The 55,979-nt window shown below is 67.7% G+C and carries 51 protein-coding genes and 1 pseudogene (1 of these 52 running past the window's edge); 26 read left to right on the forward strand and 26 right to left on the reverse strand.

The genetic code is table 11. The annotated features are described in order from the left end of the window. From AB4Z48_RS23560 to AB4Z48_RS23575, 4 genes and pseudogenes are all read right to left on the reverse strand, one after another. Nucleotides 1–1,312, reverse strand: a pseudogene (locus AB4Z48_RS23560) (NAD(P)(+) transhydrogenase (Re/Si-specific) subunit beta); the annotation flags it as partial. Then, complete coding sequence (locus tag AB4Z48_RS23565; RefSeq protein WP_441618397.1) at nt 1,288–1,620, reverse strand: NAD(P) transhydrogenase subunit alpha; 333 nt, start codon at nt 1,618–1,620, stop codon at nt 1,288–1,290. The pseudogene AB4Z48_RS23560 and the gene AB4Z48_RS23565, both read right to left, overlap by 25 nt. A gap of 201 nt (nt 1,621–1,821) precedes the next feature. Beyond that, nucleotides 1,822–2,184, reverse strand: a complete 363-nt coding sequence (gene panD / locus AB4Z48_RS23570) for an aspartate 1-decarboxylase (protein ID WP_441618399.1) — start codon at nt 2,182–2,184, stop codon at nt 1,822–1,824. Nucleotides 2,185–2,358: 174 nt separating this feature from the next. Continuing rightward, nucleotides 2,359–3,480, reverse strand: coding sequence for a Re/Si-specific NAD(P)(+) transhydrogenase subunit alpha (locus AB4Z48_RS23575; protein ID WP_441618401.1), 1,122 nt, complete (start codon nt 3,478–3,480; stop codon nt 2,359–2,361). 506 nt (nt 3,481–3,986) lie between these two features. Here AB4Z48_RS23575 and AB4Z48_RS23580 point away from each other — a divergent pair. The 5 genes from AB4Z48_RS23580 to mnmA all read left to right on the forward strand — a co-directional run bounded on the left by AB4Z48_RS23580 (nt 3,987) and on the right by mnmA (nt 7,943). Beyond that, the gene (locus tag AB4Z48_RS23580; RefSeq protein ID WP_441618403.1) at nt 3,987–4,781 is read left to right on the forward strand and encodes a TorF family putative porin; all 795 of its coding nucleotides are present in this window, start codon (nt 3,987–3,989) and stop codon (nt 4,779–4,781) included. A gap of 142 nt (nt 4,782–4,923) precedes the next feature. Further along, nucleotides 4,924–5,337: a hypothetical protein gene (locus AB4Z48_RS23585; RefSeq protein ID WP_441618405.1), complete on the forward strand. Its 414-nt coding sequence runs from the start codon at nt 4,924–4,926 to the stop codon at nt 5,335–5,337. Beyond that, nucleotides 5,324–6,256 carry a 4-hydroxy-tetrahydrodipicolinate synthase gene (dapA, locus tag AB4Z48_RS23590; protein WP_441618407.1) on the forward strand — a complete coding sequence of 311 codons (933 nt, stop codon included), beginning with the start codon at nt 5,324–5,326 and terminating at the stop codon, nt 6,254–6,256. The genes AB4Z48_RS23585 and dapA overlap by 14 nt, the downstream gene beginning before the upstream one ends. An 89-nt stretch (nt 6,257–6,345) precedes the next feature. Beyond that, a complete protein-coding gene (locus tag AB4Z48_RS23595) occupies nt 6,346–6,867 on the forward strand; it encodes an NUDIX hydrolase (protein WP_441618409.1) in 522 nt (173 codons plus the stop codon). Beyond that, nucleotides 6,864–7,943 carry a tRNA 2-thiouridine(34) synthase MnmA gene (mnmA, locus tag AB4Z48_RS23600; RefSeq protein ID WP_441618411.1) on the forward strand — a complete coding sequence of 360 codons (1,080 nt, stop codon included), beginning with the start codon at nt 6,864–6,866 and terminating at the stop codon, nt 7,941–7,943. Before AB4Z48_RS23595 ends, mnmA begins: the two co-directional genes overlap by 4 nt. A 42-nt stretch (nt 7,944–7,985) precedes the next feature. Here the strand turns inward: mnmA and AB4Z48_RS23605 are convergent, their stop codons facing one another. Continuing rightward, the gene (locus tag AB4Z48_RS23605; RefSeq protein ID WP_441618413.1) at nt 7,986–8,600 is read right to left on the reverse strand and encodes a glutathione S-transferase family protein; all 615 of its coding nucleotides are present in this window, start codon (nt 8,598–8,600) and stop codon (nt 7,986–7,988) included. Nucleotides 8,601–8,999: 399 nt separating this feature from the next. On the opposite strand from AB4Z48_RS23605, the gene purB reads away from it, so the two are divergent. From purB to AB4Z48_RS23645, 8 genes are all read left to right on the forward strand, one after another. Continuing rightward, nucleotides 9,000–10,385, forward strand: coding sequence for an adenylosuccinate lyase (gene purB / locus AB4Z48_RS23610; protein WP_441618415.1), 1,386 nt, complete (start codon nt 9,000–9,002; stop codon nt 10,383–10,385). Between the two features lie 318 nt (nt 10,386–10,703). Beyond that, nucleotides 10,704–11,291: a cytochrome b gene (locus AB4Z48_RS23615; RefSeq protein WP_441618417.1), complete on the forward strand. Its 588-nt coding sequence runs from the start codon at nt 10,704–10,706 to the stop codon at nt 11,289–11,291. Between the two features lie 89 nt (nt 11,292–11,380). Next, nucleotides 11,381–11,953: a YceI family protein gene (locus tag AB4Z48_RS23620; RefSeq protein ID WP_441618419.1), complete on the forward strand. Its 573-nt coding sequence runs from the start codon at nt 11,381–11,383 to the stop codon at nt 11,951–11,953. A 67-nt stretch (nt 11,954–12,020) separates the two neighbouring features. After that, nucleotides 12,021–12,611, forward strand: coding sequence for a YceI family protein (locus AB4Z48_RS23625; protein ID WP_441618421.1), 591 nt, complete (start codon nt 12,021–12,023; stop codon nt 12,609–12,611). Between the two features lie 401 nt (nt 12,612–13,012). After that, nucleotides 13,013–14,404, forward strand: coding sequence for a class I SAM-dependent methyltransferase (locus tag AB4Z48_RS23630; RefSeq protein WP_441618423.1), 1,392 nt, complete (start codon nt 13,013–13,015; stop codon nt 14,402–14,404). A 35-nt stretch (nt 14,405–14,439) separates the two neighbouring features. Continuing rightward, complete coding sequence (locus AB4Z48_RS23635; RefSeq protein ID WP_441618426.1) at nt 14,440–15,771, forward strand: sensor histidine kinase; 1,332 nt, start codon at nt 14,440–14,442, stop codon at nt 15,769–15,771. A 7-nt stretch (nt 15,772–15,778) separates the two neighbouring features. After that, nucleotides 15,779–16,912 carry a hybrid sensor histidine kinase/response regulator gene (locus AB4Z48_RS23640; protein ID WP_441618428.1) on the forward strand — a complete coding sequence of 378 codons (1,134 nt, stop codon included), beginning with the start codon at nt 15,779–15,781 and terminating at the stop codon, nt 16,910–16,912. Then, nucleotides 16,909–17,928 (forward strand): response regulator, encoded by a 1,020-nt coding sequence (locus tag AB4Z48_RS23645; protein WP_441618430.1) that lies wholly within the window; start codon nt 16,909–16,911, stop codon nt 17,926–17,928. The genes AB4Z48_RS23640 and AB4Z48_RS23645 overlap by 4 nt, the downstream gene beginning before the upstream one ends. A gap of 93 nt (nt 17,929–18,021) precedes the next feature. Here the strand turns inward: AB4Z48_RS23645 and secF are convergent, their stop codons facing one another. The 5 genes from secF to queA form a co-directional block, all read right to left on the reverse strand. Further along, complete coding sequence (secF, locus tag AB4Z48_RS23650) at nt 18,022–18,993, reverse strand: protein translocase subunit SecF (RefSeq protein ID WP_441618432.1); 972 nt, start codon at nt 18,991–18,993, stop codon at nt 18,022–18,024. 95 nt (nt 18,994–19,088) lie between these two features. Then, on the reverse strand, nt 19,089–20,960 hold the full coding sequence (secD, locus tag AB4Z48_RS23655; protein WP_441618434.1) for a protein translocase subunit SecD: 1,872 nt from the start codon (nt 20,958–20,960) through the stop codon (nt 19,089–19,091). Nucleotides 20,961–21,211: 251 nt separating this feature from the next. Further along, entirely contained in the window at nt 21,212–21,541 is a 330-nt protein-coding gene (gene yajC, locus AB4Z48_RS23660; RefSeq protein WP_006157582.1) for a preprotein translocase subunit YajC, read from the reverse strand. A 193-nt stretch (nt 21,542–21,734) separates the two neighbouring features. Beyond that, nucleotides 21,735–22,865, reverse strand: a complete 1,131-nt coding sequence (tgt, locus tag AB4Z48_RS23665; RefSeq protein WP_441618437.1) for a tRNA guanosine(34) transglycosylase Tgt — start codon at nt 22,863–22,865, stop codon at nt 21,735–21,737. 41 nt (nt 22,866–22,906) lie between these two features. Beyond that, a complete protein-coding gene (gene queA, locus AB4Z48_RS23670; RefSeq protein ID WP_441618718.1) occupies nt 22,907–23,953 on the reverse strand; it encodes a tRNA preQ1(34) S-adenosylmethionine ribosyltransferase-isomerase QueA in 1,047 nt (348 codons plus the stop codon). 228 nt (nt 23,954–24,181) lie between these two features. Here queA and recG point away from each other — a divergent pair, with 228 nt between their 5' ends. From recG to ubiA, 6 genes are all read left to right on the forward strand, one after another. Next, nucleotides 24,182–26,386, forward strand: coding sequence for an ATP-dependent DNA helicase RecG (gene recG, locus AB4Z48_RS23675; RefSeq protein ID WP_441618439.1), 2,205 nt, complete (start codon nt 24,182–24,184; stop codon nt 26,384–26,386). A 137-nt stretch (nt 26,387–26,523) separates the two neighbouring features. After that, on the forward strand, nt 26,524–27,477 hold the full coding sequence (locus AB4Z48_RS23680) for a LysR substrate-binding domain-containing protein (protein ID WP_441618441.1): 954 nt from the start codon (nt 26,524–26,526) through the stop codon (nt 27,475–27,477). A gap of 421 nt (nt 27,478–27,898) precedes the next feature. Next, nucleotides 27,899–29,344: a catalase gene (locus tag AB4Z48_RS23685; RefSeq protein WP_441618720.1), complete on the forward strand. Its 1,446-nt coding sequence runs from the start codon at nt 27,899–27,901 to the stop codon at nt 29,342–29,344. 68 nt (nt 29,345–29,412) lie between these two features. After that, nucleotides 29,413–29,619: a hypothetical protein gene (locus AB4Z48_RS23690; protein ID WP_441618443.1), complete on the forward strand. Its 207-nt coding sequence runs from the start codon at nt 29,413–29,415 to the stop codon at nt 29,617–29,619. Nucleotides 29,620–29,696: 77 nt separating this feature from the next. Next, nucleotides 29,697–30,182: a Dps family protein gene (locus AB4Z48_RS23695; RefSeq protein ID WP_441618445.1), complete on the forward strand. Its 486-nt coding sequence runs from the start codon at nt 29,697–29,699 to the stop codon at nt 30,180–30,182. Nucleotides 30,183–30,342: 160 nt separating this feature from the next. After that, entirely contained in the window at nt 30,343–31,200 is an 858-nt protein-coding gene (gene ubiA, locus AB4Z48_RS23700; protein WP_441618447.1) for a 4-hydroxybenzoate octaprenyltransferase, read from the forward strand. Between the two features lie 183 nt (nt 31,201–31,383). On the opposite strand, the gene proC is transcribed toward ubiA, so the two are convergent. Together proC and AB4Z48_RS23710 are read right to left on the reverse strand one after the other, a co-directional pair. Further along, nucleotides 31,384–32,208, reverse strand: coding sequence for a pyrroline-5-carboxylate reductase (gene proC, locus AB4Z48_RS23705; RefSeq protein ID WP_441618449.1), 825 nt, complete (start codon nt 32,206–32,208; stop codon nt 31,384–31,386). Between the two features lie 46 nt (nt 32,209–32,254). Beyond that, nucleotides 32,255–32,992, reverse strand: a complete 738-nt coding sequence (locus AB4Z48_RS23710) for a YggS family pyridoxal phosphate-dependent enzyme (RefSeq protein WP_441618451.1) — start codon at nt 32,990–32,992, stop codon at nt 32,255–32,257. A gap of 63 nt (nt 32,993–33,055) precedes the next feature. Here AB4Z48_RS23710 and AB4Z48_RS23715 point away from each other — a divergent pair, with 63 nt between their 5' ends. The 3 genes from AB4Z48_RS23715 to AB4Z48_RS23725 are packed head-to-tail and all read left to right on the forward strand — an operon-like array spanning nt 33,056 to nt 35,816. Beyond that, entirely contained in the window at nt 33,056–34,099 is a 1,044-nt protein-coding gene (locus AB4Z48_RS23715) for a type IV pilus twitching motility protein PilT (RefSeq protein WP_441618453.1), read from the forward strand. Nucleotides 34,100–34,143: 44 nt separating this feature from the next. Next, on the forward strand, nt 34,144–35,283 hold the full coding sequence (locus tag AB4Z48_RS23720; protein ID WP_441618455.1) for a PilT/PilU family type 4a pilus ATPase: 1,140 nt from the start codon (nt 34,144–34,146) through the stop codon (nt 35,281–35,283). 41 nt (nt 35,284–35,324) lie between these two features. Further along, nucleotides 35,325–35,816: a glutathione peroxidase gene (locus AB4Z48_RS23725; RefSeq protein WP_441618457.1), complete on the forward strand. Its 492-nt coding sequence runs from the start codon at nt 35,325–35,327 to the stop codon at nt 35,814–35,816. 99 nt (nt 35,817–35,915) lie between these two features. On the opposite strand, the gene AB4Z48_RS23730 is transcribed toward AB4Z48_RS23725, so the two are convergent. The 9 genes from AB4Z48_RS23730 to AB4Z48_RS23770 form a co-directional block, all read right to left on the reverse strand. Further along, nucleotides 35,916–36,602 (reverse strand): helix-turn-helix transcriptional regulator, encoded by a 687-nt coding sequence (locus tag AB4Z48_RS23730; RefSeq protein WP_441618459.1) that lies wholly within the window; start codon nt 36,600–36,602, stop codon nt 35,916–35,918. A 76-nt stretch (nt 36,603–36,678) separates the two neighbouring features. After that, a complete protein-coding gene (locus AB4Z48_RS23735; RefSeq protein ID WP_441618461.1) occupies nt 36,679–37,044 on the reverse strand; it encodes a VOC family protein in 366 nt (121 codons plus the stop codon). Nucleotides 37,045–37,128: 84 nt separating this feature from the next. After that, entirely contained in the window at nt 37,129–37,854 is a 726-nt protein-coding gene (locus tag AB4Z48_RS23740) for an LrgB family protein (RefSeq protein ID WP_441618463.1), read from the reverse strand. Next, a complete protein-coding gene (locus tag AB4Z48_RS23745; RefSeq protein WP_441618465.1) occupies nt 37,851–38,234 on the reverse strand; it encodes a CidA/LrgA family protein in 384 nt (127 codons plus the stop codon). The genes AB4Z48_RS23740 and AB4Z48_RS23745 overlap by 4 nt, the downstream gene beginning before the upstream one ends. 171 nt (nt 38,235–38,405) lie before the next feature. Then, a complete protein-coding gene (gene glcF / locus AB4Z48_RS23750) occupies nt 38,406–39,653 on the reverse strand; it encodes a glycolate oxidase subunit GlcF (protein WP_441618467.1) in 1,248 nt (415 codons plus the stop codon). A gap of 54 nt (nt 39,654–39,707) precedes the next feature. Beyond that, nucleotides 39,708–40,808 carry a glycolate oxidase subunit GlcE gene (gene glcE / locus AB4Z48_RS23755; RefSeq protein ID WP_441618469.1) on the reverse strand — a complete coding sequence of 367 codons (1,101 nt, stop codon included), beginning with the start codon at nt 40,806–40,808 and terminating at the stop codon, nt 39,708–39,710. A 159-nt stretch (nt 40,809–40,967) separates the two neighbouring features. Further along, nucleotides 40,968–42,461: an FAD-linked oxidase C-terminal domain-containing protein gene (locus tag AB4Z48_RS23760; protein WP_441618471.1), complete on the reverse strand. Its 1,494-nt coding sequence runs from the start codon at nt 42,459–42,461 to the stop codon at nt 40,968–40,970. Nucleotides 42,462–42,720: 259 nt separating this feature from the next. Then, entirely contained in the window at nt 42,721–43,611 is an 891-nt protein-coding gene (locus AB4Z48_RS23765; protein WP_441618473.1) for a LysR substrate-binding domain-containing protein, read from the reverse strand. Nucleotides 43,612–43,620: 9 nt separating this feature from the next. Further along, nucleotides 43,621–45,039, reverse strand: a complete 1,419-nt coding sequence (locus AB4Z48_RS23770) for an FAD-binding oxidoreductase (RefSeq protein ID WP_441618475.1) — start codon at nt 45,037–45,039, stop codon at nt 43,621–43,623. A gap of 253 nt (nt 45,040–45,292) precedes the next feature. Here AB4Z48_RS23770 and AB4Z48_RS23775 point away from each other — a divergent pair, with 253 nt between their 5' ends. From AB4Z48_RS23775 to AB4Z48_RS23790, 4 genes are all read left to right on the forward strand, one after another. Further along, nucleotides 45,293–45,838 (forward strand): cob(I)yrinic acid a,c-diamide adenosyltransferase, encoded by a 546-nt coding sequence (locus AB4Z48_RS23775; protein WP_441618477.1) that lies wholly within the window; start codon nt 45,293–45,295, stop codon nt 45,836–45,838. Between the two features lie 241 nt (nt 45,839–46,079). Next, entirely contained in the window at nt 46,080–48,038 is a 1,959-nt protein-coding gene (gene dnaK / locus AB4Z48_RS23780; protein ID WP_441618479.1) for a molecular chaperone DnaK, read from the forward strand. Nucleotides 48,039–48,231: 193 nt separating this feature from the next. Then, nucleotides 48,232–49,377 (forward strand): molecular chaperone DnaJ, encoded by a 1,146-nt coding sequence (gene dnaJ / locus AB4Z48_RS23785; RefSeq protein ID WP_441618481.1) that lies wholly within the window; start codon nt 48,232–48,234, stop codon nt 49,375–49,377. 143 nt (nt 49,378–49,520) lie between these two features. Continuing rightward, nucleotides 49,521–51,443: a chorismate-binding protein gene (locus AB4Z48_RS23790; RefSeq protein WP_441618483.1), complete on the forward strand. Its 1,923-nt coding sequence runs from the start codon at nt 49,521–49,523 to the stop codon at nt 51,441–51,443. A gap of 61 nt (nt 51,444–51,504) precedes the next feature. Here AB4Z48_RS23790 and panB read toward each other — a convergent pair whose 3' ends face one another. From panB to AB4Z48_RS23815, 5 genes are all read right to left on the reverse strand, one after another. Next, nucleotides 51,505–52,326 carry a 3-methyl-2-oxobutanoate hydroxymethyltransferase gene (panB, locus tag AB4Z48_RS23795; protein ID WP_441618485.1) on the reverse strand — a complete coding sequence of 274 codons (822 nt, stop codon included), beginning with the start codon at nt 52,324–52,326 and terminating at the stop codon, nt 51,505–51,507. A gap of 140 nt (nt 52,327–52,466) precedes the next feature. Continuing rightward, on the reverse strand, nt 52,467–53,108 hold the full coding sequence (locus tag AB4Z48_RS23800) for a deoxynucleoside kinase (RefSeq protein WP_441618487.1): 642 nt from the start codon (nt 53,106–53,108) through the stop codon (nt 52,467–52,469). Between the two features lie 95 nt (nt 53,109–53,203). Beyond that, a complete protein-coding gene (gene folK, locus AB4Z48_RS23805; RefSeq protein ID WP_441618489.1) occupies nt 53,204–53,722 on the reverse strand; it encodes a 2-amino-4-hydroxy-6-hydroxymethyldihydropteridine diphosphokinase in 519 nt (172 codons plus the stop codon). Beyond that, nucleotides 53,722–55,338 carry a polynucleotide adenylyltransferase PcnB gene (gene pcnB / locus AB4Z48_RS23810; protein WP_441618491.1) on the reverse strand — a complete coding sequence of 539 codons (1,617 nt, stop codon included), beginning with the start codon at nt 55,336–55,338 and terminating at the stop codon, nt 53,722–53,724. Before pcnB ends, folK begins: the two co-directional genes overlap by 1 nt. A 1-nt stretch (nt 55,339) precedes the next feature. Further along, nucleotides 55,340–55,979: the 3' portion of an HAD family hydrolase gene (locus AB4Z48_RS23815; RefSeq protein ID WP_441618493.1), read on the reverse strand. 35 nt of this gene lie beyond the right edge of the window; only the last 640 of its 675 coding nucleotides appear in the window; the start codon falls outside the window, past its right edge — the gene reads right to left on this strand; the stop codon is at nt 55,340–55,342.

A 55,979-nucleotide genomic window follows, 5' to 3' on the forward strand; every position in this document is an offset into this window, starting at 1 on the left:
CTTGCCCATGTCCTCGACCACCTTCTTGGCGTCGCCGAACCTTGCCCATGTCCTCGACCACCTTCTTGGCGTCGCCGAACACCATCATGGTCTTGTCCATGTAGAACAACTCGTTGTCGAGACCGGCATAGCCGGCCGCCATCGAGCGCTTGTTCACGATGATGGTCTTGGCCTTGTAGGCTTCCAGGATCGGCATGCCGGCGATCGGCGAGTTGGGATCGGTCTTGGCSGCCGGATTGACCACGTCGTTGGCGCCCAGCACGAGCACCACGTCGGCCTGGCCGAACTCGCTGTTGATGTCTTCCATCTCGAAGACCTGGTCGTAGGGCACTTCGGCCTCGGCCAGCAGCACGTTCATGTGGCCCGGCATGCGGCCCGCCACCGGGTGGATGGCGTACTTCACCGTCACRCCCTTCTCGACCAGCTTCTCGGTCAGTTCCTTGAGCGCGTGCTGCGCGCGCGCCACCGCCAGGCCGTAGCCCGGCACGATGATCACGGTCTCGGCGTTGCCCATCAGGAAGGCCGCGTCATCGGCCGAGCCGGACTTGACCGGGCGCTGCTGCTGCTCGCCGGCGGCCGCCCCCGCGGCCGTGCCGCCGAAGCCGCCCAGCAGCACGTTGAAGAACGAGCGGTTCATGGCGCGGCACATGATGTACGAGAGGATCGCACCGCTCGATCCCACCAGCGAGCCGGCGATGATCAGCATCGGGTTGTTGAGCGAGAAGCCGATGCCGGCCGCCGCCCAGCCCGAGTACGAGTTCAGCATCGACACCACCACCGGCATGTCGGCGCCGCCGATCGGGATGATGATCAGCACGCCCAGCACGAAGGCGATCGCCAGCATCACCACGAAGGGCAGCCAGCTCTGCGACAGGAAGAAGATCACSCCGAAGCCGATCATCGCCACCGCCAGCAGCAGGTTGAGCATGTGCTGKCCGGGGAAGGACACCGGCGCGCCCTGGAACAGGCGGAACTTGTAGCGCCCGGCCAGCTTGCCGAAGGCGATCACCGAGCCCGAGAAGGTGATGGCACCGACGAAGCAGCCGATGAACAGCTCGATGCGGTTGCCCAGCGGGATGTCGTGCGAGCCCGCCGGCGTGATGCCGAAGGCGGCCGGTTCGGCCACCGCGGCCACCGCGATGAACACCGCCGCCAGGCCGATCAGCGAGTGCATCGCCGCGACCAGCTCGGGCATCTTGGTCATCTCGACTTTCTTCGCCACGTAGGCGCCGATGCCGCCGCCCACCACCAGCGCGCCGAAGATCAGCAGGGTGACGAGATTCATGCTCATTTGCCGTGCTCCTTGGCCGAGCCGTCAGCCTTTGCCTTGGGTTCCTTCTTCTTGAACATCTCCAGCATGCGCTGGGTCACCAGGAAGCCGCCGAACACATTGACGGCGGCCAGCGCCACCGCCAGCGTGCCCATGGTGCGTCCTACCATGCCCTCGGTCAGGCCGGCCGCCAGCATGGCGCCGACGATGATGATGGCCGAGATCGCATTGGTCACGGCCATCAGCGGGGTGTGCAGGGCCGGCGTTACCGTCCAGACCACGTGGTACCCCACGTAGATCGCCAGCACGAAGATGATCAGGTTGATCACCGTGTGGTTCACCATTTCCATCGCCTACTCCTCCGTTGCTTGAATGCCTTCGCTGCGCGGTTGTCCCGTGTTCTTCTGCCTGGCCCGGCGCACCTGGCCGTGCTGCCCGATGCCGGTCTGCTTCTCGCGTGCGCGCCGCCGCAGGCGGCGGCGCGCGAAGTCCGTACGTATGGACGGCTGGACGGCTGGACCGGCTGGCTCGCCGGATCCGCCGCATGCCGCCTACACCTTCTTGATTTCCTTGATGCCGTTGTTGTCGTTCACCAGGATGACCTTCGGCTTGTAGGTGGCGATCTCTTCGTCGCTCATCGGCGCGTAGGTGCAGATGATGAGATGGTCGCCCAGGTGCGCGCGCCGCGCGGCCGCGCCGTTGAGCGAGATCTCGCCGGTGCCGCGCGCGCCCTTGATGATGTAGGTCGAAAAACGCTCGCCGTTGTTGACGTTGTACAACTCGATCTTCTCGAACTCCTTCATGTCGGCCGCGTCGAGCAGGTCCTCGTCGATGCCGCATGAGCCCTCGTAGTGGAGGTCCGCCTGTGTCACGGTGACACGATGGAGCTTGGCGCGGAGCATGATGCGTTGCATTGGTGATGCGTCCTTGGTTGTGGCTGTGTGAGCCCGTGGGCAAGCCCCGCGGGCCGCTGCAAAGCTCCCGGTGCCCGGACGTGCCGGCCGCGCCGGCGAACGCCCGCGCGCCATGCCGGGACCGCGTGGCGCCAATCTAAAGCGAGCGGGCCGCGGCGGGCCCGCCTGCGCGCTTCAGTTGGCGCCGCGGACGACTTGTCCGTCCTTGCACATCAGGCAGGCCGCCACGATGTCGTCTTCCAGGTTCAGTATGAACTGGCCGTCCTTGTCGATGACGAGCTTGAGGAAGTCGAGCACGTTGCGCGCGTAGAGTGCCGAGGCGTCGGCCGCCACCATGCTGGCAAGGTTGGTATGGCCGATCAGCGTGACGCCGTGGCGCTCCACCACTTCGTCGGCCACGGTGAGCGGGCAGTTGCCGCCCTGCGCCGCGGCCAGGTCGACCACCACCGAGCCCGGCTTCATGGCCTGGACGGTTTCTTCCTTGAGCAGCACCGGTGCCTGGCGGCCCGGGATCAGCGCGGTGGTGATGACGATGTCGGCGGCCTTGGCGCGCTCGTGCACCAGTTCGGCCTGGCGGCGCATCCAGTCCGGCGGCATCGGGCGCGCATAGCCTCCCACGCCCTGGGCGATCTCGCGCTCTTCATCGGTGACGAACGGCACGTCGACGAACTTGGCCCCCAGCGACTCGATCTGTTCCTTGACCGCGGGGCGCACGTCGGAGGCTTCGATCACCGCGCCCAGGCGCTTGGCCGTGGCGATGGCCTGCAGGCCGGCCACGCCGGCGCCGAGGATCAGCACGCGCGCCGCCTTCACGGTGCCGGCGGCGGTCATCAGCATCGGCATGAAGCGCTGGTAATGGTGAGCGGCGACCAGCACGGCCTTGTAGCCGGCGATATTGGCCTGCGAGGACAGCACGTCCATGCTCTGCGCGCGCGTGGTGCGCGGCGCGGCTTCGAGCGCGAAGGCGGTCAGCGTGGCGCGCGCCATGCGTGCGTTGTTGTCGGCATCGAAGGGGTTGAGCATGCCGACCAGCGCGGAGCCGGGCTTCATCAGCGCGAGCTCGGCGTCGTCCGGTGCGCGCACCTTCAGGACGAGCTGCGCGCCCAGCGCCTGGGCCGCGGTGCCGATGGTGGCGCCGACCGCCTCGTAGGCTGAGTCGGGCTGGCTGGCGCGCACGCCAGCTCCCGATTGCACGATAACCTGATGGCCCTGCGCGACGTATTTCTTGACCGTCTCGGGGGTTGCGGCGACACGAGTCTCACCTGCCCGCGTCTCCTGCGGGATGCCGATGTGCATCGTCAATTTCTCCTTTTGCTGGCGTCTTCGAGGCGCTGTCAAAATGATTCTGGCGATGGGGCGCGCGTGCCTTGCGTACGTACGACATGTACGGGATGTACGACATGTACATCCAGTCGGAGCGCCCGACCAGAACCGCTTCGTTTCATTCTGACAATGCCGCTGCTCTGCATTTACGGGCGGACGTCCTGAGCCCTTTGTGTTTTCCCGCGCGCACAGCCGAAGCTGGGCGCAGCGCACAATTTTTTCGCAGCTTACAGGAATCTGACGATCCGTGGTGACCGGCCGTTCGGCTTTTGCGCAACAAGTCCGCATGGCGCATGGCGGCTATCCGGGTGGTGCATGACTGGCCCCCGTCTTTATGTGATCGCTTGGCGTGCCCCCGTTTTCTTGACACCGATTTGAGATGCGCTCCCGTACTGTTCGGGTCGCTGCGCGGCCCGTGCCGCGCCACCGCGCCGATGGCGCTATTCCGATCGACCTCCCTGTTTCCTGCCAAGCAATCCATGACTGTCTTCCGCCTTGCTGCTCCGCGCGCCTGCGCCGTCTTCCTGTCCGGCGCCGCCCTTTTCTGCGGCGTGTCCGGTGCCCATGCCCAGAGCACACCCGACGCCGAAGCCTCGCCGCACACGTTCACGGCCAACGTGACCGTCGCCAGCGAATACCGCTACCGCGGCCTGATGCAGACCAACCGTCGCCCGGCCATCCAGGGCGGCTTCGACTACGCGCATTCGAGCGGCTTCTACCTCGGCAACTGGAACTCGAGCATCAGCTGGCTCAGCGACAGCAACCCGCAGGTCTCGGCACCGATCGAGATGGATTTCTACGGCGGCTTCAAGAACACCGTGACGCTGGCAGGGCTGGAGTGGAACTACGACCTGGGCGTGCTGCAGTACTACTATCCGGGCGACTACCCGAACGGCTTCACGCGCCCCTACACCACGGAGCTATATATCGGCGCTGGTTACGGCCCCGTGTTCCTGAAGTACTCGCAGGCGCTGACCAACCTGTTCGGCTTCGCCAACAGCAAGTACAGCTCCTATATCGACCTCAGCGCCAACGTGCCGCTCAATGTGTGGGACCTGACGCTGAACGCGCACGTGGGCTACCAGGACGTGCGCAATGTCACCGATGCCTCGTACACCGACTGGAGGCTCGGGCTGACCAAGGACCTGGGCAAGGGCTTCGCGCTGGCGCTCGCCTATATCGACACCAACGCCCACCACTCGGTCTACACCAACACGTCCGGGCGCTATATCGGGCGGGCCGCCGCGTTCGCTTCGCTCACCAAGACATTCTGAGCGCGGCCTTTTGATGACTTCTTGATGACGCCGGCGGCAATCATTGCATCAACTTGAGGCCCGCCTGCCTAGCATGGTTCCATCTACAACAGACGACCCGTTTCACACGGGTCCAGCCCATATGCGACAGTCGAGCCTTGCCGTGGCCTTCGTTTCCGTGCCGCGCCGTCCTTCCCGCACGCAGTCCGCCCGCGCCGCATCGGCGCGCACCGAAGCCACGCGCACCGGGCGCGGCGCCGCGCGTCCCGCGCAACCCGTATCCGGCATCGACAACGCCGCGGCGAACGCCGCCGACACCGCATGCGCATGGATCCGCCTGCGCCTGGCAGTGGCCTCGGGCCAGGTCTTCGCGCTGCGCCAGTCGCTGCACGCGGCGATCGGCAAGCTGGCGCGCATCTATGTGGTCGAGGTGGACCACCGCCACGGCGAGACCACCGTGCATGTGGAGGTCGAGCGCGGTGGCCGCGATGCCGCCATGCACGCCATCATGATGGCGCTGCCTGCCGCCGAGTTCGGCGTGACCACTGTGCTGGGGCAAGACCATGCCGCGCACTGAGCAGGAAGCGGGCCGCCTGCGCAAGCCGGGCGGCACCGGGCTGTGGCTGCCGATGGTGACGCCGCTGCAAGGCGGCGAGCTGGACCTGCCCTGCGCGCAGCGCCTGGCCGCGCACTATGTGGCCAGCGGGGTGGACGGTCTCGTCATCCTCGGCACCACGGGGGAGGGCGCACTGCTCTCGCCAGCGGAGCGGCTGATGTTCACCGCCGCGGTGCTCGAAGCAGTCAATGGCGCGCTGCCGGTGATGGCCGGCGTGGGCGGCGTGGATACCCGCGGCGTGTGCGAGCAGGTGCGCCAGCTCGACGCCTTCGACCTGGCCGGCTACCTGGTGCCGCCGCCGTACTACCTGCGCCCGGGCGACGATGGCATTGCCTGGCATTTCGAGCGCGTGGCCGACGCTACCTGGCGGCCGCTGATGCTCTACAACGTACCGCGCCGCACCGGCTGCAGCCTGTCGCCCGCGCTGGTGCGGCGCCTGGCCGCGCATCCGCGCATCGTGGCGGTCAAGGAGTGCGATGCGGCGGGGCTGCGCGCGCTTGCCGGCTGCGAAGCGCTCTCGGTGTTCTGCGGCGAGGACGAGGCCATCCTCGGCCATCTGCTGGGTGGCGGCGACGGCGTGGTGCCGGCCAGCGCGCATATCCGCACCGACCTGTTCGTGCGCCTGGTGCAACTGGCCGCGGACGGCCGGCACGAGGCGGCGCGCGCCCTGTTCGCGCGCCTGGCGCCGCTGATCGCGCTGTTGTTTTCCGAGCCCAATCCCGCGCCGGTCAAGGCCGCGCTCGCCTTGTGCGGACTGGCCGGCGCGGAGGTCAGGCGGCCGCTGATGCCGGCCAGCGCGGCGCTGCGCGAACGGCTCGAGCATGCGATCGACCTGCTGCCTTCCGCGCGAGAAGTGGAGTGCACTTTGCAGCCTGCGTGACGGGCCGGGCGCCGCGGCGAGGCGGACGGCCTGGATGCGCGAAAGTGCGGCAACCGGTAGAATGCCGGATTGCCTAAATTTTGTGCATCATGTCACACGACTGGAAAGCCAGCGTCACCGTCGCCGCGGTCATCGAACGCGGCGGCCGTTTCCTGCTGGTGGAAGAAGAAACCCCCGACGGCCTGCGGCTGAACCAGCCTGCCGGCCACCTCGATCCCGGCGAGAGCCTGGTGCATGCGGTCATCCGCGAGACGCTGGAGGAAACCGCGCACACCTTCGAGCCGCGCGCGCTGCTGGGCTGCTATATGGCGCATTCCGGGTCGGCGGGCAGCACGGCGCGGCCGGGCGGCGACATCACTTATGTGCGCTTTGCCTTCACCGGCGAGCTGGGCGCGCTCGATGCCGGGCGCCAGCTCGACGTCGGCATCGTGCGCACGGTGTGGATGAGCGCGGATGAGATCCGCGCCTGCCCCGAGCGCCATCGCACGCCCTTGGTGCTGGCCTGCATGGAAGACTACCTGGCCGGCAAGCGCTTCGCGCTCGACGCGCTTTTCACCCACCCCTCGGTGACCGCGGCGACGCACGCACCGGCCGGCGGAGCCGCGTCATGAGCGGCAAGCGCGTGGTGGTGGGCATGTCGGGTGGCGTCGACTCCTCGGTGACCGCGTGGCTGCTCAAGCAGCAGGGCTACGAGGTGATCGGCCTGTTCATGAAGAACTGGGAGGACGACGACGACAGCGAATATTGCTCGACCCGGCAGGACTGGCTCGATGTCGTCTCGGTGGCCGACCTGATCGGCGTGGACGTGGAAGCCGTCAACTTCGCCGCCGAGTACAAGGACCGCGTGTTCGCCGATTTCCTGCGCGAATACTCGGCCGGCCGCACGCCCAATCCCGACGTGCTGTGCAACGCTGAGATCAAGTTCAAGGCCTTCCTCGACCACGCCATGTCGCTGGGCGCGGACACCATCGCCACGGGCCACTATGCGCGCGTGCGCCAGGCCGCGAACGGCCGCTTCGAACTGCTCAAGGCCTTCGATCACACCAAGGACCAGAGCTATTTCCTGCACCGCCTGAACCAGGCGCAGCTCTCGCGCACGTTGTTCCCGCTGGGCGAGATGCCCAAGACGCGCGTGCGCGAGATTGCCGCCGAGATCGGCCTGCCCAACGCGAAGAAGAAGGATTCGACCGGCATCTGCTTTATCGGCGAGCGGCCTTTCCGCGATTTCCTCAACCGCTACCTGCCCACCAGCCCCGGCCCGATGAAGACGCCGGACGGCAAGGAAGTCGGCCAGCACATCGGCCTGGCCTTCTATACGCTGGGCCAGCGCAAGGGCATCGGCCTGGGCGGCAGCCGCGAAGGCAGCGGCGACGCCTGGTACGTGGCGCGCAAGGATATGGCGAGCAATACGCTGTATGTGGTGCAGGGCCACGATCATCCGTGGCTGCTGACGCCGGCGCTCGATGCCGCGGACCTGTCGTGGGTGGCCGGCGAGGGCCCGCAGGTGGGCACCGCGCTATCGGCCAAGACACGCTACCGGCAGAGCGATGCGCCGTGCTCGGTGTCGGCGCTGGAGGGAGACGCGCTGCGGCTGGGGTTTGCCGAGGCGCAGTGGGCGGTGACGCCGGGCCAGTCGGCAGTGCTGTACCAGGGCGATGTCTGCCTCGGTGGCGGCATCATCCGGTAGCTGGGCGCGCCGGTCGCCCGGCGCGCTGATGCGCCCGCGTGCCTACGCGCGCGGCGGCTCGGTATCGATGAACGACTGGCGCTTGCCCAGCTTGTCCTGATACACGGCCAGGCGCGGATGACGCTCGCGCCAGGCGATGTCCGGGAAGCGGAAGTCCAGGTACGAGAGCGCGCAGCCAACCGCCACGTCGGCCAGCGAGTAGTGGTTGTCGCAGCACCACGGGCGGTCGGCCAGGCCGTCGGCGATGGCCGCCACCGCCGAGTCGATCTTGCCGAGCTGGCGCTTGACCCAGCGCTCGCTGCGCTGCTCGGGTTCGCGCTGGGTATGCTCCAGGCGCGCCAGCAGGGCGGCGTCGAGCAGGCCGTCGGCCAGCGCTTCCCAGCAGCGTACTTCCACGCGTTCGCGGGCGCCTTGCGGGATCATCCGGCTGACCGGCGTCAGCGTATCGACGTATTCGACGATCACGCGCGAATCGAAGATCGCGCCGCCGTCTTCCATCACCAGGCAAGGCACCTTGCCGAGCGGGTTGAACTGGCCGATGGTGGTGTCGGGCGACCACACGTCCACCTCGACCATCTGGTAATCGATCTTCTTCTCTGCCATCACCACGCGCACCTTGCGCGCGTAGGGACTGGTTTGCGATGCGTACAGCTTCATGGACTCCCCTCGAGCTTGTTATGAAGTGCATCGGCGCCCTCTGGCACGACGGACCGCGCTGGAGGCGTCCGGCCGGCATGCCCGATGCACTTCATAACAGGCTAGCGGATCGGCGAGCGCGAGTATACCCGTGCCCGGTGCCATACATATGATGGCCGCGCACCATCTCCGTGCGGGTGTCGTGGTGCCGATACGCGCCACCGCGCCACCGCCATGCCGGCGGCCACAGAACGGCGGCCGCGATGGTAAAATGCCCGCTTTCCGCCGCGCCGCCGGTCGGCCGGCGCGCCTGATTGGTCTCTTTTGCGGCTTGTCGCGGGTCTTCGCGGCGCGTGCCGGCCATTTTTGCGCCGGTTTGCGCCAGACCACCGTCTTTTCCCTTCCTTCCGGTCTTCCAGCATGTCTTCCTCCTCGCTCTCCCCGCTCACCGCCCTGTCCCCCATCGACGGCCGCTATGCCTCCAAGGCCGATGCGCTGCGCGAGTGGCTTTCGGAAGCGGCCTTCATGCGCAACCGCGTCAAGGTGGAAGTGCACTGGCTGATCGCGCTGTCGCAGGCCGGCCTGCCCGACATGCCGAAGTTCTCGCCGGCATCCGAGGCCGCGCTGCTGGCCCTGGTGGACAACTTCTCCGAAGCGCACGCCGCGCGCATCAAGGAGATCGAGGCCGTCACCAACCACGACGTCAAGGCGGTCGAGTACTGGCTCAAGGAGCAGGTCAAGGGCAATGCCGAGCTGGAAGCCGCGAGCGAGTTCATCCATTTCGCCTGCACCTCGGAAGACATCAACAACACCTCGCACGGCATGATGCTCAAGGGCGCGCGCGATGGCGTGGTGGTGCCGGCGCTGCAGCGCGTGCACGCGCGCCTGGTCGAACTGGCACATGCCAACGCCCGCCAGCCGATGCTGTCGCGCACCCATGGCCAGCCGGCCAGCCCGACCACGCTGGGCAAGGAAATGGCCAATGTGGCCGCTCGCCTGGGCCGTGCCATCGAGCGCATCCAGCGCGTGGAGCTGCTGGGCAAGATGAACGGCGCGGTGGGCAACTACAACGCGCACCTGTCGGCCTATCCGTCGTTCGACTGGGAGGCGTTCTCGAAACAGGTGATCGAAGCGCGCCTGGGCCTGACCTTCAACCCGTACACCATCCAGATCGAGCCGCACGACTACATGGCCGAGCTGTTCGACGCCGTCGCCCGCGCCAACACCATCCTGATCGACCTGAACCGCGACGTCTGGGGCTATATCTCGCTGGGCTACTTCAAGCAGAGGACCAAGGCCGGCGAGATCGGCTCGTCGACCATGCCGCACAAGGTCAACCCGATCGATTTCGAGAACTCGGAAGGCAACCTGGGCCTGGGCAACGCGGTGCTGCGCCACCTGTCGGAAAAACTGCCGCTGTCGCGCTGGCAGCGCGACCTGACCGACTCCACCGTGCTGCGCAACATGGGCGTGGCCCTTGGCTACAGCCTGCTGGCCTACGAGGCCTGCCTGCGCGGCCTGGGCAAGCTGGAAACCAACCCGGAGCGCCTGAACGAAGACCTCGACAATTGCTGGGAAGTGCTGGCCGAGCCGGTGCAGACCGTGATGCGCCGCTTCGGCGTGCCCAATCCGTATGAGCAGCTCAAGGAGCTCACGCGCGGCAAGGGCATTTCGCGCGAGGCGCTGCAGACCTTCATCGGCGGCCTGGCGATTCCCGAGGACGCCAGGAAGCTGCTGCTGGAGATGACGCCGGCCAGCTACATCGGGCGCGCCGTGAGCCTTGCCGAAGGCATTTCGGCCGCCTGATCTCGCGCGCTGTCCGGCCCGCCGGCCGGCACCGGGACAACAAAAGAAGCCACCCTGCGGGGTGGTTTTTTCGTCTGGCGACCGCCGCGGCGAAATGTCACTTCAAATGGTTTGAATGATTCCATGAATTTCGGACCGCTCGGCCTCATGCGTACGGCACAATAATGCGAGAATCCAGAGGCTGATGGTCATCTGCATGCCGTCGCCTTTTTGCATGCGCCGATAAAACGCTCGACACAAACGCTCCACACAAACGCGCCATACGAACGCGCCATACGAACGCGCCATACGAACGCCCGTGACGGGCAGGGGTTTTACATGCATTCTCAAATCAAGACCGGCGCCCGCGCCGGGGCCTCACCACAGTTGTCCGCATCCGCCTACGGGGCAACCGCGATCGGTCTGCACTGGATCATCGCCTTGCTGATCTTCGCCGCCTTCGGGCTTGGCCTGTACATGACCAGCATTCCGGGGCTGTCGATGCTCAAGCTCAAGCTGTTCTCGTGGCACAAGTGGCTGGGCGTGACGGTGTTCGCCATCGCCGTGCTGCGCGTGCTGTGGCGCGCCACCCACCGGGCGCCGGCGCCCGCCGCGGGTACCCCCGCCTGGCAGGCCGCCGCGGCGCACGGCGCGCATATGCTGCTGTACGTGCTGATCGTGGTGGTGCCCATCACCGGCTACCTGTACAGCTGCGCGGCCGGCGTGCCGGTGGTCTACCTGGGTGTCCTGCCGCTGCCGTCGCTGATCGAGCCGAACGACGCACTCAAGGAAATCCTCAAGCAGGCCCATATCTGGCTGAACTACCTGATGGCAGCCATCGTCGTGATCCACGCGGCCGCGGCGATCAAGCACCAGTTCATCGAACGCGACGGCACGCTGGCGCGCATGCTGCCGTTCCTGAAGTAAAGCGGCGCGCAACGTAGCAACGCAGCAACCCGAAACACCATCTGAAAAACTGACCGAGGGCATTGCCCTCCTAGCGACAGGAGTCTTTGATGAAACGCATTCCCCGCCCGAGCGCGCTCCTGATGGCCGCCACCCTGGCTGTCGCCGGCATCGGCGCCAATCTCGCCTGGGCCCAGGTCGATGCCGCCAAGAGCACGGTGACCGCGACCGCCCGCCAGATCGGCGTGCCGATGGAAGGCAAGTTCAAGAAATTCGATGCGACGGTGACCTTCGATCCCGCGCAGCTGGCTGCCTCCTCGGCCAAGATCGAGATCGACGTGTCGAGCTTCGAGATCGGCGACGCCGAAACCACCAAGGAGGTCAAGGGCGCAGACTGGTTCAACGCGGCCAAATTCCCCAAGGCGGTGTTCCAGTCGACCAGCATCAAGACCGGCGCCGCCGGCAAGTACGAGGTGGCGGGCAAGCTCACCATCAAGGGCAAGACCCTGGACGTGGTGGTGCCGGCGAGCTATCGCCAGGACGGCGGCGGCCAGGTGTTCGACGGTGTGCTGCCGATCAAGCGTACCGTGTTCAATATCGGCGACGGCGAATGGAAGGATACTTCCGTTGTCGCCGACGATGTCCAGATCAAGTTCCATATCGTGACGGCGGCCAGGAAGTAAGCGCTTCGCGCTTGCCTTCGCTGCTATCGCTTTGCTGTTCATCCCCAACTTTTTGCCGGGAGCTCTCATGAAACTGCGTACCATCCTCGCCGCCGCCGCGGCCATTTCCGCCAGCGCCGCCTTCGGCGTGGCTTCGGCCAACACGGTGACCTACAACCTGGATCCCACCCACACCTACCCGAGCTTCGAAGCCGACCACCTGGGCGGCCTGTCCGTCTGGCGCGGCAAGTTCGAAAAGTCCAGCGGCACCGTGACGCTGGATCGCGCGGCCAAGACCGGCTCGCTCGACGTCAAGATCGATCCGGCTTCGGTCGACTTCGGCAACGCCAAGCTGAACCAGCACGTGAAGGGCCCGGACATGTTCAACGTCGAGGCCTTCCCGGAAGCCACCTACAAGGGCAAGTTCTCCAAGTTCAACGGCGACGTCCCGACCGAAGTCGACGGCGTGCTGACGCTGCACGGCGTGTCCAAGCCGGTCAAGCTGGAAATCCGTGAATTCAAGTGCATCCAGCACCCGATGCTCAAGCGCGAAGCCTGCGGCGCCGACGCCGTCGGCACCATCAACCGCGCCGACTTCGGCATCGACTATGGCGTGAAGATGGGCTTCAAGCCCGACGTCAAGCTGGCCATCCAGGTCGAAGGCGTGAAGGCGGAATAAGCGCGCGCTCACGCCCGGGACATGGTCCCGGCGCGCAGCACGAGAGAGGCCGGGGAGCGATCCCCGGCCTTTTTCGTTTGCCGGCCGGTGCGTGCCAGGTTATGTTGTCCGCACCTGATGCCCACAGTACAATGATTCGACAGGAATCAGTTACAGTCTCATCCAGTCAACAATCTCAGCCACTTCCTCGCTCACAGTTACCAGGGTGTAGTCGCGTGCGTGCCTGCCAGTCGAGGACGCCAATGCCCGCAACCGATTACCGACATGTATCCCAGCAGTACCCCTTGATGCCGGCCTAGCGTAGCGATCGTAGCGATCCCCTTGCCCTACGAGCTGTACCCGGCCAGTCGACAAGGACTGGACGGCCGGCAGCGTTTCTCGGATTTCTCTGGCGCAATACCGTGTACTCCCAAACGCAAATCGATCCGGTGGTCAGTTTCCGCAACTCGCAGGGCGAGCAGGTGCGGGGCACAATTATCAATCTCCAGAGAAAAGCTCTGGTGATGGAAATCTACAATCCATACTCGATCGTCCAGGTCAGCGAGGTGCTGAGCGAGCTGAGTGTGCGCATGGGAAGCAAGAACGCCTACCTGGGCAAGGCGGTGGTGATGAGCCTGGTGAATACCGGCCTCACCGCGGTGGTGTCGCTGACGCTCATCGACGAGTGGCGCGAGCTGAGCGACCTGCCCAACGAGCCCAAGTCGGTGGGGCGGGAAGCCGAACTGTTCATCAACGACTGGGACGCGCGCTTCAACATCCGGCGCGACTACCAGATCGTGGTCAACGAAATGCGCGCCTTCCTCTCCGAAGTCTCGCGCTGGGTCGAGCAGGTGGACCTGACCGAGAACCTGCCGAAGGTCGACGGGCGGCTGCGCGAGGACGTGTTCTACGAGCTGGCCACGCCGATCATGCTCAAGACCAAGACCTACCTGGACCGGCTCGAGGGCGAGGCCGAACAGGTCGACGCGGAGATCGCGCCGGTGCACCGCACTTACGCGCAGTCTGCGCTGCACCCGCTGCTGCTGCGCGCGCCGTTCGTCTACCGCACCTTCACCAAGCCGCTCGGCTATGCCGGCGACTACGAGATGGTGAACCAGATCCTGAGCGATCCGCAGCAGGGCCCGACCACCTACTTCCAGATCGTCAATACGGCCTTCCTCAAGGCCGCCGTGGCGACCGCCCACCGCAACCGCATCGACCTGCTGGTCGATTTCCTCTCGCGCCAGGCCGATGCCGCGCGCGCGGCCGGGCGGCCGTTCCGCGTGCTCAACGTGGGCTGCGGCCCGGCCTTCGAGATCCAGCGCTTCGCGCGCGAGTATGCGCAGCCCGAGATGCTGTCGTTCCAGCTGGTCGATTTCAGCGAAGAGACCCTGGCCTACACCAAGGCCTCGATCGAGCGCTCGGCCGGCGAGGCAGGGCACAAGGTGTCGGTGGAGATGGTGCACCAGTCGGTGCACGAACTGCTCAAGCGCAAGATTTCGCCGGACGACGCCAGCCTGCGCGAGTTCGATGCGGTGTACTGCGCGGGCCTGTTCGACTACCTGTCGGACAAGGTCTGCGCCCGCTTGCTCAGCTACTTCGCCGCGCGCACGCGCCCCGGCGGGCAGTTGCTGGTGACCAACGTCCACTCGGCCAATCCAGAGAAATTCGGCATGGAACACCTGCTTGAGTGGTACCTGATCTACCGCGACGAGGCGAGGATGAGTATGCTGCTGCCCGAGCAATCCCGTGCACACAAGCTCTACGTCGACCAGACCGGCGTCAACGTGTTCGCGGAAGCGAACATTCTCTGAAACACCGTTCTGAAAACCGAGCAGCCTGCCCAGACATGAGCACGAATCAACTTTATGCGGGTTACCAGACAGAGCTGGCGGACTTCCGCCTCGCCTTCAGCCGTGGCGGGGCCTATACCGCCATCGTGCTGGTGCTGCTCGGCGTGGGACTGGACTACGGCCAGTACCCGCAATTGCAGGCACCGTTCGCGGTGGCGCGGGTGCTGGTGTCGCTGCTGATCGCCGGCATCGTGATGATGCTGTACAGCTCGGCGGGCCGCCGCTTCGCGCCGTGGCTGACCTTGTCCTGGCTGCTGCTGCCGCAGATCATGATCTCGTGGATGATCTGGCACACCGACGGCGTGGAGTCGCCATACTACGTGGGCCTGAACCTGGCCATCTTCGCGTCCGGCATCGCGCTGCCGTTCGGCCTGTGGCAGAACCTGGTGTTCGGGCTGCTCTCCTACCTGTTCTACCTGCTGGCCTGCCTGTTCCATCCCGGCGGGGTCGAGCCGGCCGGCACCTTCATCGTCAATTCGCTGTTCCTGCTGTTCGCCGCCGCGGCCAGTGCGGTCTACACCTTCTTCAACGAGCGCGCGCGCTTCATGCTGTTCCGCCTCAAGGCCGAGGTTGCGGAAAAAAACGGCGAGCTCGAGGTGATCAACCGCAAGCTGGTCGACATCAAGGGCCAGATGCTGCAGCAGGAAAAGATGGCCGCCATCGGTACGCTGGCCGCAGGCCTGCTGCACGAGGTCAACAACCCGGTGAACTTCTGCCTGATGGCGATCGAGGTCGCGATGGAGGAGCCGGTGGCCAAGAACGAGCCGATGCTGCAGGAGTGCCTGGTCGACGCCAAGCAGGGCATGCAGCGTATCCAGCATATCGTGTCGGACCTGAAGACCTTCGCTTATCGCAAGCCGGGCGCCGAGGCCGAGGGCACGCCGTTCCTGTTCGAAAAGGCGCTCGATTCCTCGATCCGGCTCACCGCGCATGAACTGCGCGGCGTGGCCGTCACGCGCGAGCTGCCGGCCGACACGCTGGTGCTGGGCGACGAGGCCGCCGTGATCGGCGTGCTGATCAACCTGTTTTCAAACGCTGCGCTAGCGATGCGCAAGGCCGGCACGCAAAGCCCGGCGATCCACACCACGGTGAAGTGGGTCGAGCGCCGCCTGCACGTGACCGTGAAGGACAACGGACCGGGCATCGCCGCCGAACACCTGGCGCGCGTGTTCGAGCCGTTCTTCACCACGCGCGAAGTGGGTCAGGGCCTTGGCCTTGGCCTGTCCATCAGCTATGCGGTGGTCGAACGCCACGGCGGGGTCCTGTTCGCCGAGAGCGAACTGGGCAAGTGGGCCTCGTTCAGCTTCGACCTGCCGCGCGCCGACTGAGAATGCCATGAGCGACGCCAGGCAACCCCGGCTTACCGTGCTCTACGTCGATGACGAAGAGATGGCATGCAAGTATTTTGCCCGCGCGGTCGGTGCGGAGTACGAGGTGCTGGTCGCCAGCGGCGCGGACGAGGCGATCGGCATCCTGCGCCGCGAGGGCGCGCGCGTGGCGGTGCTGGTGACGGACTTCCGCATGCCCGGGCGCGACGGCGGCGACCTGCTGCGCCAGATCGCGCTCGAATATCCGCAGATCGTGCGCATGCTGGTGACGGCCTATGCCGACAAGGACATGCTGCTGCAGACGGTCAATACCGGCGAGGTCTTCCGAATCCTGGAGAAGCCGCTCGGGCTCAGCCAGGTGCGCGACGCGCTGCGCATGGCGGCGGAGCGCTATCGCGAACGCTCGATGCGCCACCAGCGCCTGATGGCCATCGACGAGACGCTGGCCTTCCTGGCGCACGAACTCAACACGCCGCTGGCGGCGATCGCAAATTTTGCGCGCGGTATCGAAAGCCGGATCGTGGCGGAATACAATCCGCAGCGCCAGACCGAGATCGGCCAGGCGGCCAGCGCGATGCACGACAACGCACAGTATTGCCTGGCGGTGATCTCGTCGTTCCTGCAGTCGGTGCGCAGCAGCGGCAGCCGGCCGAGCACGCAGGCCACCGCCAGCCGTGAAGTGACCGCCGGCGGGCTGATCGCCGCGTTGCTCGATACCTACCCGTTTGCGGGAGCGCAGCGGGAGTGGGTGCAGGTTGAACTGCAAGAAGATTTTGCCGTGCGCACGTTGCCCAACTGCGTGGCGCTGGTGCTGTCGTCGCTGCTGTCCAATGCGCTGCGTGCGCTCGACGGCATCGACGGGCCTTCGCTGCGTTTCGTGGTGACGGCCGAGCCCGAGGCCGCGATCCGTATTTGCGACAACGGCCCGGGCATCCCGCCGGAGGTGATGGGGCGCCTTCTGGTGGACCCGGTTACTACCCACGCGAGCACCGGTGGCAATGGCCTGGGCATGATTTTCTGCAACCGTGTGATGCAGTCTTTCGGTGGCGGTATCCGGATCGAATCGATGGCCGGGGCCGGTACCACCGTAACGCTGGATTTCCCCAATACAAAGAGTCGAATGCATAGGAGTGATCGATGAACGAACCGAATGCCACGCAGGCACCATCACCGGCGATTCTGTTCGTCGATGACGAAGCCACGGCGGTCAAGTATTTCCAGCGTGCCATCGGCGCCCTGGCGCCAGTCGTGACCGGCGGCTCGGTTGAAGAAGGCAAGGCGCTGCTGGATGCGCACGCCGACAGCCTGGCGGTGCTGGTTTCCGACCAGCGCATGCCGGGCGAATACGGCAACGAGCTGCTGCGCTACGCGCGCGAGCGCTACCCGCATATCGTGCGTATCCTGACCACTGCCTATTCGGAGATCGAGCATACCGTCGCGGCCGTCAACGAAGGCCAGATCCATCGCTACATCAAGAAGCCGTGGGACATCACCGCACTGCGCATGGAGCTCAAGCAGGCGCTCGAGATGGCGGGCCTGCGCAAGGAGCGCGACCAGCTCGTGCGCGAGAAGCTGAGCGTGCTGCAGAAGCAGACCGTCGCCACGCGCGTGGGGCTGGTGCGCGCACTGGTGGCCAGCCTGATCGGCACGGATCGCTTCCAGCCGGTCGAGACCTACCTGGCATCGGCCGCATTGGCCGGCGTGCAGAACCCCGAGCCGGACTGGCTGCTGATGGACTACGCTGATCTGGTGGCGGCGGAAAGCCGGCGCAGCGGTGGCTTCGGCTTCGCGGTGGCGGCGCAGCTCGCCGCGCTGCGCACGCGCTTTGCCGGGCGCGGCGCAGGCGACGCAGTCACGGTGCTGGCCGACGTGCTGGCTGAAGTACCGTCCACGGGCGAAGGCGCCGCGGCGGTGCGCCGCGATGGCGATGCGCTGGTCTGGACCCGGCCTGCTGCGCTGGCCGAATACCTCGGCGAGCCGGTCAAGAAGGAAGTCTCGGCGCAGCACGCCGTCTGGCTTGCCGGGCTGCTATGGCTGGAAGAGGCGGGCGGCGCGCTCAAGGCCGCGCGCGAGGGCGATGTCATCGTCTGCCGCGTTGCCGCGCGCACGACGGAATTCTCGACGGACCGCCTTGCGGTGTGGATCGAGCAGTTCTGATCCGGGCAGTGCCGCGCCGCGCAGGCGGCAGGGCAAGAAAATGGGCACCCGGAGGTGCCCATTTTTCATGGTCGCGAGCCAGGCCCGGGGCCGTCAGGCCTGCGCGCCGTAGTTCGGGTCGTCGCGGTCGATTTCGCCCGGCTTCTTCTCGCCCTTGACCAGGTCCTCGCGCTTGACGCCGAACCACATGGCCAGCGCCGCGGCGACGAACACCGAGGAGTAGATGCCGAACAGGATACCGACGGTCAGCGCCAGCGCGAAGTAGTGCAGGGTGGGACCGCCGAAGAAGAACATCGACAACACCATCATTTCGGTCGAGCCGTGGGTGATGATGGTCCGCGAGATGGTACTGGTGATCGCGTTGTCGATGATCTCGTGCGTGCTCATCTTGCGGTACTTGCGGAAGTTCTCGCGGATCCGGTCGAAGATCACCACCGACTCGTTGACCGAGTAGCCCAGCACCGCCAGGATCGCCGCCAGCACCGAYAGCGAGAACTCCCACTGGAAGAAGGCGAAGAAGCCGAGGATGATCACCACGTCGTGCAGGTTGGCGATGATGCCCGCCACCGCGAACTTCCATTCGAAGCGGAACGACAGGTAGATCACGATGCCGGCCACCACGCACAGCAGCGCCAGCAGGCCGTCGGTGGCCAGTTCCTTGCCCACCTGCGGGCCGACGAATTCCACGCGCTGCAGCTTGACTTCAGGCGTGGCGGCCTGCAGCGCGCCCATGACCTGCTCGCTCTGCTGGGCCGAGGTGACGGGCTTGCCGTCCGGGCCCTTCTGCAGCGGCAGGCGGATCATCACGTCGCGCGAGGTGCCGAAGTTCTGCACCTGCACGTCGGTATAGCCGAGCTTGCCGACCTGGCCACGGATCTTCTCGAGATCGGCGGTCTGCTGGTAGTTGACCTCCATCACCGTGCCGCCGGTGAACTCGATCGACAGGTGCAGGCCCTTGTGCCAGAGGAAGAACACGGCCGCGGCAAACGTCAGGAAGGAAATCACGTTGAAGACCAACGCGTGCTTCATGAACGGAATGTCGCGCCGGATGCGGAAGAATTCCATGTTGAATCCTGTTCTGTACGGCAGCCCTTGCTGCCGTTCTTGTGCTGTTTGGCGGCCGCGCGCCTGGCGCGGCCGCCTTGATGCTGTCCCGATGCTTACTTGGTGACGGTGCCCTGGCTGTCCGAGCCCGGCTTCCAGATCTGGCCGATCGCCACGCTCTGCAGCTTCTTCTTGCGGCCGTACCAGAGGTTGACCAGGCCGCGGTTGAAGAACACCGCCGAGAACATCGAGGTCAGGATGCCCAGGCAGTGGACCACGGCAAAGCCGCGCACCGGGCCCGAACCGAAGGCCAGCAGCGCCAGGCCGGCGATCAGCGTGGTCACGTTCGAGTCAAGGATGGTGGCCCAGGCGCGGTCGAAGCCGGTGGCGATGGCGACCTGCGGCGAAGCGCCCGCGCGCAGCTCTTCGCGGATGCGCTCGTTGATCAGCACGTTGGCGTCGATGGCCATGCCCAGCACCAGCGCGATAGCGGCGATGCCCGGCAGGGTCAGCGTGGCCTGCAGCATCGACAGCACCGCCACCAGCAGCAGCAGGTTGATGGCCAGCGCGGCCACCGAGAACACGCCGAACAGCATGTAGTACAGCACCATGAAGATGGCGATGGCGCTGAAGCCGTAGGCCACCGAGTCAAAGCCCTTCTTGATGTTGTCCGCGCCCAGCGACGGGCCGATGGTGCGCTCTTCGATGATTTCCATCGGCGCGGCCAGCGAGCCGGCGCGCAGCAGCAGGGCCAGGTCGTTGGCGGCTTCGGTGGAGTACGAGCCGGTGATCTGGAAGCTCGAGCCCAGTTCGGACTGGATCGTCGCCACCGTCAGCACTTCGCCCTTGCCCTTCTCGAACAGCACGATGCCCATCGGCTTGCCGATGTTCTCGCGCGATACGTCGCGCAGCACGCGCCCGCCCTGGGCATCGAGCTTGATATTGACCGAGGGGCGCTGGTTGTGGTCGAAGCCCGCCGAGGCGCTCTCGATGCGGTCGCCGGTGAAGATGACCTGCTTCTTGAGCACCACCGGGGCGCCGTTGCCTTGCGTGAACAGCTCGCTGCCGAACGGGATCGGGTCGCCCGGGCGCGGCGCGCGCGGCGCGTCGGGATCGGCCAGGCGGGCTTCCAGCGTGGCGGTGCGGCCGATGATGTCCTTGGCCTTGGCGGTGTCCTGCACGCCAGGCAGCTGCACCACGATGCGGTCGGCGCCTTGCTGCTGGATCACCGGTTCGGCCACGCCGAGTTCGTTGACCCGGTTGTGCAGGGTGGTGATGTTCTGCTTGACCGCCGAGTCCTGCACGGCCTTGCGCGCGGCGTCGGTGAACACGCCGGAGATATTGTTGCCGTCCGGCGCGAAGGCCAGTTCGCGCAGGTTGTCGGCAAGGATGCCACGCGCCTTGGCAGCGTCGTCGGCATTGTTGAAGCGCACCGTCAGGCGCTCGCCGTCGCGGTCGATGCCGCCGTGGCGGATGCCCTTGTCGCGCAGCAGGGTGCGCGCGTCGCCGGCCAGGCTGTCGAGTTTCTTGTCGACCGCGCCCTTCATGTCCACCTGCAGCAGGAAGTGCACGCCGCCGCGCAGGTCCAGGCCCAGGTACATCGGCAGCGCGTGCATGGCGGTCAGCCAGCGCGGCGAGCCCGACAGCAGGTTCAGCGCCACCACATAGGTGGCGTCATTGGCATCCGGGTTGAGCGCGCGCGTCAGGACGTCCTTGGCCTTGAGCTGCTCGTCGGGCGTGCGAAAGCGTGCCTTGACCGAGCCGGACTGGCCGTTGACGTCGAAGAACATGCCGTCGGGCTGCAGGCTGTTCTGCGCCAGGATCTGCTCGATCTGCTTCTGCGTGGCCAGGTCGACCTTGACCGTGGCCTTGGCGGAGGAAACCTGCACGGCAGGCGCCTCGCCGAAGAAGTTCGGCAGCGTATAGGTGATGCCGATGGCCAGCGCCACCAGGATCACGAGGTATTTCCAAAGCGGATAACGATTCATCTTTGGCCAGTCGTTCTGCGGTTGGCGGGGCCGAGCGTACCGTTCGACGGTATCGTCAGCGGGAGATCGGCACCGCCGCACCGGTTGGCAAACAGCCGCCTGGCATCCACGGGCAACCCCGGGCTGGATCAGGCGGCTGCGGGGGCACGCGCGCTAAAGGCGTGCCGGGAAGGGCGAAATAAGCCGGCGAGAAGGCAGCGAAGCGGCAGCAGGGCGGCAGCGCAAAGGGCGCGCTGCCTGCGGCGCGATGCTCAGAGCGACTTCAGCGAGCCCTTGGGCAGCACGGTGGTCACGGCGCTCTTCTGCACGGTGATTTCGGTGCCGGCTGCGATCTCGACGGTCACGTACTGCTCGTTCACCTTGGTCACGCGGCCAAGGATGCCGCCGGCGGTGACGACTTCATCGTTCTTGGCCAGGGCTTCCAGCATTGCCTTCGATTCCTTCTGGCGCTTCATCTGCGGGCGGATCATGATGAACCACAGCACCGCGAACATCAGGATGATGGGCAGGAAACTCATCAGGCCACCCGCCGCGCCACCGGTTACACCGGCAGTCTGGGCAAATGCGTTAGAAATCAGCACGTCGCTTCTCCGTCACAAAGTCAATCAGTTAGTCGATCATTCTACCACCCGCTTGCAACCGCATTGCACGCCCGATCGGGGCATTTGCAGGGGTTTACGGGTTTGTTCGGGGCGCCTTGCGAGCCGCCTGGACACGCCGGACCCCGCTGTTCGACCGCCGCCCGGCGGAAAGTTCACGGGACCCGGGTGGCCTCTACTGCGCTCCGCGCGCGCGGTCCGCGGCAAAGCGCGCCCGGAAGGCTTCGAAGCGGTGCTGCTCGATGGCCTCGCGCATCTCTGCCATCAGCTGCAGGTAGTAGTGCAGGTTGTGGATGGTGTTCAGGCGCGCGCCCAGGATCTCGCCGACGCGGTGCAGGTGATGCAGGTAGGCGCGCGAGAAATTGCGGCAGGTATAGCAGCCGCAGCTTTCGTCCAGCGGGCGGGTGTCGCTGCGGTGGACCGCGTTCTTGATCTTGACGTCGCCGAAGCGCGTGAACAGCCAGCCGTTGCGGGCATTGCGGGTCGGCATCACGCAGTCGAACATGTCGACGCCGGCGGCCACGCCCGCCACCAGGTCCTCGGGCGTGCCCACGCCCATCAGGTAATGCGGCTTGTGCGCCGGCAGGCGCGGCGCCACGTGCTCCAGCACCCGCATCATGTCTTCCTTGGGCTCGCCCACCGACAGCCCGCCGATGGCGTAGCCGTGGAAGTCCAGCTCGGACAGGCCGGCGAGCGACTCGTCGCGCAGGTCCTCGAACATGCCGCCCTGGACGATGCCGAACAGCGCGTTGGGGTTGGCCAGGCGGTTGAATTCGTCGATCGAGCGCTTGGCCCAGCGCAGGCTCATGCGCATCGAGGTGGCCGCCTCGGCGTGCGTGGCCGGGCGGTTGTCGATCTCGTACGGCGTGCACTCGTCGAACTGCATGACGATGTCGGAATTCAGCGTGCGCTGGATCTGCATCGAGATCTCGGGCGAGAGGAACAGCTTGTCGCCGTTGACGGGCGAGGCGAAGGTCACGCCATCCTCGGTGATCTTGCGCAGCGCGCCCAGCGAGAACACTTGGAAGCCGCCCGAATCGGTCAGGATCGGCTTGTCCCAGCCCATGAAGCGGTGCAGGCCGCCGTGGCTCTCGACCACTTCCAGGCCGGGGCGCAGCCACAGGTGGAAGGTGTTGCCCAGGATGATCTGCGAGCCGATCTCGTTGAGCTCGAGCGGCGACATCGCCTTGACCGAGCCGTAGGTGCCGACCGGCATGAAGATCGGGGTCTCGACCACGCCGTGGTTGAGGGTGACGCGGCCGCGGCGGGCGTTGCCGTCGGTGGTGAGCAGTTCGAAGTCGAGCATGGCGGGTATCTTGGAAGCGGTTTCTGGCTGGCGCGGCGCGCTCAGGGCTGCGGCTGGCGCGTGAGCAGCATGGCGTCGCCGTAGCTGAAGAAGCGGTAGCGCTGTTCCACCGCATGGCGGTAGGCGGCGCGGATGGGCTCCACGCCGGCCAGCGCCGATACCAGCATCAGCAGGGTCGACTTGGGCAGGTGGAAGTTGGTGATGAGCGCGTCGACCACGCGGAAGCGGTAGCCGGGCGTGATGAAGATGTCGGTATCGCCGCGGCCGGCGGCCAGCGTGCCGTCGGCCGCGCCGGCCGATTCCAGCGCGCGCAGCGAGGTGGTGCCGACCGCGATCACCCGGCCGCCGGCGGCGCGCGTGTCGCGCACGGCCTGGGCCAGTTCCCCGGAGATCTCGTACCACTCGGCGTGCATCTTGTGCTCGGCCAGGTTCTCGGTGCGCACCGGCTGGAAGGTGCCGGCGCCCACGTGCAAGGTCAGGAAGCCGCGCCGCACGCCGAGCGCATCGAGCCGCGCGAACAGGGCGTCGTCGAAATGCAGGCCGGCGGTGGGCGCGGCCACGGCGCCGGGATTGCGCGCGTAGACGGTCTGGTAGCGGGTTTCGTCGTAGGCGTCGGGGTCGTGGGTGATATAGGGCGGCAGCGGCAGGCGGCCGTACTGCTCGATCAGGTCCAGCGCCGGCGCGGGGAAGCGCAGCGTGAAGAACTGGTCCACGCGCGGGCCCACGGTGACCTCGAAGGCATCCGCCAGGCGGATCCGGCTGCCCTCGGGCGGCGTCTTGGACGCGCGCACCTGGGCCAGCACGGTATCGGTGTCCAGCACGCGCTCGACCAGCACCTCGACCTTGCCGCCGCTGCCCTTCTGGCCGAAAAAGCGTGCCTTGATCACGCGCGTGTCGTTGAACACCAGCAGGTCGGACGGGCGCAGGTAGTCCGCCACATCGGCAAAGACGCGGTCCGCCATGCGCGTGACACCCGTCTGCGCCTCGGTCTCCACCACCAGCAGCCGGCTGGCGGCGCGCTCGGGCAGGGCGGTCTGCGCGATCAGTTCTGGCGGGAGCGGGAAATCGAAATCGGACAACGTCAGCATCATGGGGGGCAAAAACGGCAGCGGGCCGCGCAGTGGCGCGGCCGGCATAGGTACAATCGGCGAATCCGGTATTGTAAGGCTTGGGGCGGCAGCGCCGCCCGGGCGCGCATGATATCGCCTATTTGCCGGTCCTTCGCGGCCCCTCGCGGCCCCTGGCGACCGCTTGCGTCACCCTGCCGCGGCAGGTATCCGACACCACACGCTTACTCGCCACAACACTGCCGCCCGATGCCAGGAACCGCTCCCGACCCGATCCAGGAAACCGCCGACAGCCCGGCGCCGGCCGCGGGCAAGCCGGCGCGCCCCGGCAAGGCCGCGGCGGCCAAGGGCGGCGCGGCGGGCAAGCCATCCTCGGCCATGGCGCGCCTGCACAAGCTCGGCCTCAAGCGCGATGTCGACCTGGTGCTGCACCTGCCCATGCGCTACGAGGACGAGACCTCGCTGCAGCCGATCGCCGAGGCGATCCGGCGCGCCGGGCTGGGCCTGACGGCGCAGGTCGAGGGCGTGGTCGCCTCCAACGAGGTCACCTTCCGCCCGCGCCGCCAGATGGTGGTGAAGATCGCCGACGACAGCGGCGAGCTGACGCTGCGCTTCCTGAATTTCTACGGCAACCAGGCCCAGCAGATGGCCGAGGGCGCCAGCCTGCGCGTGCGCGGCGAGGTGCGCGGCGGCTTCTTCGGCGCGGAGATGGTGCACCCCACGGTGCGCACGGTAGCGCCCGGCGAGCCGCTGCCGGACCGCCTCACGCCGGTCTATCCGAGCACCGCCGGCATTCCGCAGACCTACCTGCGCAAAGCCATCGGCGGCGCGCTGGGGCGCACGCCGCTGCCCGAGACCCTGCCGCACCCGGTGCTGCAAGGACCCCTGGCCCAGCTCAAGCTGCGGCCGCTGCCGGAGTGCCTGCGCCTGCTGCACGCGCCGCCGCAGGAGGTGGACGAAGCCGCGCTGACCGAGCGTTCGCACCCCGCCTGGCAGCGCATCAAGTTCGACGAGCTGCTGGCCCAGCAGCTTTCGCTCAAGCGTTCGCAGGCCGCGCGGCGCGACAAGAGCGCGCCGCCCATGCCGCGCCGCGCCGGCGGGCTGCTGACGGGCTTCCTGGCCGCGCTGCCGTTCAAGCTCACCGGCGCGCAGCAGCGCGTGGTCGAGGAAATCGCCACCGACATGGGCGCGCCGCACCCGATGCACCGCCTGCTGCAGGGCGACGTCGGCAGCGGCAAGACCATCGTCGCCGCACTGGCGGCCTGCCAGGCCATCGATGCCGGCTACCAGGCCGCGCTGATGGCGCCTACCGAAATCCTGGCCGAGCAGCACTTCCGCAAGCTCTCCGCCTGGCTGGAGCCGCTCGGCGTGACGGTGGTATGGCTGGCCGGCAGCCTCAAGGCGCGCGCCAAGCGCGAGGCCGCGGCGCGGGTCGAATCGGGCGAGGCCAGGCTGGTCATCGGCACCCACGCCCTGATCCAGGACAGCGTGAAATTCGCGCGGCTGGGCTTGTCGGTGGTGGACGAGCAGCACCGCTTCGGCGTGGCGCAGCGGCTGGCGCTGCGCGGCAAGGCCGACGCCGATGGCGGCGAGGCCGTGCCGGCCGCACGCGGCGGCGCGCCCGCCGAAACCGTGCCGCACCAGCTGATGATGTCGGCCACGCCGATCCCGCGCACGCTGGCCATGACCTACTACGCCGATCTCGACGTTTCGGTGATCGATGAACTGCCGCCCGGGCGCAGCCCGGTGGTCACGCGGCTGGTCAACGATGCGCGCCGCGACGAGGTGATCGAGCGCGTGCATCATGCCGCCGCCGACGGCCGCCAGATCTACTGGGTCTGCCCGCTGATCGAGGAGAGCGAGGCGCTGCAGCTGCAGACTGCCGTGGAGACCTACGAAACCCTGGTCGCGGCGCTGCCCGAGCTCAAGGTGGGGCTGGTGCATGGCCGGCTGCCGCCGGCGGAGAAGGCCGCGGTGATGGGCGATTTCATCGCCAACCGGCTGCAAGTGCTGGTCGCCACCACGGTGATCGAGGTCGGGGTGGACGTGCCCAACGCCTCGCTGATGGTGATCGAGCATGCCGAGCGCTTCGGCCTGGCGCAGCTGCACCAGTTGCGCGGCCGGGTCGGGCGGGGGAGTGCGGAATCGGTCTGCCTGCTGATGTACCAGGCGCCGCTGTCGCCCACGGCGAAGGAGCGCCTGGCCACCATGCGCGAGACCACGGATGGCTTCGAGATCGCCCGGCGCGACCTGCAGATCCGCGGCCCCGGCGAGTTCCTCGGCGCGCGCCAGTCCGGCGAGGCGATGCTGCGCTTCGCCGACCTGGAAACCGATGCCTGGCTGGTCGACTACGCGCAGGAGGCTGCCGAACTGATGCTGGCGCGCTACCCCGAAGCCGTGGAGGCGCACCTGCTGCGCTGGCTCGGCGGGCGCGAGCATTTCCTCAAGGCTTGAGGCCTCCGGCGGCGACAAGTGCCGCAGCCTGCACGTCATGTTCCGGGCCGGGGTATCGTGCGCGCCGCATTGATCCTGGCTCTGACAGAACCGTGAATCGAAGGTAAAATCTATCGCCTAACGGGAATTGATAAGTCATGACGCTCACCGAACTCAAGTACATCGTCGCCGTGGCGCGTGAGCGCCATTTCGGCCGGGCCGCGGAAGCCTGCTTCGTATCGCAGCCGACCTTGTCGGTCGCCATCAAGAAGCTGGAAGACGAGCTCAATGTGCAGATTTTCGAGCGCGGGACCTCCGAGGTCTCGGTGACGCCCATCGGCGAGCAGATCGTGGCGCAGGCCCAGCGCGTGCTGGAGCAGACCATGGCCATCCGCGAGATCGCCAAGCAGGGCAAGGACCCGCTGGCCGGGCCGCTGCGCCTGGGGGTGATCTACACGATCGGGCCCTACCTGCTGCCTTCGCTGGTCAAGGAAATGATCCAGACCGTGCCGCAGATGCCGCTGATGCTGCAGGAGAACTACACGGTCAAGCTGATCGAGCTGCTCAAGCAGGGCGAGATCGACTGCGCCATCATGGCCGAGCCGTTCGCCGATTCCGGCCTGACCGTGCAGCCCCTGTACGACGAACCCTTCGTGGTGGCGGTGCCGCGCGGGCACCAGCTGGAATCGGCCGGCAAGGTCGATCCCGACGAGCTCAAGCAGCAGACCATGCTGCTGCTGGGTAGCGGCCATTGCTTCCGCGACCAGGTGCTGGGCGTATGCCCGGAGCTGTCGCGCTTCTCGCAGGCGGCCGACGGCATCCAGAAGACCTTCGAGGGCTCCTCGCTGGAAACCATCCGTCACATGGTGGCCAGCGGTGTCGGCATCACCGTGCTGCCGCGCACCTCGGTCGCCGACCTGAGGCCGGGCAAGAACGACCTGCTGGCCTATGTGCCGTTCACCGACCCCGTGCCCGACCGGCGCGTGGTGCTGGCCTGGCGCAAGAGCTTTACGCGCCTTCCCGCCATGGAGGCGCTGCGCCGCGCCGTGGCCGCGTGCGCGCTGCCTGGCGTCAGCATGCTGGCCGCCAAGGAGCTGGCCGAGGCCGCCTGAGCGGCCTGTCCTTCCGGGCGGGTGGTCCTGCCCGCCTGTCCTGCCCCTCCTGCCCCTCCTTTCCCTCCCTCCATCCCCCTTCTATTTCCCGCGCATTCCCTGCGTGCGCTGGCCGAACCTGCCGGCCGACATAGGTGACGTCTATTTCATAGTTAGAAATTATTAAATTCCAAACTTGATAGATCGACCTTAGACTTCCTGCATCGACACATTACGTGCCGGTCACTCAGAGGAGTCCTGGATGGAAGGCATCCGATCCACCACAACGGGCAGCATCCTGCGCGCGCTGGCAGGCTGCGTGGCCGATTGCCTTGCCTGTTGCGCCGCGGTGTACTGAAATTAGCCAGCGGCCATGCAGAGCCCGCCCCAGCCAGGATTCCAGATCACCCAATCACCCGATCACCCACAAGAAGAGGGCATGATGAGCAAGGACAAGGATGTTCTCACCACTGGCGCGGGCGCGCCGGTTGCCGACAACCAGAACTCGTTGACCGCGGGCCCGCGCGGTCCCATGTTGCTGCAGGATGTGTGGTTCCTCGAGAAACTCGCGCACTTCGACCGCGAGGTCATTCCCGAGCGGCGCGTGCACGCCAAGGGCTCCGGTGCCCACGGTACCTTCACCGTCACGCACGACATCAGCAAGTACAGCAAGGCCTCGGTATTCGCCCAGACAGGCAAGCAGACGCCGATCTTCATCCGCTTTTCCACCGTGGCCGGCGAGCGCGGCGCGGCCGACGCCGAGCGCGACGTGCGCGGCTTCTCGATCAAGTTCTACACGGACGAAGGCAACTGGGACGTGGTGGGCAACAACACGCCGGTGTTCTTCGTGCGCGACCCGCTCAAGTTCCCCGACTTCATCCATACGCAGAAACGCAACCCGCGCACCAACCTGCGCGACCCGATCGCCGTGTGGGACTTCTGGTCGCGCCATCCGGAGTCGCTGCACCAGGTCACCATCCTGATGAGCGACCGCGGCCTGCCGCAGAACTATCGCCAGATCCACGGCTTCGGCTCGCACACGTATTCGTTCATCAACGCCGCGAACGAGCGCTTCTGGGTCAAGTTCCACTTCAAGTCGGCGCAGGGCATCGCCAACTGGACCAATGAAGAGGCGGCCAAGGTAGTCGCGGGCGATCGCGAGAGCGCGCAGCGCGACCTGTTCGAGAACATCGAGCGCGGCAACTTCCCGCGCTGGAACGTGCGCGTGCAGGTCATGCCGGAGGCCGACGCCGCCAAGTACCACCTCAACCCGTTCGATCTCACCAAGGTGTGGCCGCACAAGGACTACCCGCTGATCGACGTCGGCGTGCTGGAGCTCAACCGCAACCCGGACAACTACTTCGCCGAAGTGGAGCAGGTGGCGATGAATCCCGCCAACGTGGTGCCCGGCATCAGCTTCTCGCCCGACAAGATGCTGCAGGGCCGGCTGTTCTCGTACGGTGACACGCAGCGCTATCGCCTGGGCGTGAACCACAACCAGATCCCGGTCAACGCGCCGCGCAACCCGTCGGTCAACAGCTTCCACCGCGACGGCGCGATGCGGGTGGACGGCAACCAGGGCGCCAAGATCAACTACGAGCCGAACCGCCAGGGCGCCTATGCCGCCAGCGAGCGCGCGGCCGAGCCGCCGCTGGCCGTGGGCGGGGACGCGGACCGCTTCGACCACCGCGAGGACAGCGACTACTACAGCCAGCCAGGTGCCCTGTTCCGCCTGTTCGACGAGGCGCAGCGCCAGCGCCTGTATTCGAATATCGCGGCCGCGATGCGGGGCGTGCCCGAAGAGATCGTGCGCGTGCAGCTGGAGCACTTCGCCAAGGCCGATCCGGCCTACGCGGAAGGCGTCAGGCGCGCACTCGACCTGAAGTAAACCGCGTCCGCGCCGGCGCCCCGGATGGCGCCGGCGCAGCGCGGCAACCCAAGGCAAGGAGGACCATCATGGCCATGATCGATATGTTCGTCAGCGAGCTGCAGCAACTGCGGCATGATGCGCACGACCGCGCCGGCCACGCCGATGCCGCGCGCCTGCAACGCAAGCTGTGGCGCAAGGAAATCGGCATGGCGGTGATCGCGCTGGGCGCGGCCGCGGTGCTCTTCAATGCCGCGCGGGGTTTGCTGGCCGGTTTGTCGGCCTTCGGCGGGTGATGCGATAATGTGCGGGTTGTGCCGCGTTGCATGGCGCGGCAGTTATCGTGGCCACCCCAGATTGGAGCGTACCTATCATGGCAAAGAAGAATGAGATGAGCGTGAACATCGGCATTTCCGACAAAGAGCGCAAGAAAATCGCGGAAGGCCTCTCGAAGCTGCTGGCGGATACCTACACGCTCTATCTCAAGACCCATAACTTTCACTGGAACGTGACGGGTCCGATGTTCAACACGCTGCACCTGATGTTCGAGGCGCAGTACACCGAGCTGGCGCTGGCCGTGGACTCCATCGCGGAGCGCATCCGCGCGCTGGGCTACCCGGCACCGGGCACCTACAAGGAGTACGCCCGCCTGTCGTCGATCGCCGAGGAAGAGGGCGTGCCCGAAGCCACCGACATGATCCGCAAGCTGGTCGAAGGCCAGGAAGCCGTGGTGCGCACCGCGCGCTCGCTGTTCCCGGTGATCGACGCGGCCGGCGACGAACCCTCGGCCGACCTGCTGACCCAGCGCATGCAGACGCACGAAAAGACCGCATGGATGCTGCGCTCGATGCTGGCCTGAGCGCCGTCCCGGTGTCGTGCGCGCGCCCCTCCGGCGCCAGCTGACGGCACCGTGCCCCGCGCGCCGCGCCCTGACCGGGTCGCGGCGCGTTTCCGTTTCATGTCCCGCTGTCCGGGACCCCGCATTCCCCTGTCCGCAGTCCGCATCGCGGGCCTCTGCCATGTTCGAACGCCTCGCCCTGTACGCGCGCCTCGTGCGCATCGACAAGCCCATCGGCACGCTGCTGCTGCTCTGGCCCACGCTATGGGCGCTCTGGATGGCCGCGGGCGGCCCGCCGGCGTGGAGCCTGTTCTGGATCTTTTTCGCCGGCACCTTCCTGATGCGCTCCGCCGGCTGCGCCATGAACGACTGGGCCGACCGCGACTTCGACAAGCACGTCAAGCGCACCAGGGAGCGTCCGCTCACGGCCGGCAAGATCAAGGCGTGGGAAGCCATCGCGGTGGCGGTGGTGCTGGCCTTGCTGGCTTTCATGCTGATCCTGCCGCTCAATGCGCTGACCAAGTGGCTGGCGGTGGCGGCCGCCTTTATCGCGGCCACCTATCCCTTCTTCAAGCGCTTCTTCGCCATCCCGCAGGCCTATCTCGGCATTGCCTTCGGCTTCGGCATCCCGATGGCGTTCGCCGCCGTGCAGGGCGAGGTGCCCGCGGCGGCGTGGATCATGCTGCTGGCCAATGTGTTCTGGGCCGTCGCCTACGACACCGCGTATGCGATGGTGGACCGCGACGATGACCTGCTGCTCGGCATGAAGACCTCGGCGATCACCTTCGGCCGCTACGACGTGGCTGCCATCATGCTGTGCTACGCGGCCTTTCTCGGCCTGATGGGATGGGCGGGCGCGCGGTTCGGGCTCGGCTGGCCCTACTGGGCGGGCCTGGCGGCCGCGGCCGGCTGCGCGGTCTATCACTACACGCTGATCCGCGGCCGGGACCGCATGCAGTGCTTTGCCGCGTTCCGGCACAACAACTGGCTGGGCGCGTGCGTGTTCGCCGGGACGGCGGTGGCCTACGCGATTCGTTGAAGGCGTGGCCTGGCCGGGCCTTCGAGCGGCGCATATCCCGATGGTTTGCTCCCCTCTCCCGCCTGCGGGAGAGGGCGCCAGGGCAGCGGGTGCCAGGACGGCGGGCACCAGGACAGCGGGCAGCGCCGCCGGTGCGGGCGCATCTCGCCGGCTTCGTTTCGGCTCCGGGGGCTATGCTCCCGTTCAGTCCTTGCCGAACTCCGCGCCCATTTCGGTGGCGCGTGCCGCCGCCGCATGCATGGCCTTCACGAAGGACTCGCCGATGCCGGCGTCCTGCATTGCGGTGAGCGCCGCGTAGGTCGTGCCGCCCTTCGATGTCACGCGCTCGCGCAGCAGGCTGACCGGCTCGTCCGACTGCGCCGCCAGCGCGGCGGCGCCGCGGAAGGTCTCCACCGCCAGCGCACGCCCCTGCTCGGGCGTCAGGCCGAGTTCGGCGGCCGCCTTTTCCATCGCCTCGATGAAATAGAAGACATAGGCCGGGCCGCTGCCGGAAATCGCCGTGACGGCGTCGATCCGGGCGTCGTCCGCCACCCATTCGCATTTGCCCACCGCACTGGCCAGCGCGCCGGCGATCTCGCGGTCGCGTTCGCCCAGCCCGGGTGCCGCGGCCAGGCCGGTCATGCCCATGCCGGCCAGCGCCGGGGTGTTCGGCATGGCGCGCACCAGGCGCTGGTGGCCGCCGAACCAGCGCTGCATGTCGGACAGGCGGATGCCGGCGGCCACGCTGACGATCAGGTTGTCGGCGAGATGCGGCGCCAGCGATGCCGCCGCTGCGTGGAACTGCTGCGGCTTGACCGCGAGCACCAGTACGTCGCTGGCGCCGAAGGCGGCGTCGGGCGTGCCGGACGCATGCACGCCGTGGTCGCGCCGCAGGCGCGCCTGGGCATCCTCGAAGGGATCGACCACGCGGATCGAGCTGGCGGGTACGCCGCGGGCGATCAGGCCGCCGATCAGGGCAGTCGCCATATTGCCGCCGCCGAGGAAGCCGAAGGTGAGGGTGTCGAGCATGGGTTTTCTTTGTCTCTTGCTGGAGTTCGTTTTGGGGAGCGCGCGGTCAGCCGTGCGCGACGGGGGCCGCATGGCCGGTTCCGGCCGCCGCGCCATAGTCGCGCGCGCCGAAGATGGCGGTACCGATGCGCACGATGGTGGCCCCTTCGGCGATGGCGGCGTCCATGTCGGCGGACATGCCCATCGACAGGGTGTCCAGGTCCAGGCCCTGCGCGCGCAACTCGCCCAGCAGCGCGCGCATGGCGGCGAACGGACGGCGCTGCGCGGCCATGTCGCCGGCCGGTTCGGGAATTGCCATCAGCCCGCGCAGCCGCAGCCCGGGCAGTGCGGCCACGGCGTGCGCCAGCGCGGGCGCTTCTGCCGGCGTCACGCCGCTTTTGCTGGCTTCGCCGCTGATATTGACCTGCAGGCAGACCTGCAGCGGCGGCAGCGCGGCCGGACGCTGCGCCGACAGGCGCTCGGCGATGCGCAGGCGGTCGATGGCATGGACCCAGTCGAAATGCTCGGCCACGATGCGTGTCTTGTTGCTTTGCAGGGGGCCGATGAAGTGCCAGCAGATGGCGTCGCGCAGGGCGGCCAGCCGGGCGATCTTGTCCACGCCTTCCTGCACGTAGTTCTCGCCGAAGGCGCGCTGGCCGGCGTCGAAGGCGTCCTGCACGGCGGCGGCGGGGAAGGTCTTGGAAACCGCCAGGAGGCTGACGTCACCGTCCGCCCGTCCGGCCTGTTGTGCGGCTGCCGCGACGCGCCGGTGCACGGCTTGCAAGTTGGCGGCGATTACAGACATAATCCGGCGAACATATCAAGAAGTACAACAAAGTACGACAAAAATAGGGTGGGGTCATTATAGATGGACATCGCGCAGCTATTGGCTTTCGCCGTCAAGAACAAGGCGTCCGATCTCCATCTCTCGGCAGACATGCCGCCGATGGTACGTATCCACGGCGACATGCGCCGCATCAACGTGGCCGCAATGGCGCACAAGGATGTCCACGCCATGGTGTACGACATCATGGGCGACACCCAGCGCAAGCAATATGAAGAACGCCTGGAGATCGACTTCTCGTTCGAGATTTCCGGCCTTTCCCGCTTCCGGGTCAACGCGTACAACACGCAGCGCGGCGCGGCCGCGGTGTTCCGGACCATTCCTTCCAAGGTACTGACGCTCGAGGACCTCAAGACGCCGGCGGTGTTCGCCGACCTGTGCATGAAGCCGCGCGGCCTGGTGCTGGTGACCGGGCCCACCGGCTCGGGCAAGTCCACCACGCTGGCGGCGATGGTGGACCACCGCAACGATCACGACATGGGCCACATCCTCACGGTGGAAGACCCGATCGAATTCGTGCACACCTCGAAGAAGAGCCTGATCAACCAGCGCGAACTGGGGCCGCACACGCACTCGTTCGCCAACGCGCTGCGCTCGGCCCTGCGCGAAGACCCGGACGTGGTGCTGGTGGGTGAGTTGCGCGACCTGGAAACCATTCGCCTGGCGCTGACCGCCGCGGAAACCGGTCACCTGGTGTTCGCCACGCTGCACACCAGCTCCGCGGCCAAGACCATCGACCGTGTGGTCGACGTGTTCCCGCCGGAGGAAAAGGACATGGTGCGCACCATGTTGTCCGAATCGCTCGAGGCGGTGATTTCGCAGACGCTGCTCAAGACGCGCGACGGCAACGGCCGTACCGCCGCGCATGAGATCATGATCGCCACGCCGGCCATCCGCCACCTGATCCGCGAGAACAAGATCGCGCAGATGTACTCGATGATGCAGACCAGCAGCGGGCTGGGCATGCAGACGCTGGACCAGTGCCTGTCGGACCTGATCAAGCGCGGCGTGATCGGCTACAACGACGCGCGCGCCATCGCCAAGAATCCCGACTCCTTCGCGGGCTGAGGCCCACCGCGGAACCAACACCGCACCCGAACCAGGTGACCGCCATGCTCGACCGCGAATCCGCTGCCAAGTACATCAATGACCTGCTCGAGCTGATGGTGAACAACCGCGGCTCGGACCTCTTCATCACCGCCGATTTCCCGCCGGCCATCAAGGTCGACGGCAAGATCACGCCGGTTTCGCAGCAGCCGCTGATCCCGGCCCAGGCCCTGGGCCTGGTGCGCTCGATCATGAACGAGCGCCAGACCACCGAGTTCGACGGCAGCCGCGAATGCAATTTCGCCATCTCGGTGCCCAACGCCGGGCGCTTCCGCGTCTCCGCCTTCATCCAGCAGGGCAAGGCCGGCATGGTGGTACGGACCATCAACACGCGCATCCCGTCGGTGGGCGATCTCGACCTGCCGCAGACACTGCACGAAATCGTGATGGCCAAGCGCGGCCTGGTGATCGTCACCGGCGCCACCGGCTCGGGCAAGTCGACCTCGCTGGCGGCCATGCTCGATCACCGCAACGCGCATTCGTACGGGCATATCATTACCATCGAGGACCCGATCGAATACGTGCACGCGCACCAGAACTGCATCGTCACGCAGCGCGAGGTGGGCATCGATACGGATTCCTGGCACATTGCGCTGAAGAACACGCTGCGCCAGGCGCCCGACGTGATCCTGATCGGCGAGATCCGCGACCGCGAGACCATGGAGTACGCCATGCAGTACGCCGAGACCGGCCACCTGTGCCTGGCCACGCTGCACGCCAACAACGCCAACCAGGCCATCGACCGTATCGTCAACTTCTTCCCCGAGGAAAAGCGCCAGCAGTTGCTGATCGACCTGTCGCTCAACCTGAAGGCGATGATCTCGCAGCGCCTGCTGCCGCGCCAGGGCCAGAAGGGCCGGGTGCCGGCGGTGGAAATCATGATCGGCACGCCGCTGGTGGCCGACCTGATCTTCAAGGGCGAGATCCATGCGCTCAAGGAGGTCATCAAGAAATCGCGCGAGCAAGGCATGGTTTCGTTCGACCAGGCGCTGTTCGATCTCTACGAGTCCGGCAAGATCAGCTACGAAGATGCGCTGAAGAATGCCGACTCGCTCAACGACCTGCGGCTGATGATCAAGCTGCACGGCAGCCGGGCCCGCGAGAGCGACCTTGGCGCCGGCACCGAACATCTCAACGTGATCTGACCTGCCGCGCCAGGCCAAGCAAGTCAACCAAGGAAGCCGCCATGAGCAACGTCTATCAGTTCGAAGCCAGCTCGCTTGCCGGACAGCCGGTGCCGCTGTCCCGGTTCAGCGGCAAGGTGCTGCTGATCGTCAATACCGCCAGCGAGTGCGGTTTCACGCCGCAGTACGCCGGCCTGCAGGCGCTGCAGGAGCAGTACGCGCAGGGCGGCCTGGAAGTGCTGGGCTTTCCGTGCAACCAGTTCGGCAAGCAGGAGCCGGGCGACGCCACGCAGATCGGCCAGTTCTGCGAAGCGCGTTTCCACGTCACCTTCCCGATGTTCGCCAAGATCGACGTCAACGGCGCCAACGCGCATCCGCTGTATCGCTGGCTGACCTCCGAGAAGCCCGGCGTGCTGGGCCTGGAAGCCATCAAGTGGAACTTCACCAAGTTCCTGCTGCGCCGCGACGGCACGGTGTTCAAGCGCTACGCGCCCACCACCAAGCCGGAGGACATCAAGGGCGACATCGATAAGCTGCTGGCCGAGGCGGCCTGAGGCAGGCACCGGGCCAGCGCTGGCCCGGCCGGACATGACAAGGGCGCAGCCGCGGCTGCGCCCTTGTCGCTTGCGGCATCGGCCGACCCGCGCGCCGGCTCAGCCGCCGGCCTGCACGGCCCGCAGGAAGCCGTTGAGCGAGCGGTCGGGAGTTTCATGGAAGCGCTCGTCGAGCATGACGATGCTGCGGCAACGGTCCAGGCGGAAGCTGCGGTAATCCGTGCGCGTGGTGCACCATGCCGCCAGCAGCCAGCTATTGCCCCAGAAGAACAATCCCAGCGGCTGCACCACGCGGTCGGTGGCGCGCTGCTGCGCGTCGGTGTAGTCCAGGTGCAGCAGGCGCTGCGCGTTCATGGCGCCGTGCACCACGTCGAAGGCACTGCGCACCTGCGGGTGGTTGACGAATTCGGGCGCGAACACGCGGCTTTGCTGCGCCGCGAGGCGCCGCGCCGGCGGCAGCGCCGCCACCAGTTTCTCGAGCGCCGGATCGGCCGCGGCGGCGAGCGCGCCACCGCCCCAGGCCTTGAGCAGACGCAGTCCGGCCACCAGCGCCTCGACTTCCATGGCGGTGAACATCAGCGGGGGAACGTCGTAGTCCGCGCGCAGCCGGTAGCCGATGCCCGCCTCGCCCTCGACCGGCACGCCCGACAGCGACAGCGCCTGGATGTCCCGGTACACCGTGCGCTCGGACACGCCGAGCCGCTGCGCCAGCAGCGCCGCCGTGGTGAGGCGGCGCCCCCGCAGGACCTGGACGATCTGGAAAAGGCGGTCGGCGCGGCGGCTCATCGGGCTTGGTTCATGTCTCGGGCGGCGGGTGGGTTGGCTACGGTCAGGCTGCCTGCGGATCTTCCGGCAAGCCTGCTCAGGCCGCCAGCGGCTGGTGCAGGCCGATCCGGTTGCCTTCGCTGTCGATGATATGCGCGATATGGCCGATATCGCCAGGCAGCTGCAGCGGGCCGAACACGGTCTTGCCGCCCGCGGCCTGCACGCGCGCCAGCAGCCCGGCGAGCCCCGGGGCGTGCAGGTAAGGCACGCAGCCGTCGGCCGAGGGGCGGTATGACTCGCCCGCCACCAGCGCGCCGCCGGGTTCCATCTCGCCGAACACCGCCATGTCGACCTGCTGCATGGCCTCGCGCTTCAGGCTGGTCTGGAACACCTGCTCGTAGAAGCGGATGGCACGGTTCATGTCGGCGACGGGGATTTCAAGCCAGTTGATCAGTCCACTCATGATGACCTCTGCGGTTGGGGTTGGAGAGGCCGATCATGCGCGGGGGCTCCTGACAACGTCCTGTCAGCAGCGATGCGCGGGAATTCAGCGCGGCATCCAGGTCGCCAGCACCGGCACCATCACCGCCGTCAGCACGCCGTTCAGGCCCATGCCCAGCGCGGCGAAGGCGCCGGCCTCCTGGTTGACCTGGAACGCGCGCGCGGTGCCGATGCCGTGCGCCGCCAGCCCGGTGGCGAAGCCGCGCACGGTGTAGTCGGTGATGCGCAGCAGGTTGAGCAGCTTGGTGGCGCTGACCGCGCCGATGATGCCGGTCACCATCACCAGCACGGCGGTGAGCGAAGGCAGGCCGCCGATCTTTTCCGCCACGCCCATGGCGATGGGGATGGTGACCGACTTCGGCGCGAGCGAGCGCACGGTTTCCGGCGAAGCGCCCAGCAGCCAGGCGATGCCCACCGCCGAGACCACCGCCACCAGCGAGCCCGCCAGCAGCCCGCCCAGCAACGGCAGCACGTGCCGGCGCAGCTTGGGCAGTTGCAGGTAGAGCGGCACCGCCAGCGCCACCGTGGCCGGGCCGAGCAGGAAGTGGACGAACTGCGCGCCGTCGAAATACGTCTTGTAGGGCGTGCCGGTCACCGTCAGCAGCGTGACCAGGATGGCCACCGCGATCATCACCGGGTTGGCCAGCGGCGAGAAGCGCGCGCGCTCGTAGATGCGAAAAGCGAACACGTACGCCAGCAGCGTGGCGGTCAGGCCCAGCAGCGGGCTGGCGGCCAGGTAGACCCAGATCTCGTTCAGGCGCGGCGTCATCATGCGCGCTCTCCCTTGCCGGCCGGTGCATCGGCCGCGGGCGGCCGCGCGCGGCCCATCAGCGCGCGTGCCACCAGCGCCGTGGTGGCGATGGCCAGCCAGGTCGACAGCACCAGCGCGACCACGATCGGCAGCCACTCGCCGCCGATGCGGTGCGCATGGACCATGATGCCCACGCCGGCCGGCACGAACAGCAGCGACAGGTGCTTGAGCAACTCGGAGGTGGTGCCCTGGATCACCGGCAGGATCCGGTCGTCGATGGCGAGCCAGCAGAACAGCAGGATCATGCCGATCACCGGGCCGGGCACCGGCAGGCGCAGGGAGTAGCTGAGCGCCTCCCCGACGGATTGGAAAACCAGCAGGATGGCGAAGGTCTGGAGCATTGCGGAGGGCGCGGGAGAAAGCGGTTCTGGAGCCACCGCATGGTAACCCGCAGCGGACCGGTTTGGCAGCGGGATGCGCCAGCGCCGCCCGCGGTGCCCGATATTTTTTCACTCCCTCTCCCCTCATGGCCCGAGGGGAGCAAACCTGCGCGTCGCCGCCCGACGGCCGCTTCAGCCGACCAGCCGGTCCACCAGCTCGACCCAGTGCAGCACCGGCGTCTGCGTGCCGCTCTGCAGGTGTGTGATGCAGCCGATATTGGCCGAGACGATCGCGTCCGGCTTCGAGGCATGGAGGTTGGCGAGCTTGTCGTCGCGCAGGCGGTAGGACAGTTCAGGCTGCAGCACCGAGTAGGTGCCCGCCGAGCCGCAGCACAGGTGGCTGTCGGCGCAGAGTTTCACGTCCACGCCGAGCGAGGTCAGCAGCGCTTCCACCTTGCCGCGGATCTGCTGGCCGTGCTGCAGCGTGCAGGGCGGATGGTAGGCCACGCGCTTGGCGTCGCCGCCGGTACGCTGCCCGGCCATGTCCTTCAGGTTGTCGGCAAAGTCCGGCAGCAGCTCGGACAGGTCGCGCGTCAGCGCCGAGATCCGGCGCGCGCGCTCCGCATAGCGCGCATCGTTGCGCAGCAGGTGGCCGTATTCCTTGACCATCACGCCGCAGCCCGAGGCCGTCATCACGATGGCTTCCGCGCCGGCTTCCACCAGCGGCCACCAGGCGTCGATATTGCGGCGCGCATTGTCGAGGCCGCCGTCGTGGTCGCCGGTGTGGTACCGCACCGCGCCGCAGCAGCCGGCCTCGCGCGCCACCAGCAACTGCACGCCGAGGCGGTCGAACACGCGCGCGGTGGCGGCATTGATGTTGGGCGACATCGACGGCTGCACGCAACCGTCGAGCAACACCATCTTGCGCGCGTGCGTGTTGCGCGGCCACGCGCCGGCGGCGGCCGGCTTCGGCACCTTGTTGCGCAGCGCCTGCGGCAGCAGCGGGCGCACGCGCTGGCCCAGGCGCATGGCGGTGCCGAACAGCGCCGGGCGCGTCATGCTTTCGCGCAGGGCCCAGCGTGCGAGACGTTCTCCAGCCGGGCGGTGCACCCCCTGGGCTGCAAGGCGGTCATCCACCACCTTGCGGCCGATATCCACCAGCCGGCCGTAGCGCACGCCGGAAGGGCAGGTCGATTCGCAGTTGCGGCAGGTCAGGCAGCGGTCCAGGTGCAGGCGCGTGCTTTCCGTGACGGGGTGGCCTTCGAGCACCTGCTTCATCAGGTAGATGCGCCCGCGCGGGCCGTCCAGCTCGTCGCCGAGCAGCTGGTAGGTGGGGCAGGTGGCGGTGCAGAAGCCGCAGTGCACGCATTTGCCGACGATCGACTTGGCTTCTTCGCCTTCGGGTGTGTCGCGCAGGAATTCGGCCAGGGTGGTTTGCATGGTCGGGGACTCTCCGGTGCCTTTGCTGGATGTGGGTGGGGCCTGGCTCGCGGCTCAGAGGCCAGCGTACATGCGATGCGGATTGAAGATGCCGGCGGGATCGAAGCTGGCCTTGAGGCGCTGGTGGATCGCGGCCAGCGGCGCCGCCAGCGGCGTGAACACGCCCGCTGCCTTGTCGCCGTTGCGGAACAGCGTGGCGTGGCCGCCGGCCGCGCTGGCCACGGCACGCACGACGGCGGCATCGGCCGCGCTGTCGGCGCCGCCCAGCCACCAGCGCTGGCCCCCGCCCCATTCGATCAGCTGGCTGCCCGGCAGCGCCAGCGGCGCGGCGGTGGTGGGCACGGCGATGCGCCACAGCGCGCGCCCGGCCTGTACCGGCGCAAAGAAGGGATGTTGCTGGTCGCGCAGCGCGCGCCACAGCGCATCGGCTTGGTCCGGCGCCACGGCCTCGCCGCCCAGGCGCTCGCGCGCGGCGCGCAAGGCCGCCGCCGCGCCCGACAGGCGCAGGTGCAGCACGCCGTCGTGCCAGGCCGAGGCCGCGATGGGCAGCGGCTGGCCGCCCCACTCGTTGAGGTGGTCGAGCGCATCCGGCTCGCTCAGTGCAAAGCGCAGCGTTGCGTCGTCGAAGGGCACGGGCAGCACCTTGAGCGAGACCTCGAGAATCAGCCCGAGCGTGCCCAGCGATCCGGCCATCAGGCGCGACACGTCATAGCCGGCCACGTTCTTCATCACCTGGCCGCCGAAGTTCAGGATGTCGCCGCGGCCGTCCATCACTTGCGTGCCCAGCACGAAGTCGCGCAGCGCGCCCACCGCCTGCCGGCGCGGGCCGGACAGGCCGGCCGCTACCGCGCCGCCGATGGTGGTGGCGCCGTCGCCGAAATACGGCGGCTCGAAGGCCAGCATCTGGCGGCGCTCCGCCAGCGCTGCCTCGATCTGCGCCAGCGGCGTGCCGCAGCGCGCGGTGATCACCAGCTCGGGCGGGTCGTAGTCGACGATGCCGCTGTAGGCGCGCGTATCGAGCACCTCGCCCTGCAGTTGCTGGCCATAGAAATCCTTGCTGCCGCCGCCGCGCAGGCGCAGTGGCGCGCGCGTGTCGGTGGCGCGCCGGATGGTGTCGCGAAAGGCGTCGAGGGTGGCTTGCTGGTCGGCTGGCATGGGTGCTGGCTCGTTCTGGTTTGTGTGGGCCCGGGTCGCCCCGGGTCGGCTTGAGCCGGCCCGGGCGCGGTAGGGGTCAGGCCGGCGCGGGCTTGCCCAGGCGCCGGCGCGTCCGTGCGTTCTGCCGGGCGCGCGGCGCGGCGTCGTGGCCTGCCATGCTCAGAAGCGCGGCAGGTCGGGGTGCGGCAGCACGCCGCGCTTGACATGCATGCGGCCGTATTCCGCGCAGCGTGCCAGCGTGGGAATGGCCTTGTCGGGATTGAGCAGGCGCGCCGGGTCGAAGGCCGCCTTGACGCCGAAGAACATCTCGCGCTCCTCCGGCGCGAACTGCACGCACATGGAATTGAGCTTCTCCACGCCCACGCCGTGCTCGCCGGTGACGGTGCCGCCCAGCTCCACGCAGCTCTCCAGGATGTCGGAGCCGAACAGCTCGGCACGGTGCCATTCGTCCTGATCGGCACCGTCGAACAGGATCAGCGGATGCATATTGCCGTCGCCGGCGTGGAACACGTTCATGCAGCGCAGGCCGTACTTGCGCTCCATCTCCTCGATGCGCTTGAGCAGCGTGCCGATATGCTTGCGCGGGATGGTGCCGTCCATGCAGTAGTAGTCCGGCGAGATGCGGCCAGCGGCGGGGAAGGCATTCTTGCGCCCGCTCCAGAAGCGCAGCCGCTCGGCCTCGCTCTGCGACACGGCGATGCGCGTGGCGCCCGAGGCGCGCAGCACCTCGCTCATGCGCTCGATCTCCTCGGCCACTTCTTCGGTCGTGCCGTCGGATTCGCACAGCAGGATGGCGGCGGCGTCGAGGTCGTAGCCGGCGCGCACGAATTCCTCCACGGCGACGGTGGCGGGCTTGTCCATCATCTCCAGCCCGGCCGGGATGATGCCGGCGCCGATCACGTCGGCCACGGCGTCGCCGCCCTTGGCCACGTCGTCGAAGCTGGCCATGATCACCTGCGCCAGCTGCGGCTTCGGGATCAGCTTGACCGTCACCTCGGTCACCACCGCCAGCATGCCTTCGGAGCCGATCAGCACGGCCAGCAGGTCCAGCCCCGGCGCGTCGGGCGCCTCCGAGCCGAACTCCACCACCTCGCCTTCCATGGTGACGGCGCGCACGCGCAGCACGTTGTGCACCGTGAGGCCGTATTTCAGGCAATGCACGCCGCCCGAGTTCTCGCTGACGTTGCCGCCGATGGTGCAGGCGATCTGCGAGGACGGGTCGGGCGCGTAATAGAGATTGAACGGCGCGGCGGCCTCGGAGATGGCCAGGTTGCGCACGCCCGGCTGGACGATCGCGGTGCGCGAGCGCGCATCCACGCTGACGATGCGCTTGAACTTGGCCAGCGACAGCACCAGCCCGGTGGCGATCGGCATGGCGCCGCCCGACAGGCTGGTGCCCGCGCCGCGCGGCACCACCGGCACCTGCAGCGCGTGGCACAGGCGCAGGATGGCGCAGACCTGTTCTTCCTTGTCGGGCAGCGCCACCGCCATGGGCAGCTGGCGGTAGGCGGCCAGGCCGTCGCATTCGTACGGCGCGGTGTCTTCGGGTTTCCACAACAGGGCCGCATCGGGCAGGATTTTCGCCAGGCCTTCGAGCAGCGCCGCGCGGCGGCTGTCGTCGGTGACCTGGGAGACTTCGTGCGGGGCGTTCATGGCAACTCCTGTAGTGGCCGCAAGCAGGCGCCATGGCGGCGCGCAAGCGGGTGGGGAGCAAGGACTATAGCGCAGCGCGGTCGCCGCGCAGCCATGCGGCGACGTGAATTCCGCATGGCAGGCCGATCAAAATCGCTCATGTCGGCGGCGGGCCGGAACATGGCAGGCGCGGGGCAGGTGCGCGATTCCAGCTTAGCACCGGCGGCCGGCGCCGGACGTCACCGCCGCGGTACGCCGGCGCCACATGCCTGCCGCGCCGCTACCACTCCAGGCCCAGCAGCCAGTCGACGAAATAGCGCGCCTCGGGCTTGAGCGGCGCCTGCTCGCGCTCGACGATGTAGTAGCCGTGCGGCGAAACCGACTCGATATCGAGCAGGCGCACCATCTGGCCCAGCGCCAGCCACTGGCGGGCCATGCGCTGGCGCACCAGCGCCACGCCCTGGTTGGAGGCGATGGCCTCCAGCATCAGGCCGATGTCGTTGAACTGCGGGCCGGTCTGCGGCTCGGGCCAGTCCAGCCCGGCGGTCTCGAACCACGGCTTCCACGGCTCCAGCGGGCTGCGCAGCAGCACCAGGTTGTGCAGGTGTTCGGGCCTGGTAATGGAGCGGCCATCGATGCGCTCGTAGTATTCGCGCCCGCAGGCCGGGAACACCGGCTCGACCAGCAGTTTCGTCGTCTTCAGGTCCGGGTAGCGCCCGGTGCCGTAGCGGATCTCGACGTCGGTGTCCTCCGCCTTCACGTCGAGGAAGGGGATGGCCAGGTGCAGCTCGGTGTCGATATGCGGGTACAGCGCGGTGAACTCGGGCAGGCGCGGCACCAGGTGCTGGCGGCCGAAGGTGGGCGGGATCGCCACGCGCAGGCGCGTGCGCTGCTTGTTGTACTCGGGCCGCGCCAGCTCGTTGAGGGACTTGAGCGCGTCCTGCACGTTACGCAGGTAGCGCGTGCCGGCGGAGGTCAGGCGCAGCGCGGCATTGGAGCGCACGAACAGGTCCTCGCCCCACAGTTCCTCGAGGTTCTTGATGCGGTGCGATACGGCGCTGGGCGTGACCGACAACTCCTCCGCCGCGCGCGCGAAGCTGCCCAGGCGGGCGGCGGCCTCGAACGCGATCAGCAGGTGCAGCGGCGGTACGCGGTTGAACACGGCGGCCATGGACGGCCTTTAGCGCGAGGCGCGGAAGATCTTGCCCGGGTTGAGGATGTGGTTGGGATCGAGCGCGTTCTTGATGGCGCGCATCAGGTCCAGCGCGTCCTCGCCGTGCTCGCTGACCAGGAAGTCCATCTTGTGCAGGCCCACGCCGTGCTCGCCGGTGCAGGTGCCGCCCATGGCCAGCGCGCGCTCCACGATGCGCCGGTTGATGGTCTCGGCCTCGGCCAGTTCCTCGGGCCGGGCCGGATCGGTCAGGATCGCGACGTGGAAATTGCCGTCGCCCACGTGGCCCACGATGGGGCAGGGCAGGCTGGAGGCGTTGAGGTCGTGCTCGGTCTCGGTCACGCAGTCAGCCAGGCGCGAGATCGGCACGCACACGTCGGTGGTGACGGCGCGGCAGCCCGGCTTGAGCTGCAGCATGGCGAAGTAGGCGGTATGGCGGGCGTTCCACAGGCGGCTGCGGTCTTCCGGCCGGGTGGCCCATTCGAAGCCCTGGCCGCCATGCTCGGCGGCGATCTGCTGGACGGTCTCGGCTTGCTCCTTGACGCCGGCCTCGGTGCCGTGGAACTCGAAGAACAGGTGCGGCATCTCCGGCATGGCGAGGCTGTCGTGCCGGTTGATGGCGCGGATGGCCAGCGCGTCGACGAACTCCGCGCGCGCGACCGGCACGCCGAGCTGGATGGTGTCGATCACCGCCTGCACCGCGCTGCCCATGCTGGGGAAGGCGCAGATGGCGGCGGAGACGGCCTCCGGCTGCGGGTAGAGCCGCACCGTGACCTCGGTGATGATGCCGAGCGTGCCTTCGCTGCCGATCATCAGGCGGGTCAGGTCGTAGCCGGCGGAAGACTTGCGCGCGTGGGTGCCGGTCTTGACGACGCGGCCGTCGGCCATGACCACGGTCAGCGCCAGCACGTTCTCGCGCATGGTGCCGTAGCGCACCGCGTTGGTCCCGGAGGCGCGCGTGGCGCACATGCCGCCCAGCGACGCATCGGCGCCCGGGTCGATCGGGAAGAACAGGCCGGTGTCCTTGATTTCCAGGTTGAGCTGCTTGCGGGTGACGCCCGGCTGCACCGTCACGTTCAGGTCCTCGGCCTGCACCGACAGCACGCGGTTCATCTGTGACAGGTCCAGGCTGATGCCGCCGGCCACCGCCAGCAGGTGGCCTTCGAGCGAGGAGCCGGCGCCGTAGGGAATCAGCGGCACGCGGTATTCATTGCACAGCCGGGCCACCTCGGCCACTTCCTCGGTGGTGTGGGCGAAGACCACGCCGTCCGGCGCGGCAGGCGGGAATGGCGATTCGTCGCGCCCGTGGTGCTCGCACACGCCCGAAGAGGTGGAAAAACGTTCGCCGAAACGGGCCTGCAAGGCATCGCGCACGGCTGCCGGCAGCGGCTGGCGCACCAGCGCCGTAAGGGGGGTGGGATGGTTCATGGTGTCTCCGGCGGGACTGCGGCGGCGGGCTGCCGTGCGGCGCCCGCCATCGGGGGAGGCGCGCGCGACGGTGCCGGCACTGGCGCCCGACAGCGTATTGGGCGAATCCCGTATTCTACGCCGCGCCTGTGCCGTCCAGCGCATCAGGCGCCGCAACGCGCACCCCGGGCCGGATGGCGGGCAGGCCGGCGCCGGCCGCCGCCGCGGCCCCCGATGGGCGCCATAATGCTGGATTGCCAACGAGGAGACCCCCATGGGCAACCGCCTGACCAAGATCGCCACCCGCACCGGGGACGGCGGCACCACCGGCCTCGGTGACGGCAGCCGCACCGGCAAGGACAGCCTGCGCATCGCCGCCATCGGCGATGTCGACGAACTCAATTCGAATATCGGCGTGCTGCTGACCGAGACGCTGCCCGACGAGGTACGCGCGGCGCTGCTGCATATCCAGCACGACCTGTTCGACCTCGGCGGCGAGCTGTCCATCCCCGGCTACGTGCTCGTCAAGCCGGAACAGGTGCTGCAGCTCGACGAATGGCTGGCGCACTACAACGCCGCCTTGCCGCGGCTGGCCGAGTTCATCCTGCCCGGCGGCAGCCGCGCGGCGGCCGTGGCCCATGTCTGCCGCACGGTCTGCCGGCGTGCCGAGCGGGCCCTGGTGGCGCTGGGCGCGCAGGAAGCGCTCAACGAAGCGCCGCGCCAGTACCTGAACCGGCTCTCGGACCTGCTGTTCGTGCTGGCGCGGGTGCTCAACCGCGCCGCTGGCGGCAGCGATGTCCTGTGGCAGCGCGGGCGCTGAGGCAGCCCCGGTCTTGCGTCTCAAATAAAGTATGGCAAGGCGCACAAAATGCGGCTTGCCGGCGGGTTTGGCGTGGCGGTGCTCAAGTCATCGCGCCGGCTTGCCGTTGAACACCCGGAAAAACCGAGAAATTTACTCGGAATTGCGCCTGCGGCACTTGAAATGGCCCCGGACGGCCACATTTCGGCTTCAGGACGAATTGCAGCGCCCACGGATAGTGGGGCTCAAGAGGAGAGAATAAATGGGTAAGATCATCGGTATCGACCTCGGTACCACCAATAGCTGTGTCGCGATCATGGAAGGCAATACGCCGAAGGTGATCGAAAACGCCGAAGGTACGCGTACCACCCCGTCGATCATCGCCTACATGGAAGACGGCGAGATCCTGGTGGGTGCGCCGGCCAAGCGCCAGGCGGTGACCAATCCGCGCAACACCCTGTATGCGGTGAAGCGCCTGATCGGCCGCAAGTTCGAAGAAAAGGAAGTACAGAAGGACATCGGCCTGATGCCGTATTCCATCGTCAAGGCCGACAACGGCGACGCATGGGTGTCGGTGCGCGACCAGAAGCTGGCGCCGCCGCAGGTGTCGGCCGAAGTGCTGCGCAAGATGAAGAAGACCGCGGAGGACTACCTCGGCGAGCCGGTGACCGAAGCCGTGATCACGGTGCCGGCCTACTTCAACGACTCGCAGCGCCAGGCCACCAAGGACGCCGGGCGCATCGCCGGCCTCGACGTCAAGCGCATCATCAACGAGCCGACCGCGGCCGCGCTGGCGTTCGGCCTGGACAAGAACGAGAAGGGCGACCGCAAGATCGCCGTGTATGACCTCGGCGGCGGCACCTTCGACATCTCGATCATCGAGATCGCGGACGTGGACGGCGAGAAGCAGTTCGAAGTGCTGTCGACCAACGGCGACACCTTCCTGGGCGGCGAAGACTTCGACCAGCGCATCATCGACTACATCATCGGCGAGTTCAAGAAGGACCAGGGCGTCGACCTGTCCAAGGACGTGCTCGCGCTGCAGCGCCTGAAGGAAGCGGCCGAAAAGGCCAAGATCGAACTGTCGAGCTCGCAGCAGACCGAAATCAACCTGCCGTACATCACGGCGGATGCCTCGGGTCCGAAGCACTTGAACCTGAAGATGACGCGCGCCAAGCTCGAAGCGCTGGTGGAAGAACTGATCACCCGCACCATCGAGCCGTGCCGCATCGCGATCAAGGACGCCGGCGTCAAGGTCAGCGAGATCGACGACGTGATCCTGGTCGGCGGCATGACCCGCATGCCCAAGGTGCAGGAACAGGTCAAGGAATTCTTCGGCAAGGAAGCGCGCAAGGACGTGAACCCTGATGAAGCCGTGGCCGTGGGTGCCGCGATCCAGGGCTCGGTGCTGTCGGGCGACCGCAAGGACGTGCTGCTGCTGGACGTGACGCCGCTGTCGCTGGGTATCGAAACCCTGGGTGGCGTGATGACCAAGATGATCACCAAGAACACCACCATCCCGACCAAGCATGCGCAGGTGTTCTCGACCGCCGACGACAACCAGCCGGCCGTGACCATCAAGGTGTTCCAGGGCGAGCGTGAAATGGCCACCGGCAACAAGCTGCTGGGCGAGTTCAACCTCGAAGGCATCGCACCGGCGCCGCGCGGCCTGCCGCAGATCGAAGTCTCGTTCGACATCGACGCCAACGGCATCCTGCACGTGGGCGCCAAGGACAAGGCGACCGGCAAGGAAAACCGCATCACCATCAAGGCGAACTCGGGCCTGTCGGAAGACGAGATCCAGCGCATGGTGAAGGACGCCGAGGCCAACGCCGAGGAAGACAAGAAAGCCCGCGAGCTGGCTGACGCCCGCAACCAGGCCGACGCGCTGATCCACTCGACCAAGAAGGCGGTCACCGAATACGGCGACAAGCTCGAAGCGGGCGAGAAGGAAAAGATCGAAGCCGCGATCAAGGAACTGGAAGACGCCGCGCGCGGCGGTGACAAGGCCGAGATCGACGCCAAGGTCAGCGCGCTGTCCGACGCCAGCCAGAAGCTGGGCGAGCGTGTCTATGCCGACATGCAGGCCAAGGCCGGCGAGGCAGGCGGCGCGGGCGCGGCCGGTGCCGCCGGTGCTGCAGGCGCGGGCCAGCAGCAGGCCCATCCGCAGGACGACAATGTCGTGGACGCCGAGTTCAAGGAAGTCAACGACAAGAAGTAATGGATGAGCGGGGGAGGGGCGCGCAGCACAGGACCGCCGCCAACCCCTGTCCCGACGCCGGGCGACGGACATCTGACAAAGCGGGGAACCGCCGTCGGATGCCGCGCTCGGCTTTTTTGCTATCTTCTTTGCTATTTATTTGCCCCGGGCGGGTCTCGCACGCGCCACAGGGCCAATCAGGTAACCAGCCACCATGGCAAAACGTGACTACTACGAAGTGCTCGGGGTGGGCAAGAACGCCAGCGACGACGATATCAAGAAGGCGTATCGCAAGCTGGCGATGAAGCACCACCCGGACCGCAATCCGGACAGCAAGGATTCGGAAGAGAAGTTCAAGGAGGTCAAAGAGGCCTACGAGATGCTCTCCGACTCCGAGAAGAAGGCGGCCTACGACCAGTACGGCCACGCCGGCGTCGACCCCAACATGGCGGGCGGCTTCGGCGGCGGCGGCCAGGGCTACGGCGGCTTCGCCGAAGCCTTCGGCGACATCTTCGGCGATATCTTCGGCCAGCAGGGCCAGGCCGGCGGACGCCGCGCCGGCGGCGGCCCGCAGGTGTACCGCGGGGCCGACCTGCGCTACAGCATGGAGATCTCGCTCGAGCAGGCCGCGCACGGCCACGAGGCGCAGATCCGCGTGCCGCACTGGGACGAGTGCGAACACTGCCACGGCAACGGCGCCGAGCCCGGCAGCAATGTCGAGACCTGCCCGACCTGCCACGGCGCGGGCCAGGTGCGCGTCTCGCAGGGCTTCTTCTCGATGCAGCAGACTTGCCCGAAGTGCCACGGCACCGGCAAGCATATTCCCAAGCCATGCACCAAGTGCCACGGCCAGGGCAAGATCAAGTCGCAGAAGACGCTGGAGGTGAAGATTCCCGCCGGCATCGACGAGGGCATGCGCATCCGTTCGTCGGGCAACGGCGAGCCGGGCATCAACGGCGGCCCCCCGGGCGACCTGTACGTCGAAGTCCACATCAAGCAGCACGCGGTGTTCGAGCGCGACGGCGACGACCTGCACTGCCAGATGCCGATCTCCTTCGCCACGGCGGCGCTGGGCGGCGACCTGGAAGTGCCCACGCTGGGCGGCAAGGCCAGCTTCCCGGTGCCCGAAGGCACCCAGCCCGGCAAGACCTTCCGCCTGCGCGGCAAGGGCATCAAGGGCGTGCGCTCGGGCTATCCCGGCGACCTCTACGTGCATGTGAACGTGGAAACGCCGGTCAAGCTGACCGAGTCGCAGAAGGACATCCTGCGCCAGTTCGACCGCTCGGTGCATGAAGGCGGCTCGCGCCACAGCCCGCAGGAGCAATCCTGGCTGGACAAGGTGAAGAGCTTCTTCAGCTGATCCGGCTCGCGGCATGCGGCCGGCCACGCGTGAATGCGTGGCCGGCCTTTTTGTTTTGTGGCGCGCGATAATGACAAGTCGCCCGCCTGCAGGCGGCGCCAACCGACGCTGGTGATTTTCCCGTGGCAGTTTCCCCATTTCCCATGCCTTCCCTTTCCGGCCAGGCACCCGGCACGCTTCGCAGGCCCGCCGCCGGCAACGATCCCTTCGTCCTGCTCGACGATGCCACCGCCGCCCCCGGCGAGGCGGTATCGCGCCTGTACACCGGATTCGTCCGCGAGGATGTGCTGCCCGATGCCACCGCGCTCGACGCGCTCGATGCCATGCTGGCCGAAGGCTGGCGTCAGGGCTGGCACGCCACGCTGTTCGCGCCCTATGAATTCGGCGGGCCGCTGGTCGGCGTCGCCGTGCATCCAGGCCAGGCCCTGCCGTTCCACGACGGCGCGCTGCGGCTGCTGTGGTTCCGGGCGCTGCAGAAGCTGGACAGCGAGGCCGTCGCGCAATGGCTGGCGGGCCGGCAAGCCGGGCAAACCGAACAAGGCGGGCAACCGGCCGGCGTGCTGGACGTCGCGGCCGATACGCCGGAGCCAGCCTTCCATGCGGCGATCGCCCGCATCCACGCTTGGATCGAGGCCGGCGACACTTACCAGGTCAACTTYACCCAGCGCCTGCGCTTCGGTGCCTTCGGCGAGCCGCCCGCGCTCTATGCGGCGCTGCGCGCGGCGCAACCCGTGCCCTACGCCGTGCTGGCGCGGCTGCCCGGCGATGGCTGGGTGCTGTCGCTGTCGCCCGAACTGTTCGTGCGCCATGACGGGCAGGGCCATCTGCTGACGCGGCCGATGAAAGGCACCGCGCCGCGCAGCGGCGACCGGGCACGGGATGCCGAGGCTGCCGCCGGGCTGGCCGCCGACGCCAAGAACCGCGCCGAGAACGTGATGATCGTGGACCTGCTGCGCAACGACCTCGGGCGGGTGGCGGTGCCGGGCACGGTGGCCGTGCCGGAGCGCTTCGTGGTGGAGCCGTTCGGCCAGGTGCTGCAGATGACGTCGACCGTGACCGCCACCGCGCGTGCGGGCACGAACGTGGCCGGGCTGCTGCGCGCGCTGTTTCCGTGCGGCTCGATCACCGGCGCGCCCAAGCGCCGCACCATGGAGATCATCGCCGAACTGGAGTCCTCGCCGCGCGGCCTCTACACCGGCTCGATCGGCTGGATCGACGCGCCGGCGGCACCGGCACAAGCCTTTCCCGGCGCATTCGCGCTATCCGTGGCGATCCGCACGCTGGTGCTGGGCGCGCCGGGTGCCGACGGCCTGCGGGCAGGCGAGATGGGCGTGGGCGGCGGCATCGTCCACGACAGCGACGCCGCCGGCGAGTACGCGGAATGCGGCTGGAAGGCCCGCTTCCTGACCGCGCACGACCCGGGCTTCACACTGTTCGAGACGATGCGCGTGGAGGATGGCGCATGCCAGCGGCTGGACCAGCATCTGGCACGGCTCGGCGCATCGGCGGCCTGTCTTGGCTTTCGTTTCGAATCCGCCAGCGCGCGGGCGGCGGTGCGCGAAGCGGTGGCCGGGCTCGCTGCCGGCTGCTGGCGCCTGCGCCTGGCGCTGGACAAGACCGGCGGCCTGGCCGTGACCCATGGCGCGCTGGCGCCCCTGGCCGCGCAGCCCGCCTCGTTGCTGCTGGCCGCGCAGGCACTTCCCGATGCGGATGTGCTGCGTTGCCACAAGACCAGCGCGCGCGCAATCTACGACGCGGGCTGGCAGGCGGCCGAACGTGCCGGCGCCTTCGACAGCCTGTTCTTCAACACGCGCGGCGAACTGCTCGAAGGCGGGCGCAGCTCGGTGTTCGTCAAGGTGGATGGCGAGTGGCTGACGCCGCCGCTGGCGGCGCATATCCTGCCCGGCGTGATGCGCGCCGCCGTGCTGGCCGATGGCAGGCGCTACCTGGGCGGGCCGGTGCGCGAGGCGGTGGTCACGCGCGCCATGCTGCGGCGCTGCGAGGCGCTGGCGGTTGCCAACTCGCTGCGCGGCGTGCTGCCCGCGGCGCTCTCTGCCGGCGGGTAAGGTCAGGAAAGCACAGGCAGGGACCCGCAGCCGGCCGGCGCCGCGGGTCCGCGGCGGCGGATCAGGCGGAGAAGGTGTGCTCGGCAGCCGGGAAGCTGCCGTCCTTGACGGCCGCCACATAGGCCCGCACGGCGGCCTCGATCGAGCCCGCGCCGTCCATGAAATTGCGCACGAACTTGGCCTTGCGGCCCGGGTAGACGTTGATCATGTCCTGCAGCACGAGCACTTGCCCGGAGCAATCCGCGCCCGCGCCGATGCCGATGGTCGGAATGGCCAGCAGGCCGGTCACCACGCCCGCCACCGCCGCCGGCACGGCTTCCATCACGATCAGCTGGGCGCCGGCGGCCTGCAGCGCGAGCGCGTCGCGCTTGAGTTGCGCGGCGCTTTCGTCAGTCTTGCCCTGCACCTTGAAACCGCCCAGCGCGTGCACCGACTGCGGGGTCAGGCCGATATGCGCGCACACCGGGATGCTGCGCTCGACCAGGAACTTGACGGTGGGCGCGAGCCAGTCGCCGCCTTCGAGCTTGACCATGTGCGCGCCCGCGCGCATGAGCGCGGCGGCGCTGGCGAAGGCCGTCTCGGGCGTGGGGTAGGTGCCGAACGGCAGGTCCGCCACCAGCAGTGCGCTCTGGTTGCCGCGCGCCACGCATTCGGTGTGGTAGATCACCTGCTCCAGCGTCACGGGCAGCGTGGTCTGCTGGCCCTGCATGACGTTGCCTAGGGAATCGCCGACCAGCAGCACCTCGACGCCGCAGTAGTCGAGCAGCGCGGCGAAGCTGGAGTCGTAGGCGGTCAGCATGGCGATTTTCTCGCCGGTGGCGCGCATCGCCTGCAGCTTGGGGATGGTGACGGTCTTGCGGGAGGGGTCGAGGAGGTAGCTCATGACGTTGGGCCGGTAGAGAGACGGGAGGCGGGCCGGCCGCCATCGGGCGTGCGGCGTTGCGCGGTCCCCTGCAATCCGCTTTGCCGCGGTGCGCGGCAGCGGCTGCTGTCGTTATGGTCAGGCTGGCAGGCGGGTACCTGTCAGGGCGCAGCGAGATTGAGAAAGGCCTTGCGGCCGCGCATGTTTTCGATGCGCGACATTAGTGTACGGAAATCACCGTCATTGTCCACCGGACTGAAGTGGGCGGTGTCGACGATCATCACCGGCGCTTCGTCATAGCGGTGGAACAGCTCGCCGTAGGCGTCGCACAGACGATCGAGATAGGCCTCGTCGATGCTGGACTCGCCGGGCGCGTTGCGGCGCGCGATGCGCTCGCGCAACAGCGCGGGCGAGGCCTGCAGCACGATCACCAGGTCCACGCGCTGGCTTTGCGCAGGCAGGCGCGCGGCGAGGGCATCGTACAGCGCCAGTTCGTCCTCGGGCAGCGTGAGCCCGGCGTAGAGGCGGTCCCTCGCGTAGAGGAAGTTGCCCACCATGCGCTGGCCGGCCAGCAGGGCCGCCTGCCATGCCGCCAGCTGCTGCGCGCGCCGGTTCATCAGCGACAGTTGCAGGGGCAGGGCGTAGCGCGCCGGCTCGCGGTAGTAGCGTTCGAGGAAGGGGTTGTCGCGCGCGGTGTCGAGCAGTTCGCCGGTGCGCAGGGTTTGCGCCAGGCGCTGCGCCAGCGCCGTCTTGCCGGCGCCGATGGGGCCTTCCACCACGATTCTGCGCAAGTGTTCGAGCATGGGCGGATCCGGTGGCTAGAGAAGCGGGTCAGGGGAGTGGTGCAGGGGGGCGCGGGGCAGACAGCGGCGTGCCCGTTCGCTGCGCTGGCGCGGCGTCAGGAAGCGCCGCGCGCCTCGGCTTGCCGCGTGCACTGGCAGAACGAGATCTTTTCCACGCGCTGCGCATTGACCGCGGGCAGGAAACCGGCGGCGGGGCCCAGCCCCGGGATCACCAGCGCGGCGTCCAGCTCGAGCAGCGGCACCAGCGTGAAGGCGCGCTCGGCCACGCGCGGGTGCGGCACCGAGAGATGCTCGCCGCGATGGATCTCGTCGCCGAACAGCAGCAGGTCCAGGTCGAGCGTGCGCGGCGCGTTGTGGAACGGCCGTTCGCGGCCGAACTGGTCTTCGATGTGGTGGCAGATGCGCAATAGCTGGGCGGCGGTGAACGAGGCTTCCACCTTGACCACCGCATTGAAGTAGTCGTCGCCGCCCGCATCGACCGGGGCCGTGCGGTACAGCGACGATCGCGCCAGCACCGTGATGCCGACCTGCTGGGCCAGGCACACGATGGCATCCTTGAGGGCCTGCCGGGCATCGCCCAGGTTGGCCCCGATGCCGATAAAGGCAACTGTCATTACGATTCCTCCGGCTGGACGCGCACCTTGCCGGTTTTCCGGTCTTCACTGGAGCCGGCTTCCTGGCTCGCATCCATATCGCTCCGGGAGGAAACTTTATCCGATTTCCGCGGACTGCGCCGGCGGCGCTTCTTGCGTGCCGGGCCGCCGCCTTCGCCGCTGTCACCGCCGCCTTCCCAGTCGGTGGGCTGATCGCCGCTGTCGGTGCTGCCGCCGCCGCCACCGCCACCCTGCTTGCCGCCGCGCGCCGGGCGCACAGCGTCGATCAGGGCTTCGCGGCCCTCGCCGTCGGCGTTCTGGAAGTCCTGCCACCAGCGCGCCAGCTCGGCCGGCTGCTCGCCGGAATCGCAGCGCAGCTGGAGGAAGTCGAAGCCGGCGCGGAAACGCGGCGACTCGATCAGGCGGAACGGCATGCGGCCCACGCGCTTCTCGAAGCGCGGCTGCATGCCCCAGATATCGCGCATGTCGGTGACGAAGCGGCGCTGGATGGCAAGCTGGCCGGTCTGGCGTTCCAGCACGTCGTCCATCGCGATATTGAGCGCGGCGATGGCGTGCTCGCCTTCCTCGCGCAGCGCGGTCCAGCGCTGCAGCACGTGGTGCCACAGCAGCGCGGCGAACAGGAAGCCCGGCGAGACCGGCTTGCCGACCTGCACGCGCTGGTCGGTGTTGTCCAGCGCCAGCTGCACGAAGCGCTGGCCCATCGGCTGCTCGATCGCCACGTCCAGCAGAGGCAGCAGGCCCTTGTGCAGGCCGGCCTTGCGCAGCTCCTGCAGCGAGGCCCAGGCATGGCCGGACATCAGCAGCTTGAGCATCTCGTCGAACAGGCGCGCGCTCGGCACGTTGTGGATCAGCGAGGCCAGGTCGGCGATCGGCTGGCGCGTGTCCTCGTCGATGCCGAAGCCGGTCTTGGCAGCGAAGCGCACCACGCGCAGCATGCGGATCGGGTCCTCGCGGTAGCGCGTGACCGGGTCGCCGATCATGCGCAGGGTGCGCGCGCGGATGTCTTCCATGCCGTGGTGGTAGTCATACACCGTCTGCTCGGCCGGGTCGTAGTACATCGCGTTGATGGTGAAGTCGCGGCGTTCCGCGTCTTCGGCCTGCGAGCCCCACACGTTGTCGCGCAGCACGCGGCCCGAGGCGTCGATCGCATGGGTCTTGCTGTCGAGCTCGGCGCGCTTGAGGCGACGCCCTTCGGGAAGCGTCTCGCTGGCGATGGCGTCGACCAGCGCGCGGAAGGTGGAGACCTCGATGATCTCCTGCTCGCGCCCGCCGTAGAAGGTCACGTGCACGATCTGGAAGCGCCGCCCGATGATGCGCGAGCGGCGGAACAGCGCCTGCACCTGGTCGGGCGTGGCGTTGGTGGCGACGTCGAAGTCCTTGGGCTTGATGCCGAGCAGCAGGTCGCGCACCGCGCCGCCGACGATGAAGGCCTGGTAGCCGGCCTGCTGCAGCGTGGAGGTGACCTTGATGGCGTTGCGCGAGATCAGCGTCTGGTCGATCTGGTGCTCGTCATGCGCCACGATGCGCGGCGTATGGGCACGCTGGCCACGGCGCTTGGCCGGGCGCTGCTGGGGGCCCGGCTTGCCGAGCAGCCGGTTGATTAGCTTCTTGATCACGTCAGAACAGATCCATGATGCGCCAGCCGGCCGCGGCGGCGTGGTGACGCAGGCGATCGTCCGGGTTGGCGGCGATCGGTTCGCTGACCTTTTCCAGTAGCGGCAGGTCGTTGGCCGAATCGCTGTAGAAGGTGGTGGTTTCGAAGGCATCCCACTGGGTGCCCATGCTCTTTAGCCAGGCCTCGACGCGGGCGATCTTGCCCTCGCGGAAGCTGGGGATGCCCGCCACTTCGCCGGTGAAGGCGCCGTCCGGCTGCCCGTTGGCGGTGGCCGGCTCGGTGGCGATCAGGTGCTTGATGCCGAAGGCGGCCGTGATCGGCGCGGTGACGAAGCTGTTGGTGGCGGTGACCACCGCGCACAGGTCGCCGGCGTCGAGGTGCTTGTACACCAGCGCGCGCGCCTGGGGCGTGATGACCGGATCGATCACTTCGCGCATGAATTGCTTGCGCCATGCTTCCAGGCGGTCGCGCGGATTGGCGGCCAGCGGCGCCAGCGCAAAACGCAGGAAGGCCTGGATATCCAGGGTGCCTGCCTTGTACTGCCCGTAGAACTCGTCGTTCTTGCGGCGGTAGGCTTCCTCGTCGACAACGCCGAGGCGCACCAGGAAGCGCCCCCATTCGTGGTCGCTGTCGGTCGGGAGC

The sequence above is a fragment of the Cupriavidus sp. 2TAF22 genome (genome assembly GCF_052115045.1).
GTDB lineage: Bacteria > Pseudomonadota > Gammaproteobacteria > Burkholderiales > Burkholderiaceae > Cupriavidus.

Bases quoted from the DNA above. Each gene is read 5' to 3' on its own strand.
- queA (WP_441618718.1), bottom strand. From the start codon at position 23,953: ATGCTGACGTTGTCCGATTTCGATTTCCCGCTCCCGCCAGAACTGATC.
- dnaK (WP_441618479.1), top strand. From the start codon at position 46,080: ATGGGTAAGATCATCGGTATCGACCTCGGTACCACCAATAGCTGTGTC.
- proC (WP_441618449.1), bottom strand. From the start codon at position 32,208: ATGCTCGACACCCTCACCTTCGGCTTCCTCGGCGGCGGCAATATGGCG.
- glcE (WP_441618469.1), bottom strand. From the start codon at position 40,808: ATGCCAGCCGACCAGCAAGCCACCCTCGACGCCTTTCGCGACACCATC.
- ubiA (WP_441618447.1), top strand. From the start codon at position 30,343: ATGTTCGAACGCCTCGCCCTGTACGCGCGCCTCGTGCGCATCGACAAG.
- AB4Z48_RS23760 (WP_441618471.1), bottom strand. From the start codon at position 42,461: ATGAACGCCCCGCACGAAGTCTCCCAGGTCACCGACGACAGCCGCCGC.
- purB (WP_441618415.1), top strand. From the start codon at position 9,000: ATGTCTTCCTCCTCGCTCTCCCCGCTCACCGCCCTGTCCCCCATCGAC.
- AB4Z48_RS23775 (WP_441618477.1), top strand. From the start codon at position 45,293: ATGGGCAACCGCCTGACCAAGATCGCCACCCGCACCGGGGACGGCGGC.
- AB4Z48_RS23620 (WP_441618419.1), top strand. From the start codon at position 11,381: ATGAAACGCATTCCCCGCCCGAGCGCGCTCCTGATGGCCGCCACCCTG.
- AB4Z48_RS23580 (WP_441618403.1), top strand. From the start codon at position 3,987: ATGACTGTCTTCCGCCTTGCTGCTCCGCGCGCCTGCGCCGTCTTCCTG.
- AB4Z48_RS23615 (WP_441618417.1), top strand. From the start codon at position 10,704: ATGCATTCTCAAATCAAGACCGGCGCCCGCGCCGGGGCCTCACCACAG.
- AB4Z48_RS23635 (WP_441618426.1), top strand. From the start codon at position 14,440: ATGAGCACGAATCAACTTTATGCGGGTTACCAGACAGAGCTGGCGGAC.
- AB4Z48_RS23730 (WP_441618459.1), bottom strand. From the start codon at position 36,602: ATGAGCCGCCGCGCCGACCGCCTTTTCCAGATCGTCCAGGTCCTGCGG.
- AB4Z48_RS23735 (WP_441618461.1), bottom strand. From the start codon at position 37,044: ATGAGTGGACTGATCAACTGGCTTGAAATCCCCGTCGCCGACATGAAC.
- panD (WP_441618399.1), bottom strand. From the start codon at position 2,184: ATGCAACGCATCATGCTCCGCGCCAAGCTCCATCGTGTCACCGTGACA.
- panB (WP_441618485.1), bottom strand. From the start codon at position 52,326: ATGAGCTACCTCCTCGACCCCTCCCGCAAGACCGTCACCATCCCCAAG.
- recG (WP_441618439.1), top strand. From the start codon at position 24,182: ATGCCAGGAACCGCTCCCGACCCGATCCAGGAAACCGCCGACAGCCCG.
- mnmA (WP_441618411.1), top strand. From the start codon at position 6,864: ATGAGCGGCAAGCGCGTGGTGGTGGGCATGTCGGGTGGCGTCGACTCC.
- AB4Z48_RS23640 (WP_441618428.1), top strand. From the start codon at position 15,779: ATGAGCGACGCCAGGCAACCCCGGCTTACCGTGCTCTACGTCGATGAC.
- secD (WP_441618434.1), bottom strand. From the start codon at position 20,960: ATGAATCGTTATCCGCTTTGGAAATACCTCGTGATCCTGGTGGCGCTG.
- AB4Z48_RS23770 (WP_441618475.1), bottom strand. From the start codon at position 45,039: ATGAACCATCCCACCCCCCTTACGGCGCTGGTGCGCCAGCCGCTGCCG.
- AB4Z48_RS23645 (WP_441618430.1), top strand. From the start codon at position 16,909: ATGAACGAACCGAATGCCACGCAGGCACCATCACCGGCGATTCTGTTC.
- AB4Z48_RS23740 (WP_441618463.1), bottom strand. From the start codon at position 37,854: ATGATGACGCCGCGCCTGAACGAGATCTGGGTCTACCTGGCCGCCAGC.
- AB4Z48_RS23715 (WP_441618453.1), top strand. From the start codon at position 33,056: ATGGACATCGCGCAGCTATTGGCTTTCGCCGTCAAGAACAAGGCGTCC.
- dapA (WP_441618407.1), top strand. From the start codon at position 5,324: ATGCCGCGCACTGAGCAGGAAGCGGGCCGCCTGCGCAAGCCGGGCGGC.
- tgt (WP_441618437.1), bottom strand. From the start codon at position 22,865: ATGCTCGACTTCGAACTGCTCACCACCGACGGCAACGCCCGCCGCGGC.
- glcF (WP_441618467.1), bottom strand. From the start codon at position 39,653: ATGCAAACCACCCTGGCCGAATTCCTGCGCGACACACCCGAAGGCGAA.
- dnaJ (WP_441618481.1), top strand. From the start codon at position 48,232: ATGGCAAAACGTGACTACTACGAAGTGCTCGGGGTGGGCAAGAACGCC.
- AB4Z48_RS23595 (WP_441618409.1), top strand. From the start codon at position 6,346: ATGTCACACGACTGGAAAGCCAGCGTCACCGTCGCCGCGGTCATCGAA.
- AB4Z48_RS23565 (WP_441618397.1), bottom strand. From the start codon at position 1,620: ATGGAAATGGTGAACCACACGGTGATCAACCTGATCATCTTCGTGCTG.
- AB4Z48_RS23695 (WP_441618445.1), top strand. From the start codon at position 29,697: ATGGCAAAGAAGAATGAGATGAGCGTGAACATCGGCATTTCCGACAAA.
- AB4Z48_RS23720 (WP_441618455.1), top strand. From the start codon at position 34,144: ATGCTCGACCGCGAATCCGCTGCCAAGTACATCAATGACCTGCTCGAG.
- AB4Z48_RS23575 (WP_441618401.1), bottom strand. From the start codon at position 3,480: ATGCACATCGGCATCCCGCAGGAGACGCGGGCAGGTGAGACTCGTGTC.
- AB4Z48_RS23625 (WP_441618421.1), top strand. From the start codon at position 12,021: ATGAAACTGCGTACCATCCTCGCCGCCGCCGCGGCCATTTCCGCCAGC.
- AB4Z48_RS23690 (WP_441618443.1), top strand. From the start codon at position 29,413: ATGGCCATGATCGATATGTTCGTCAGCGAGCTGCAGCAACTGCGGCAT.
- AB4Z48_RS23800 (WP_441618487.1), bottom strand. From the start codon at position 53,108: ATGCTCGAACACTTGCGCAGAATCGTGGTGGAAGGCCCCATCGGCGCC.
- folK (WP_441618489.1), bottom strand. From the start codon at position 53,722: ATGACAGTTGCCTTTATCGGCATCGGGGCCAACCTGGGCGATGCCCGG.
- AB4Z48_RS23725 (WP_441618457.1), top strand. From the start codon at position 35,325: ATGAGCAACGTCTATCAGTTCGAAGCCAGCTCGCTTGCCGGACAGCCG.
- AB4Z48_RS23710 (WP_441618451.1), bottom strand. From the start codon at position 32,992: ATGTCTGTAATCGCCGCCAACTTGCAAGCCGTGCACCGGCGCGTCGCG.
- AB4Z48_RS23680 (WP_441618441.1), top strand. From the start codon at position 26,524: ATGACGCTCACCGAACTCAAGTACATCGTCGCCGTGGCGCGTGAGCGC.
- AB4Z48_RS23745 (WP_441618465.1), bottom strand. From the start codon at position 38,234: ATGCTCCAGACCTTCGCCATCCTGCTGGTTTTCCAATCCGTCGGGGAG.
- AB4Z48_RS23605 (WP_441618413.1), bottom strand. From the start codon at position 8,600: ATGAAGCTGTACGCATCGCAAACCAGTCCCTACGCGCGCAAGGTGCGC.
- AB4Z48_RS23765 (WP_441618473.1), bottom strand. From the start codon at position 43,611: ATGGCCGCCGTGTTCAACCGCGTACCGCCGCTGCACCTGCTGATCGCG.
- AB4Z48_RS23685 (WP_441618720.1), top strand. From the start codon at position 27,899: ATGAGCAAGGACAAGGATGTTCTCACCACTGGCGCGGGCGCGCCGGTT.